At 45.3% G+C, this 57671-nt stretch carries 56 protein-coding genes and 2 pseudogenes (2 of these 58 cut by a window edge); 42 read left to right on the top strand and 16 right to left on the bottom strand.

The features are described from left to right. The 9 genes from ACOCLE_RS07515 to ACOCLE_RS07475 all read left to right on the top strand — a co-directional run. Positions 1–138 carry the final stretch of a hypothetical protein gene (locus ACOCLE_RS07515; protein ID WP_419536182.1) on the top strand. Its footprint begins 219 nt before the window's first position, so 138 of the gene's 357 nt are visible here — the last part of the coding sequence; its start codon lies beyond the left edge, outside the window; its stop codon occupies positions 136–138. 4 nt (positions 139–142) lie between these two features. Further along, the gene (locus ACOCLE_RS07510) at positions 143–706 is read left to right on the top strand and encodes a hypothetical protein (RefSeq protein ID WP_419536181.1); all 564 of its coding nucleotides are present in this window, start codon (positions 143–145) and stop codon (positions 704–706) included. A gap of 5 nt (positions 707–711) precedes the next feature. Continuing rightward, a complete protein-coding gene (locus tag ACOCLE_RS07505; protein ID WP_419536180.1) occupies positions 712–1077 on the top strand; it encodes a hypothetical protein in 366 nt (121 codons plus the stop codon). After that, positions 1074–1469, top strand: a complete 396-nt coding sequence (locus tag ACOCLE_RS07500) for a DUF4376 domain-containing protein (protein ID WP_419536179.1) — start codon at positions 1074–1076, stop codon at positions 1467–1469. The genes ACOCLE_RS07505 and ACOCLE_RS07500 overlap by 4 nt, the downstream gene beginning before the upstream one ends. Continuing rightward, complete coding sequence (locus ACOCLE_RS07495; protein ID WP_419536178.1) at positions 1448–1918, top strand: structural protein; 471 nt, start codon at positions 1448–1450, stop codon at positions 1916–1918. Before ACOCLE_RS07500 ends, ACOCLE_RS07495 begins: the two co-directional genes overlap by 22 nt. Next, a complete protein-coding gene (locus ACOCLE_RS07490; protein WP_419536177.1) occupies positions 1915–2199 on the top strand; it encodes a hypothetical protein in 285 nt (94 codons plus the stop codon). Before ACOCLE_RS07495 ends, ACOCLE_RS07490 begins: the two co-directional genes overlap by 4 nt. Beyond that, entirely contained in the window at positions 2184–2612 is a 429-nt protein-coding gene (locus ACOCLE_RS07485; protein WP_419536176.1) for a hypothetical protein, read from the top strand. The genes ACOCLE_RS07490 and ACOCLE_RS07485 overlap by 16 nt, the downstream gene beginning before the upstream one ends. Position 2613: 1 nt before the next feature. Further along, the gene (locus ACOCLE_RS07480; RefSeq protein ID WP_419536175.1) at positions 2614–2799 is read left to right on the top strand and encodes a hypothetical protein; all 186 of its coding nucleotides are present in this window, start codon (positions 2614–2616) and stop codon (positions 2797–2799) included. Positions 2800–3058: 259 nt separating this feature from the next. Continuing rightward, positions 3059–3307 (top strand): hypothetical protein, encoded by a 249-nt coding sequence (locus ACOCLE_RS07475; protein WP_419536174.1) that lies wholly within the window; start codon positions 3059–3061, stop codon positions 3305–3307. 117 nt (positions 3308–3424) lie between these two features. Here the strand turns inward: ACOCLE_RS07475 and ACOCLE_RS07470 are convergent, their stop codons facing one another. Next, entirely contained in the window at positions 3425–3904 is a 480-nt protein-coding gene (locus ACOCLE_RS07470) for a hypothetical protein (RefSeq protein ID WP_419536173.1), read from the bottom strand. Between the two features lie 269 nt (positions 3905–4173). Between ACOCLE_RS07470 and xthA the strand changes: the two genes are divergently transcribed. The 5 genes from xthA to ACOCLE_RS07445 all read left to right on the top strand — a co-directional run bounded on the left by xthA (position 4174) and on the right by ACOCLE_RS07445 (position 10764). Further along, entirely contained in the window at positions 4174–4980 is an 807-nt protein-coding gene (gene xthA, locus ACOCLE_RS07465) for an exodeoxyribonuclease III (protein WP_419536172.1), read from the top strand. 106 nt (positions 4981–5086) lie between these two features. Beyond that, positions 5087–6268 carry a hypothetical protein gene (locus ACOCLE_RS07460; RefSeq protein WP_419536171.1) on the top strand — a complete coding sequence of 394 codons (1182 nt, stop codon included), beginning with the start codon at positions 5087–5089 and terminating at the stop codon, positions 6266–6268. A gap of 303 nt (positions 6269–6571) precedes the next feature. Then, positions 6572–7363, top strand: coding sequence for an efflux RND transporter periplasmic adaptor subunit (locus ACOCLE_RS07455; RefSeq protein WP_419536170.1), 792 nt, complete (start codon positions 6572–6574; stop codon positions 7361–7363). Further along, complete coding sequence (locus tag ACOCLE_RS07450; protein WP_419536169.1) at positions 7360–7662, top strand: hypothetical protein; 303 nt, start codon at positions 7360–7362, stop codon at positions 7660–7662. Before ACOCLE_RS07455 ends, ACOCLE_RS07450 begins: the two co-directional genes overlap by 4 nt. A 6-nt stretch (positions 7663–7668) precedes the next feature. Continuing rightward, the gene (locus tag ACOCLE_RS07445) at positions 7669–10764 is read left to right on the top strand and encodes an efflux RND transporter permease subunit (RefSeq protein WP_419536168.1); all 3096 of its coding nucleotides are present in this window, start codon (positions 7669–7671) and stop codon (positions 10762–10764) included. A 54-nt stretch (positions 10765–10818) separates the two neighbouring features. On the opposite strand, the gene ACOCLE_RS07440 is transcribed toward ACOCLE_RS07445, so the two are convergent. Then, positions 10819–11616 (bottom strand): MOSC domain-containing protein, encoded by a 798-nt coding sequence (locus ACOCLE_RS07440; RefSeq protein WP_419536167.1) that lies wholly within the window; start codon positions 11614–11616, stop codon positions 10819–10821. Between the two features lie 125 nt (positions 11617–11741). Here ACOCLE_RS07440 and ACOCLE_RS07435 point away from each other — a divergent pair, with 125 nt between their 5' ends. Further along, the gene (locus ACOCLE_RS07435) at positions 11742–12572 is read left to right on the top strand and encodes a TatD family hydrolase (RefSeq protein ID WP_419536166.1); all 831 of its coding nucleotides are present in this window, start codon (positions 11742–11744) and stop codon (positions 12570–12572) included. On the opposite strand, the gene ACOCLE_RS07430 is transcribed toward ACOCLE_RS07435, so the two are convergent. Together ACOCLE_RS07430 and ACOCLE_RS07425 are read right to left on the bottom strand one after the other, a co-directional pair. Then, the gene (locus ACOCLE_RS07430; protein WP_419536165.1) at positions 12529–13413 is read right to left on the bottom strand and encodes a cation diffusion facilitator family transporter; all 885 of its coding nucleotides are present in this window, start codon (positions 13411–13413) and stop codon (positions 12529–12531) included. The two genes, ACOCLE_RS07435 and ACOCLE_RS07430, sit on opposite strands and share 44 nt — an antisense overlap. Positions 13414–13550: 137 nt before the next feature. Further along, positions 13551–13799 (bottom strand): glutaredoxin family protein, encoded by a 249-nt coding sequence (locus tag ACOCLE_RS07425; protein WP_419536164.1) that lies wholly within the window; start codon positions 13797–13799, stop codon positions 13551–13553. A 137-nt stretch (positions 13800–13936) separates the two neighbouring features. Here ACOCLE_RS07425 and ACOCLE_RS07420 point away from each other — a divergent pair, with 137 nt between their 5' ends. From ACOCLE_RS07420 to ACOCLE_RS07400, 5 genes and pseudogenes are all read left to right on the top strand, one after another. Beyond that, positions 13937–15904, top strand: a complete 1968-nt coding sequence (locus ACOCLE_RS07420; protein ID WP_419536163.1) for a cation:proton antiporter — start codon at positions 13937–13939, stop codon at positions 15902–15904. 117 nt (positions 15905–16021) lie between these two features. After that, positions 16022–17620: a hypothetical protein gene (locus tag ACOCLE_RS07415; RefSeq protein WP_419536162.1), complete on the top strand. Its 1599-nt coding sequence runs from the start codon at positions 16022–16024 to the stop codon at positions 17618–17620. 262 nt (positions 17621–17882) lie between these two features. Beyond that, positions 17883–19670 carry a hypothetical protein gene (locus tag ACOCLE_RS07410; RefSeq protein ID WP_419536161.1) on the top strand — a complete coding sequence of 596 codons (1788 nt, stop codon included), beginning with the start codon at positions 17883–17885 and terminating at the stop codon, positions 19668–19670. A 71-nt stretch (positions 19671–19741) separates the two neighbouring features. Then, the gene (locus tag ACOCLE_RS07405) at positions 19742–19945 is read left to right on the top strand and encodes a DUF2970 domain-containing protein (protein WP_419536160.1); all 204 of its coding nucleotides are present in this window, start codon (positions 19742–19744) and stop codon (positions 19943–19945) included. Between the two features lie 320 nt (positions 19946–20265). Then, positions 20266–21174 (top strand): annotated as a pseudogene (locus ACOCLE_RS07400) (nitrite/sulfite reductase); the annotation flags it as partial. A 12-nt stretch (positions 21175–21186) separates the two neighbouring features. On the opposite strand, the gene tnpC (ACOCLE_RS07395) reads toward ACOCLE_RS07400, so the two are convergent. After that, positions 21187–22692: an IS66 family transposase gene (tnpC, locus tag ACOCLE_RS07395; protein ID WP_419532963.1), complete on the bottom strand. Its 1506-nt coding sequence runs from the start codon at positions 22690–22692 to the stop codon at positions 21187–21189. 110 nt (positions 22693–22802) lie between these two features. Between tnpC (ACOCLE_RS07395) and ACOCLE_RS07390 the strand changes: the two are divergent. The 3 genes and pseudogenes from ACOCLE_RS07390 to ACOCLE_RS07380 form a co-directional block, all read left to right on the top strand. Next, positions 22803–23528 (top strand): annotated as a pseudogene (locus tag ACOCLE_RS07390) (nitrite/sulfite reductase); the annotation flags it as partial. Further along, positions 23512–24012: a DUF934 domain-containing protein gene (locus tag ACOCLE_RS07385; RefSeq protein ID WP_419536159.1), complete on the top strand. Its 501-nt coding sequence runs from the start codon at positions 23512–23514 to the stop codon at positions 24010–24012. The pseudogene ACOCLE_RS07390 and the gene ACOCLE_RS07385, both read left to right, overlap by 17 nt. A gap of 318 nt (positions 24013–24330) precedes the next feature. Continuing rightward, a complete protein-coding gene (locus ACOCLE_RS07380) occupies positions 24331–25503 on the top strand; it encodes a cation:proton antiporter (protein WP_419537173.1) in 1173 nt (390 codons plus the stop codon). Positions 25504–25541: 38 nt separating this feature from the next. Here ACOCLE_RS07380 and sohB read toward each other — a convergent pair whose 3' ends face one another. Further along, positions 25542–26591, bottom strand: coding sequence for a protease SohB (gene sohB / locus ACOCLE_RS07375; protein ID WP_419536158.1), 1050 nt, complete (start codon positions 26589–26591; stop codon positions 25542–25544). A gap of 222 nt (positions 26592–26813) precedes the next feature. On the opposite strand from sohB, the gene ACOCLE_RS07370 reads away from it, so the two are divergent. The 9 genes from ACOCLE_RS07370 to ACOCLE_RS07330 all read left to right on the top strand — a co-directional run bounded on the left by ACOCLE_RS07370 (position 26814) and on the right by ACOCLE_RS07330 (position 33758). Beyond that, positions 26814–27128: an SCP2 sterol-binding domain-containing protein gene (locus ACOCLE_RS07370; protein WP_020583502.1), complete on the top strand. Its 315-nt coding sequence runs from the start codon at positions 26814–26816 to the stop codon at positions 27126–27128. Positions 27129–27366: 238 nt separating this feature from the next. Continuing rightward, entirely contained in the window at positions 27367–27825 is a 459-nt protein-coding gene (locus tag ACOCLE_RS07365) for a GspH/FimT family pseudopilin (protein ID WP_419536157.1), read from the top strand. Positions 27826–27873: 48 nt separating this feature from the next. Continuing rightward, the gene (locus ACOCLE_RS07360; RefSeq protein ID WP_419536156.1) at positions 27874–28023 is read left to right on the top strand and encodes a type IV pilus modification PilV family protein; all 150 of its coding nucleotides are present in this window, start codon (positions 27874–27876) and stop codon (positions 28021–28023) included. Next, positions 27956–28417 carry a type IV pilus modification PilV family protein gene (locus ACOCLE_RS07355; RefSeq protein ID WP_419537172.1) on the top strand — a complete coding sequence of 154 codons (462 nt, stop codon included), beginning with the start codon at positions 27956–27958 and terminating at the stop codon, positions 28415–28417. Before ACOCLE_RS07360 ends, ACOCLE_RS07355 begins: the two co-directional genes overlap by 68 nt. Positions 28418–28444: 27 nt before the next feature. Beyond that, positions 28445–29377, top strand: coding sequence for a PilW family protein (locus tag ACOCLE_RS07350; protein ID WP_419536155.1), 933 nt, complete (start codon positions 28445–28447; stop codon positions 29375–29377). A gap of 6 nt (positions 29378–29383) precedes the next feature. Next, the gene (locus ACOCLE_RS07345; RefSeq protein WP_419536154.1) at positions 29384–29941 is read left to right on the top strand and encodes a pilus assembly PilX family protein; all 558 of its coding nucleotides are present in this window, start codon (positions 29384–29386) and stop codon (positions 29939–29941) included. A 209-nt stretch (positions 29942–30150) separates the two neighbouring features. After that, a complete protein-coding gene (locus tag ACOCLE_RS07340; protein ID WP_419536153.1) occupies positions 30151–31509 on the top strand; it encodes a hypothetical protein in 1359 nt (452 codons plus the stop codon). A 42-nt stretch (positions 31510–31551) separates the two neighbouring features. Beyond that, complete coding sequence (locus ACOCLE_RS07335) at positions 31552–33339, top strand: pilus assembly protein (protein ID WP_419536152.1); 1788 nt, start codon at positions 31552–31554, stop codon at positions 33337–33339. A 23-nt stretch (positions 33340–33362) separates the two neighbouring features. After that, positions 33363–33758 carry a type IV pilin protein gene (locus tag ACOCLE_RS07330; RefSeq protein ID WP_419536151.1) on the top strand — a complete coding sequence of 132 codons (396 nt, stop codon included), beginning with the start codon at positions 33363–33365 and terminating at the stop codon, positions 33756–33758. Between the two features lie 23 nt (positions 33759–33781). Here the strand turns inward: ACOCLE_RS07330 and ACOCLE_RS07325 are convergent, their stop codons facing one another. From ACOCLE_RS07325 to ACOCLE_RS07305, 5 genes are all read right to left on the bottom strand, one after another. Beyond that, entirely contained in the window at positions 33782–34132 is a 351-nt protein-coding gene (locus tag ACOCLE_RS07325) for a GFA family protein (protein WP_419536150.1), read from the bottom strand. Between the two features lie 119 nt (positions 34133–34251). Continuing rightward, the gene (gene nudC / locus ACOCLE_RS07320) at positions 34252–35085 is read right to left on the bottom strand and encodes an NAD(+) diphosphatase (protein WP_419536149.1); all 834 of its coding nucleotides are present in this window, start codon (positions 35083–35085) and stop codon (positions 34252–34254) included. A 56-nt stretch (positions 35086–35141) separates the two neighbouring features. Further along, positions 35142–35858, bottom strand: coding sequence for a DNA polymerase III subunit epsilon (gene dnaQ / locus ACOCLE_RS07315; protein WP_419536148.1), 717 nt, complete (start codon positions 35856–35858; stop codon positions 35142–35144). A 37-nt stretch (positions 35859–35895) separates the two neighbouring features. After that, a complete protein-coding gene (gene rnhA, locus ACOCLE_RS07310) occupies positions 35896–36336 on the bottom strand; it encodes a ribonuclease HI (protein WP_419536147.1) in 441 nt (146 codons plus the stop codon). Continuing rightward, on the bottom strand, positions 36320–37087 hold the full coding sequence (locus ACOCLE_RS07305; RefSeq protein WP_419536146.1) for a methyltransferase domain-containing protein: 768 nt from the start codon (positions 37085–37087) through the stop codon (positions 36320–36322). Before ACOCLE_RS07305 ends, rnhA begins: the two co-directional genes overlap by 17 nt. A gap of 311 nt (positions 37088–37398) precedes the next feature. Between ACOCLE_RS07305 and gloB the strand changes: the two genes are divergently transcribed. From gloB to ACOCLE_RS07285, 4 genes are all read left to right on the top strand, one after another. Beyond that, positions 37399–38181 carry a hydroxyacylglutathione hydrolase gene (gene gloB / locus ACOCLE_RS07300; RefSeq protein ID WP_419536145.1) on the top strand — a complete coding sequence of 261 codons (783 nt, stop codon included), beginning with the start codon at positions 37399–37401 and terminating at the stop codon, positions 38179–38181. Positions 38182–38223: 42 nt separating this feature from the next. Beyond that, a complete protein-coding gene (locus ACOCLE_RS07295; RefSeq protein WP_419536144.1) occupies positions 38224–39843 on the top strand; it encodes a LysM peptidoglycan-binding domain-containing protein in 1620 nt (539 codons plus the stop codon). Between the two features lie 72 nt (positions 39844–39915). Then, entirely contained in the window at positions 39916–41757 is a 1842-nt protein-coding gene (locus tag ACOCLE_RS07290) for an extracellular solute-binding protein (protein WP_419536143.1), read from the top strand. A gap of 50 nt (positions 41758–41807) precedes the next feature. Then, complete coding sequence (locus ACOCLE_RS07285) at positions 41808–43622, top strand: extracellular solute-binding protein (protein ID WP_419536142.1); 1815 nt, start codon at positions 41808–41810, stop codon at positions 43620–43622. Positions 43623–43684: 62 nt separating this feature from the next. On the opposite strand, the gene ACOCLE_RS07280 is transcribed toward ACOCLE_RS07285, so the two are convergent. Next, the gene (locus ACOCLE_RS07280) at positions 43685–46195 is read right to left on the bottom strand and encodes a hypothetical protein (RefSeq protein WP_419536141.1); all 2511 of its coding nucleotides are present in this window, start codon (positions 46193–46195) and stop codon (positions 43685–43687) included. A gap of 71 nt (positions 46196–46266) precedes the next feature. Beyond that, complete coding sequence (locus ACOCLE_RS07275; protein WP_419536140.1) at positions 46267–47046, bottom strand: hypothetical protein; 780 nt, start codon at positions 47044–47046, stop codon at positions 46267–46269. 14 nt (positions 47047–47060) lie between these two features. Here ACOCLE_RS07275 and ACOCLE_RS07270 point away from each other — a divergent pair, with 14 nt between their 5' ends. Next, complete coding sequence (locus ACOCLE_RS07270; protein WP_419532972.1) at positions 47061–48341, top strand: ISKra4 family transposase; 1281 nt, start codon at positions 47061–47063, stop codon at positions 48339–48341. 8 nt (positions 48342–48349) lie between these two features. Here the strand turns inward: ACOCLE_RS07270 and ACOCLE_RS07265 are convergent, their stop codons facing one another. Continuing rightward, positions 48350–49306, bottom strand: coding sequence for a helix-turn-helix domain-containing protein (locus ACOCLE_RS07265; protein ID WP_419536139.1), 957 nt, complete (start codon positions 49304–49306; stop codon positions 48350–48352). Between the two features lie 87 nt (positions 49307–49393). Here ACOCLE_RS07265 and ACOCLE_RS07260 point away from each other — a divergent pair, with 87 nt between their 5' ends. From ACOCLE_RS07260 to ACOCLE_RS07250, 3 genes are all read left to right on the top strand, one after another. Continuing rightward, positions 49394–49702 carry a transposase gene (locus ACOCLE_RS07260; RefSeq protein WP_419533454.1) on the top strand — a complete coding sequence of 103 codons (309 nt, stop codon included), beginning with the start codon at positions 49394–49396 and terminating at the stop codon, positions 49700–49702. A 225-nt stretch (positions 49703–49927) separates the two neighbouring features. Next, positions 49928–51208: an ISKra4 family transposase gene (locus tag ACOCLE_RS07255; RefSeq protein ID WP_419532972.1), complete on the top strand. Its 1281-nt coding sequence runs from the start codon at positions 49928–49930 to the stop codon at positions 51206–51208. Positions 51209–51220: 12 nt separating this feature from the next. Continuing rightward, entirely contained in the window at positions 51221–51958 is a 738-nt protein-coding gene (locus ACOCLE_RS07250) for an IS3 family transposase (RefSeq protein WP_419537171.1), read from the top strand. Here the strand turns inward: ACOCLE_RS07250 and ACOCLE_RS07245 are convergent. Continuing rightward, positions 51883–54492: a hypothetical protein gene (locus ACOCLE_RS07245; protein WP_419536138.1), complete on the bottom strand. Its 2610-nt coding sequence runs from the start codon at positions 54490–54492 to the stop codon at positions 51883–51885. The genes ACOCLE_RS07250 and ACOCLE_RS07245 overlap by 76 nt on opposite strands. 14 nt (positions 54493–54506) lie before the next feature. Between ACOCLE_RS07245 and ACOCLE_RS07240 the strand changes: the two genes are divergently transcribed. Then, on the top strand, positions 54507–55787 hold the full coding sequence (locus tag ACOCLE_RS07240) for an ISKra4 family transposase (RefSeq protein WP_419532972.1): 1281 nt from the start codon (positions 54507–54509) through the stop codon (positions 55785–55787). Between the two features lie 8 nt (positions 55788–55795). Here the strand turns inward: ACOCLE_RS07240 and ACOCLE_RS07235 are convergent, their stop codons facing one another. Beyond that, positions 55796–56122 (bottom strand): hypothetical protein, encoded by a 327-nt coding sequence (locus ACOCLE_RS07235; RefSeq protein ID WP_419536137.1) that lies wholly within the window; start codon positions 56120–56122, stop codon positions 55796–55798. Positions 56123–56301: 179 nt separating this feature from the next. Here ACOCLE_RS07235 and tnpC (ACOCLE_RS07230) point away from each other — a divergent pair, with 179 nt between their 5' ends. Further along, positions 56302–57671 carry the 5' portion of an IS66 family transposase gene (gene tnpC / locus ACOCLE_RS07230; RefSeq protein WP_419532963.1) on the top strand. The gene runs 136 nt beyond the window's last position, so only the first 1370 of its 1506 coding nucleotides appear in the window; its start codon is at positions 56302–56304; its stop codon lies off the right edge, out of view.

The raw sequence follows: 57671 nt of genomic DNA, 5'->3' as shown, positions 1-57671 counted from the left end.
GAGGACAATCTGGCGCAGTCGCTGGCCTTTGTGGAAACCCAGAACCTGCCGGACAACGGCCAGAGTGAGCGGCTGATTAAACCCATTGTTTACGGCTCGGCATTGGTCACGCTGGCTTATTTAGCACTGAGGAGATAAAGGAATGATCCAGCAGGGCTTTAACATTTCATCGCTCAACGTCCGGGTTAAGCAGGGCGAAGAGGAAAACCTGAAAATCTCGGCGCGGCTGGTCTACGTCCAGTCCGCCAACATGGGCTTTCGCATTGCCACCGATGCCGGTTCACGCTCGGACATGATTGCCGGGCGCAAGCTTCAACTGGGTGATTCCACAGCAAACCTTAGGGTGATCAATACCGGTACGGGTGATCTGGTAGCAACACTGGTCTACGGTTGGGGCGATATTGAAGATTCGGCGGTGACGGGTGAGATTGCCATTAAAAACGCCAGTTCATTAAATCCCATCGCACCGGTGGTACTGACGGACGCTCAGGTGCACACCATCGCCGCCAACAATGCCCGCCAGAAACTCACCTTATACGCCGATGCCGCCAATACCGGCAAAGTCTGGTTAGCCGGTGCCAAAAATCTCGGCTTACCACTGCTCGCGGGGCATGCACACGACTTTTGTGAATTCTCCGGGGCGGTGCAGCTGTGTGGCGACGGGGCAGGGACGCAGACCGTGTATCTGATGGAGGTCAACGAATGAGACTGATGGACATTCAGTGGCCGTTGATTAACGGCAAGCCCGATCTGGATTACGCCCTGCTGGATTTTGGCACAGTTTATAGCAATAGCCGCTACGTTCAGGCCAGTCCGTTTGGTAATAACACGCCAGTCATCTGTTGGGTTGAGATTCTGGTCAATGGCCGCTGGTTTGCGACGGGCAATTTATCGGATATGACTAGCAATTCCATTACAAGGTTTGTGGTATCGGGTTATGTCGAGTCTGAAGGCGTTGTGGTGCAGACGGGTAAAACCTCACTGCATGGTGGAACTAACGTGGGCGACTTGTACAATCCGGGAACTTTAGTGACTTCTGCCCCCTGTCGTGTCCACGTCTGGAGGTTGGTCGCATGAAGATTTATGCCAAGGTGGGCGAGTCCTTCCAACAGATCGGCGGCGAGTGCCCCAAAAACCACATTGAAATGAACACCCCAAGGCCGGGTGAGTTCTATAAAGCAACCCCTACCGGCGACTGGGAAAAGGACATCATCGCCGAGTTCAAGGCCAGCCGTCCCGGGGCGGTCAACAACATCAAAGTCACCATTGATGGCATGACCTTCGACGGTGACGAAACCAGTCAAACCCGCATGGCCAGAGCCATTACCGCCAGCAGTAGCGACACGGAAACCACGCTCTGGGTACTGGCGGACGACAGCAAGGCCACCGTCACCATTGAGCAACTGAAGCGGGCACTGAGGGCGGCGGGTGAGGAACAGACACGGCTATGGATACCGGCGCAAAACTAACGCTACTGGCACTGGTGGCAGGAGGCTTCCTGATGTTCAGCAACAAAACCGCACGATTAGCGGATCAGCCAAGAGGCATCCGCAACCACAATCCCGGCAACATAAGGCACGGGGACAACTGGCAGGGCATGGCGGACAACCAGCGTGACCCGTCGTTCATCACCTTTATCCAGCCAGAATACGGCATCCGGGCGATGGCCAGAATCCTGAAAAGCTACAAAAGACGGGGCGTGGATACCGTAGCGGAAATCATCGCTACGTGGGCGCCACCGATTGAAAACGATACCCACGCCTACATCAATCATGTGGCGCATAAGCTCAACGTCCATCCGGATACACCGATTGAACAGGGGCGTTATCCTGAACTCATCGCCGCCATTATTCACCATGAGAACGGGGTACAACCCTACAGTTATTCCGTGATCAGTGCCGGGGTAGCGATGGCATGAGTGTACTGAATGACAAACAGTTTTTTATCGTCTTGGGCATTGGTGCGCTCGGTGCCTATGTCCTGTACAAAGGCGCCGAGAAAACCGCCGCCGCCATTAACCCCGTGGATGAGAACAACATCTTCAATCAAGGTGCCATTGGTCTGGGGGAAGCCATTACCGGCAACCCCAAGGCAACCCAGAATCTGTTTAACCACATCTACGGCGGGTTAGACCTGATCAACCCATGGGCGCCCGAGTATCGAAAACAGTACGCGAGGCAGGTATGGGGGCTACAGTGATTGCCAGTTTGCTGGGCGGTGCCCTGTCGTGGTGGCGGGAGCGCTCTCAGCATAAAGCGAAGCTCAAAGAGATCGACCAGCAGGCACAGATCAATCAGCGACAGGCAAGGGCGGAAGCGGCGGGCAAGCTGGATCACCAGAGCCGGGACAACATTACGTGGGAAGATGGTTATTTGATCCTGCTGTTTACCCTGCCCCTGCTCTTACTGTTCTTTGCTCCGCTACTGACTCTGATCTGGCCAGAAGCAGGGCAGATCACTCAGGCGGTCATGTCAGGCTTTGAAGCCTTGAAAGCAACGCCCGTTGCTTATCAGGGGGCGATCGGTCTGATCTTTGTCTACGTGTTCGGCTTCCGTCGTCTGCTGCATCGGGTATTGGATAACTGGGCAGGCTGGAAAAAACGGGGAGGATAACATGGGGTGGCTTATGGAGCAGGGGAAAAACCAAGGCCCGATGTACGTACTGATGATTCTGTTACTGGGGGGTAGCGGGCTGAACCTGAACAAGAGTGACGCCATTAACCAGAAACTCAGTGACCTGAATGCATGGCGGGGAATAACGGAATACCGCATTAACCAACTGGAGCAACGGGAGGACTGACCATGGCTCGCAAAAGCGTCTCGAAAAAGACCGGCACTAAGGGTAAGGGAAAACTGAAAAAAGGCTTTAAATACATCAAGGGAGGGCGGATAGTTAAAGCCAAAAACAAAAAATAATCCCTAAGCCTGTGTTCGCGCAGGCTTTTTTATTACTTCTGTTTCTTTTAGTGACATCTGCAAGTAACCATTACTCATATATAAAGTGTTTGTAAATCACCCAGTTAGGCGCAATCCCTTGGTACGACTGAAAATGACCAAAGTTGGCACGTAAAGTGGTTATGTACAGGTGCAAGGATGCAAAAGGATACACCGGCCAAGGATGGCCACCCAAGGAAGGGATAATAACAACAGGGACACCGGCTACGGACAGCCTCAGGGAACTAATAATAACAACAGGGGCAAAGGCTAAGGATAGCCTGAAGGAAATAACAATAATAAGAAACGCAGCAGGCCAAGGATCGGCCTACCACGGAAGAAAAATAATAATAAGGAAAGGAGCTGCTGGCTAAGGATAGCCTTTCCAGATAATAACAACAATAAGGATTCAGGGTCCCGCTAGTCGGGGCTTTTTTTATGATTGATTTTTTATATAGAAGCCCGTATTCAACAAGAACACGGGCTTTGGTTTATTTCACCAGTCTTAAGGTTGGTTTAATGCGAACTGGCCTTTCCTTGGATTCCTGATTCCTTTGTGCAATTTGTACCTTTAAGTTGTCGATAATTGCTCTAAGACGTTTGTTTTCGCTCCAATAATGCCCGCGTTCTTGTATTTCTGAAGCGGTATGGCTGCGGCCTATGGTGTCGATAAGCTTGCCTTCATCATTAATGCTGAATCCTTCAAAGGCATGCCAAGGCATAACGCCAGCAACGTAAATGGCTAGTAGTTGAGCTGATGCTTGATCGGAAATGGTTTGGTTTCGTAGCCAGCGGCGGATAGTGGCCTCAGAGCGCAAGCAGAGTCTGGCGGCTTCCTTGATGGTGCAACATCCAGAGCGTGTCCCGTAGCGGGTAGTGACGCTGATACAGACGCTATTACGTTTGCAGGCAGTTTTATAAATGGAAGTGTTTGTGGCGTGGTTGGCAGGTTTTTTAGACTTTTTAGGCATTACAAATAACTCCATTGCCTTATTTATAGTTATAAAAACCGCATTCCTGATAAATAAACTCAGGTTCCCGGCAACGGGGATTATTTGACAAAATGGAATTGATATGTATTTGGAGGGTCATAGATGAATCCTATCAATTACATCTTTATGATTAGGATTCCTGCCTATTTCGCATAATATATATTATGTTAAATAATATGTGCCACTGTTCTTCCCAAGGAGGAATAAATACAATGGCAGAATCAGAGTTTGGTTAGAGTGATGAATACATGAAAATAGTAAGTTTTAATGTTAATGGTCTGAGATCCAGACTTCATCAGCTTGCCCAAGTCATTGATAACCATAGCCCAGATATTATCGGACTACAGGAAACGAAGGTTTCTGATGAAGACTTCCCGGTTGGTTCATTAAATGAAATGGGTTACCAAGTATGCTTTCACGGCCAGAAAACCCATTATGGTGTTGCCCTACTCAGCAAAACGCCACCATTAAGTATCCAGAGAGGATTCCCGACAGATCATCCTGATTCTCAGAGACGAATGATTATCGGTGATTATGATATTAATGGACAATCTTTGAGAGTGGTAAATGGCTATTTTCCTCAGGGAGAAAACCGAAGTCATGAAATCAAGTTTTCTGGCAAAGAAAAATTTTACAATGATTTACAAGACTACCTGCGGGCCAAATGCCAGCCGTCTTCCAATGTTTTGGTAATTGGAGATTTCAATATCTCTCATACAGACAAGGATATTGGCATTGGGCCTGACAATGCCAAGCGTTGGCTGAGAACAGGAAAATGCAGCTTTCTACCTGAGGAGCGGGAATGGTTTGACCGACTTCTTGGCTGGGGACTAACCGATTGTTTTAGAAAACTATATCCTGATGAGAGCCAACGCTTCAGCTGGTTTGACTATCGCAGCCGTGGATTTGAGAGTGAACCAAAAAGGGGGTTGAGGATAGATGGTTTTTTAGCAACGGCTTCATTAATGAAAGAATGCCAATCTGTCATTATTGATTATGATATCAGAGCAATGGAGAAACCCTCTGATCATGCTCCGGTTATTGCCGAGTTTTAATGGACATATAAATTATAATTTATTATTTGATAATCATTCGCATTTGTAACATTTGAAAGGCGGTCTATTCTAAGGCCAATCAATAACAAATGATTGGGAAATAAGTATGACCGCTTTTCAAAAAAGCAAATGCTTTGCTTTAGCCTTTTCAATCTTTTTTCCAGGGGTTGTGTTAGCTGCACCGGATAGTTTAGTAAAATCTACAGATATTTCATTAAGTTATCTTGAAAAAGAGTTATTTAAAGGTTCAATATCAGCAGAGTGCTCAGACGTTGATAGTGTATGTCATTATAGGTTTGAACCACTGCAGAATGCTGATGATCAAAATAAGGGGGCAATACTCCCAATTAACGTTTTGAAATTTCAAGGAGATTTCCATCATACTTCAGAAAGCAGTACTGATTTAGGCTTCATAACCGTTCATAAAGATGATCAAAAAACGAAAATTCCGCTCAGTATTGATTTTGAAGAGCTTCAGCTTGGGAATAAAGATAACCCCCTAACCAGAGCAATCATCACCCAGCTACACCCCTCGCTGGTTGTTGCAGCTTATAAAGAGCTGAATGACAGGGCTGAAGTTTCTGACTATCTAATAGGAAAAACAAAGAATTCAGAAGTGCTGCATTTATTTCAACCGGAGAAACATGATATTCAATCAGCAGAAACAAATTATTTACGTGCGGCACTTTCCGCGCTTCATGAAGAGTTCCTGATTCTCGATATAGGTGATAGCTACTCTATGGTGATTGTATTTGACAGTGAGAATGTCCCGACCTCTGTTCATGTACTTGACCGTTGGAAGCTTTACAGAGGATCAGCGTTTAAATCAGCTATCGGTTATGGTGATCTTTTCGGTCTTGTCTTGCACGTACTAGGCGCTGCGCATCACATAGGTATACCTATAGATGGTCATCATCATACGCCTCCAGCCGGACCTTCTAATTTTAAGAGTCAACTGAAGAGTACTGTCAGCTTCTTATTCCACTCTGCCGAGGTTATTGACCATGCACATGGCGTTGGTGAATTTATCAGTGGTACACAGAAACACTACCATGATCACAACCATGGTTTAGCGGGTGATGTCTTTGGCATTATGCATTTAGGTCATACTTTTTATGAATGGGCAACTGAACGTGAAAGATGGGTTCTAAATAGCGTACAGGCATTTTTAACGGTAGCCAGTTTTGGTTACCACCATGTGCCTACTTCAGTTTATGAGTATTCAATTGCAGAAATTCTTCCACCGGTTATTGTCAGGGAAAATAAGCGAGCACATGCTGTGAGATAAAAAAATCGCAATATTTTCTCAAATCATCAGCCAGGAGTTCTTATAACTGGACTCCTGGTATTCTCTCGCCCTCCCCCATCGTCTTATTGAACTATAAGAAACTGGTCGCATTTCTAATGAGATATTGCGAGAATTGCAGACCTTAAGGACATAAGTACGCGTCCGGCGTTGTATTTTTTCTATAAATGCTTCAGTAACTCGCCGGGTAGACGCTAAAAAACGAACACACGTCAGGGCAATGACTGCCAACTCAGAATAAGAATGTGATACTGGGGTAATACAAGAGTGCAAAAGTTAGTCAATGTGAACGGCTCATGGTTAGCCGCCGGTGTTATTGCGGCTGGCATTGGTATCTACCTGTTGACCGCTGATGTCGTTAATATCAACGATACTGAAAAAGTTACCCCTCCTGCCCAGGATAGCCATGAGAATACGGTGATTCCCGTCGTTCAGGCTTCTCACTTTGAGCAAGTACCGGTAAAACGTACACTGACACTCTATGGTACAACGGAAACTGATCGAACCGTCACGGTCAGTGCTGAACTGGCAGCCCGAGTTATTACTATCAGTGCTGAACGCGGGCAGCTGATGGCTGCTGGAGATGAAATGATCCGCCTGCGTGAAGGCAGCCTGAAAGCTCAATTGAAATCGGCTGAAGCTCGCGTAAGACAGGCTGAGCAGGATTACCAGTCAGCCCTTTCTCTACAAAAGAAAAAACACATTGCCGATAATCAGATCACTCAACTTGAAGCCTCCCTGGCTGAGGCGCTGTCGCAAAAAGAACAGCTCCAGACTCAATGGGAAAATACGCTGATTAAGGCGCCCGTTTCCGGCATTCTGAATAAGCGCCACGTGGAAGTCGGTGACTTTATTGATAAAGGCAAGCCGGTCGCTGAAATTCTCGACCTTGACCCTCTGGTGGTCCATGTCGATGTTCCCCAGAATCACATTAATTACTTTAAGTCTGGCCAGAAAGCGGTTGTCCGATTTCTTGGTGGAGCAACCAGCGAAGCGACTATTCGTTTTATTGATCGACAGGCGAATGCATCGACCCGGACATTTTCTGTCGAGTTAACAATCCAAATCCCGATATGAAAATTCCCGCAGGCCTCAGCGTTGAAGCCGACCTGCTGATGGAAGAAGTACTGGCGCTTGAAATCAGCCCAGCATGGCTCGCGTTGAGTGAAGATGGAGAACCCGGTATCAAATGGGTAACTACCGGCAATCGGGTCCAATTCACCCCTGTGGACGTGGTCAAGTCTGAAAGCAATCGTCTCTGGGTCACTGGAATTCCCGAACAGGCCAGAGTCATCACCCGGGGTCAGGGCTTTGTTCGATCCGGTGATCAGGTTGATGTTATCAACCCTGATGTGTCTCTGGTTGCCGGGGAGTAATGACCAATGCGAAGTCTGATTGCTGCATCACTGATGCGAACCCGTACTGTTATGATGCTGCTGGCGTTAATCCTGGTTACCGGCCTTGCCAGCTATCTTACTATTCCCAAAGAATCGAGCCCCGATATTACGATTCCGGTCATTTATATTTCCGTATCACACGAAGGTATTTCACCGGAAGATGCCGAACGGTTGCTGGTACTCCCCCTGGAGAATGAACTCAGGGCTATTGAAGGTGTTAAGGAACTTAAGGCAACCGCATCCCAGTCTCATGCTTCCATTACCCTGGAGTTTATTGCTGGTCTGGATACGGATGAGGTTCTCGCAGACGTCAGGGACAAGGTGAATCTGGCCAAGAGCAAACTGCCTCAGGATACGGATGAGCCTATTATCAACCAGATCTCCTTTGCCAGTATGGAACCGGTGATTACGGCCGTACTTTCCGGCAACTTACCCGAACGTGCGCTGGTCAAAATAGCCCGTGAGCTCAGAGATGAGCTGGAATCCAGAAAGCAGATTCTGGAGGTGGATATCGCAGGAGACCGGGAAGAAGTTGTTGACGTTATCATCGATCCACTCAAGCTGGAAAGTTATGGGCTGGTTCCTGCTGATGTTATTAACCTGGTCTCCCAGAACAACCAGCTGGTTGCGGCCGGCAACCTGGACAACGGTAAGGGGCGATTTTCAGTCAAAGTCCCCGCTGTCTATAAAACAGCGGCAGATATTCTCTCTCAGCCCGTCAAAGCCGACGGTGACCGGGTCATTACCTTCGGTGATATTGCCAGCGTTCTCAGTACGTTTAAGGATGGTGGCGGTTACGCCAGAATGAACGGAAAGAACAGTATCGCCCTGGAAATCAAAAAGCGCCCCGGTGAAAACATCATTGAAACGGTGGGACTGGCCAAAGCCATTATTGCTGAAGGCCAGAAGCTTTCACCTAAAACCCTGAATGTTGACTACGTAGGTGATCAGTCGGTTGATGTGGTGGATATGGTCAACGACCTGCAGAACAGTGTTCTGGCGGCCATTATTCTGGTGGTTACGGTTATTGTCGGGGCATTGGGCTTTCGCAGCGCCGTATTGGCAGCCATTGCCATTCCAGGCTCTTTTCTTACCGGTATTCTGATCATTGCCATGATGGGTTTAACCATCAATATGGTGGTTCTTATCTCACTGATGATGGCTGTGGGCATGCTGGTTGATGGCGCTATTGTGGTTACCGAATATGCCGACCGGAAAATGAGTGAAGGCGTTGCCCGCAAACAGGCGTATCAGGAAGCCTCATTACGAATGGCGTGGCCAATCATTGCATCGACAGCAACGACTCTAGCCGCCTTTTTCCCGCTGATGTTCTGGCCTGGCATTATGGGTGAGATGATGACCTACCTGCCATTAACCCTGATTGCGACCCTCTCCGCATCTCTGGTGATGGCACTGATTTTTATACCGACCATCGGCTCTCTTATTGGCAAGCCCAGAAAGCTCAGCGAGCTTGAAAAGCGATCGATCACCGAAGCGGAAACAGGAGATTTGCAGAATGTTCCCGGTTGGGCGGGTGTATATATCCGCACACTGTCCAAGGCGATTCAGCACCCTTTAAAAATTCTGTTCTCGGGTATGGCTATGGTGGCAGTCATTTATTTTGCCTTCATTAGCTTTGGTAAAGGCTTTGAGTTCTTCCCAGATGTCGATACCAATAACATCATGGTTAAGGTACGGGTAAATTCCAGCAACCTGTCCATTGATGAAAAAGATGAAATCCTTAGAAAGGTAGAAACAATTCTGCTCCGGCAACCAGAATTAAAAACGCTGTATGCCCGCACCGGTGACAACCAGGAAGTGGGTACCATTCGTCTGAATATGGTGGACTGGAAATATCGCCGAAAAGCAGCCCTTGTCGCAGAAGAGATTAATCAGAAGCTTTCACACTTTGCCGGACTGGACATCACTGTTGAGCGAAGAAAAGATGGCCCTCCCCAGGGGAAACCCCTGGAACTCGTGATCAGTGCCAATGACCTTGATGTGCTGCACGAAACGGTTGGCAAAGTCAGAACCGTTCTGGCGGGCATTGATGGCTTTACCAATTTAGAAGACGACGGCCCTACTCCCGGCTATGAATGGCGCATTGATGTAGACCGTGCCGGAGCTGCCCGTTATGGTGCGGATGTCAGCAGTGCCGGCGGCCTTGTCCGTCTGGTTACTTCTGGTTTAACGGTGGGCAGTTATCGTCCGGATGACAGCAGTGATGAAGTGGATATTCGTATTCGTTTTCCTGAGTCAGACCGTCACCTTGAGAGTATCGATCAACTTCGATTGATGACCCAGTCGGGCCTGGTACCTATCAACAACTTCACAACACGTGAGATTGCCCCCAAGGTTGACAGCATCAAGCACCTCGACGGTAAACGAACAGTCAGCGTCGGTGCCAATCTGGCCGAAGGGGCCCTATTGAATGACCTCCTGCCTGAGTTAAAAGCAAAGCTTGATACATTGGATGTACCTCAGGAAGTCAGTTTCACCATCAAAGGTCAGAATGAAGACCAGCAGGAAAGCAGTCAGTTCCTGATTAAGGCATTCGCAATCGCCCTGTTCGTGATGGCCATGATCCTGGTGACTCAGTTCAACAGTTTCTACCAGGCGTTCCTGATTATGTCAGCTGTTGTCCTTTCTACCGGTGGTGTGTTGCTTGGACTACTCGTGGCCGGCAAACCCTTTGGCATTGTGATGTGTGGTATCGGGGTCATTTCTCTGGCAGGCATCGTCGTGAACAACAATATCGTGTTGATTGATACCTACAATCTGTTGCGCAAACAGGGAATGAAAGCCGAAGAAGCCATTCTTCGAACCGGTGCCCAGCGTCTGCGACCGGTAATGTTGACGACGATTACCACCATTCTGGGCCTGATGCCAATGGTGCTCTCCACCAATATTGATCTGTTCAACCACCGGCTTGAGATTGGTGGTCCCACCGCTCAGTGGTGGAATCAGTTATCGACCTCCATTGCCGGAGGTCTGGCATTTGCCACCCTGCTGACCCTGGTTCTGACACCGTGCCTGCTGGTCATTGCAGGTCGCAGGCAGGACCGAAAGATGGCTGAGTAAACCATCAAACACAGGCAATAGTCTCTGCTATTGCCTGCATCATTGAAAAATCATTTATTCCAAAATTGTCACCTTATCTCCGACTCGAATCATGCCTTCCTGATCCGGGATAAGATTCTGACCAAAGATAACGCCCATCTCTGTTCGACGATATTGAGCCAGTGTGAACAGTGGCTCCCTCCCCTCTTTCTCTCCGGTTTCAGGGTTGACGGTGGTCATTACACACCGGGAACAGGGTTTGGCTACCCGAAAGGTGATATCTCCGACCTTGATCACTGACCAGGTGTCTTCTTCATAGGGTTGTTGACCACTGACAACGATATTGGGTCGGAAGCGTGACATGGACACGGTTTCGGTCAGGCGTTGATTCAAATCGGCTAAAGACGCTTCATTCGTCAGAAGAAATGGGAAACCGTCGGCAAAACTGGTGTGATCTTCTGGTTTTGAATACCGGGCATCGGTGGATCGTATTGACTGTTCTGGCTGATAAAACAGTCTGCATTTCATATTCAGAAAATCACTGAACCACTGAGCAGCATCATCCCCGGCATCAAGGGCATGACAATCATCTTTCCAGACGGTGACTGTTGAAGAATAAGCTCCCGCTGACGGTGTTGATACACGGAGACTCTCAGCCTCTGGTCGTGTGATCTGCAACCCTCCATCAACGATAGAGGTGACCACAGTGGCCAGGACTGGATATTGCCGCTGAGTAATGAACTTTCCATTTTCATCTGTCAGCAACCAGCGACGATCATGCTCAAAACCTCTCAGGGTTACATGGGCACGCTCAAGGGGGATTGCTCTGGTTGATTTGATCGGATAGACCGTCAGCCCGGTTACTTCCATCATCGCCAGCTCCTGTACTTTATATGACCAGAATATTATTACCACCAAGGATACGGCTATCCCTTGTTTATGAGAACAATGGGAATCAAAATATCCTGCAAATTATTTTGGTGATAACAGGATTCTCAATGACACTGCAGCTGGTTGATATAGGCGTTAACCTCAGTGATAAGGCTTTTGACAAGGATCGCGATGAGGTGGTCCGTCGCGCGGTTGAGCACGGTGTTACCACCATGATCCTCACTGGCACTTCTCTGCCAGAGTCTCAGGAGGTGTTGGGTCTGGCAAGAACCCACGCTGGCCACTGCTTTTGTACCGCGGGTATCCACCCTCACGGGGCTAAAGATGCAAATGCCCAGGCCTTTAATGAGCTGAAGACCTTGTTCAATGAACCAGAGGTGGTTGCTGTTGGAGAGGCAGGTCTGGATTTTAACCGTGACTTTTCTCCCCGGCCGGTTCAGGAGAAAGTGTTTGAGCGTCAGTTGGAGCTGGCTATTGAGAGTGGATTACCCCTGTTCTGCCATGAAAGGGATGCGTCAGAGCGTTTTGCCGAAATCATCAGAAGCTATCGGGATCAGATCAACAAACTGGTCGTACACTGCTTCACCGCGGATAAGAAAGCCCTGTATCGATACCTGGATCTGGACTGCCATATTGGCATTACCGGATGGATCTGTGATGAACGACGGGGAACCCACCTCCATCCGCTGATGAAGGATATTCCTGCAAATCGATTGATGGTGGAAACTGATTCACCATGGCTGCTGCCAAGATCGTTGGTGGAAAAGCCGAAAAACCGGAGAAATGAACCGGCCTTTCTGCATGAGGTTGTTCAGATGATTGCTACTCACACCGGGCAATCCCTGGAACAGGTTGCCCGGCAAACCAGGGAAACATCACTGGAATTCTTTAATCTCACGGCTCGTCATCATGACCTTCAGGGTCAAGATGGACAATAACGTCCGCTTCGGGCAGGTATTCAAGCACTGCCCGCTTTGCCAGAACCCCCAGCTCGTGGGCATGGATCAGCGGCGTATTGGGTTCAAGGTCCAGGTGCATCTGAATAAACGGAATTGAGCCTGACACCCGGGTTTTTACGTCATGAATACCCAGAACACCGTCTACGGAGAGGGCCCGTCGCTCAATTTCCTGAAGATCTTCCTTGGGCAGAGCCTGATCCATCAGTTGCTGAATCGCCTCCCAGGCAAGACTCCTGACACTGAACAACATATAACCGCCAATCAGCAGGGCAAGAATATTATCCACCTGCTGATAGCCATAGCTGGCGCCAATCAATGCGGCCAGCACCGCAATATTGGTCAGAAGGTCTACCTGATAATGAAGTGAGTCTGATTTAATGGCTGCTGAGTTGGTTTTTCGAATGACATAGCGCTGAATGGATAGCAGGATCAGTGTGGTAATGATCGAAAAGATCATCACCATGATACCGGCGCTTTCATTACCCAGCACAACATCTTCACCCGTTATCCGGTCAAGCGTGTTCAGCACCAGAACAATGGCCGAACCGCCAATAAAGGCAGACTGAGCCAATACGGCAAGCTGCTCAGCCTTCCCGTGGCCAAAATGATGGTCCTCATCCGCTGGCGCAATGGCAATCCTGACGGCAAATAATGTGATCAGGGAAGCCAGAATATCCATTGTGGAATCCAGCAAAGTAGCTAGCAGGCTCATGGAGCCGGTCATGAACCAAGCGATAAGCTTAGCGATAATCAGGATGCTTGCAGTAGCAACCGAAGCGTAGGTTGCCAGTTTGAGGAGGCGGTTTTTGTCTTCAGACACGTGCTTTCCAGAGTTGCTGTCATTAAGCTCAGACGATGTCATCCTATCACGAGACTCTTGTCTTTGAGCTCGTCTTTGAGCCAGAGCGTAGTTAATCATGCGATCCCTGCCAATTAACAACCGTCGATCTTTCTATCCTATCCTGAAACGGGTTGGATCAGCCAGTCATTCAAGGCCTCGAGCGTAAATGGCCACCCAAGCTCCCTGCCCTCTTCCGTCGCTATGACAGGAATCCGTACCCCATAAAGCTCAACCAGACGATCATCTTCACTGATCTCTATAGCCACCCAGCGACAGACCTGCTGATTTTGCAGAAAATTGAGCATTTCTTCAGCTTCTTCACACAGGTGACATCCGGAAGTGGTATATAAAGTCAGTTGAATCATAAACTATCCCCTAAAAAGGGGGTCTATGATAGCGATAATATAACCATAGAGTTAGTAAAGATTATGTAGATATAACTACAGCATAGTGTTTTTGCTTATACTCTCACTGGGCACTAATAAATTCAGCTGGCGATCCCATGGACTTTACATTTTTCAATCAACTCATGCTTATTCTGGCTCTGTCAGCCGTGACTATTGCCTTTTTCAAGCGATTTCAACTGCCTGAAAGTCTTGGTTATTTATTTGTCGGCATCATTCTCGGGCCTACAACCTCAGGGCTGATACAGCAGGACTTTGATATTGCCCTGCTGGCTGAAATTGGTGTGGTCTTCCTACTCTTTACACTCGGCCTCGAGTTCTCCATGAAAACCATTATGGCCATGAAAAAAGAGGTATTTGGCCTGGGGGGGCTACAGGTACTCCTGACAGGAGTTGGTATTTTTGGCGTTCTGATCGCCTTTGATTTTGCAGTACTTACATCCTTTGTCTGTGCGTCAGCACTTGCCCTCTCCTCCACTGCGATTGTGTCCAAGGAACTCACCCAGAGTAATGAAATACGCTCCCGCCAGGGGCAGCTGGCAATTGGTGTCCTTCTTTTTCAGGATATTGCCGCCGTTATCTTTCTGATTATGATTCCAGCCCTGATTGGGGGAGGCAGTGACTCAATTGCCTCTTCTCTTGGTTTTGCTTTTGCCGAAGGTGTGGTGTTCGTTGTGATCATGCTGGCTATTGGCAAATGGGTTTTACCTCTTATTTTTCACGAGGTTGCCAAGGCCAGGTCAGAAGAACTGTTCGTTCTTATGGCGCTGGTGATTGCCCTGATGGCTGCCTGGCTCTCTCATGCAATGGACTTATCCATGGCACTGGGCGGCTTTGTTGCAGGTATGATGATGGGTGAAAGCCACTACAAGCATCAGGTTGAAGCCGACATCAAACCTTTCCGGGATGTGCTCCTTGGACTGTTTTTCGTATCCGTGGGCTTAATGCTGGATATGGATGTTCTCGTCGCTTTCTGGAAAGAAATTCTATTGGGCACAGTGGCATTAATTGTCTTTAAGTTCCTGGTGATTTACACACTGGCCAGAACGTTTGCGGAGTCGAAAAATATCTCTCTGAGAACCAGTCTTTCACTGGCACAGGGCGGGGAGTTTTGCTTTGCACTGGTTGCCCTGGCATCACAATACGGAGAAAGTGGTGGAAACCTCACCTCAGTCGTTCTTGCGGTCACTATTTTATCGATGATTATTGCTCCGCTTCTGATCAGAAACAGCAATGCCATCGTAAAACTGGTCAAGTTTGATAAATCCGAACAGAGCATTCATCGTGTTAAAGAAGAGGAAGTCCGTAAGCAAACAGCCCATATACATCACCACACCCTGATCTGTGGCTACGGTCGTGTGGGCCAGACCATTGCCCGCTTCTTAACTCAGGAAAACAAGGCTTTTGTAGCCATTGATGATGACCCTTTGCACGTCCACGAAGCGGGACTTGCAGGTGACCCGGTCTTCTTCGGTGACTGCAGGAAGTTAGAACTGTTAATGGCGGTCGGATTAGAGCGCGCAAGTCAGGTGGTTATCTGTATCGATCGCCCTGAAAATGCCCTGAAAATTTTGCAAGCCATTCGGCAGCAGTCACCTCAGGTGCCTGTGCTGGTTCGTACCAGGGATGACAGTCAATCTGAAGATTTGAAAAAGGCAGGTGCAACCGTTGTTATTCCTGAAGTACTGGAGTCAAGCCTGGTTATTGTTAAGCACGCCCTTTTGATGTTAGGCATGAACCCTGCCCACGTCAGACAGCGGGTTCATGAAGCAAGAACCCGTGGTTATGAAATTTTAAACGGGTTCTATCCCGGCATTAACGACTTTTTGCTGGAAAATGAACAAAAAACTTACAGGCATGCAGTAACCATCAGTAAAAACAGTCAGGCAAATCAGCAACCCATTGAATCTATTGATTTTAAAGGTGCAGATGTGTCGATTGTTGAAGTAAGACGAGACAACATGGTTTTACAGCCTCAGCCTGGGATGATCCTAAAAACAGGTGATATCGTGGTGCTTACCGGCAGCAATAGTGACATTTCTCACATAGAGAAACTTTTTGGCTGATTCAACGCTCTAATAGTACGGAATTACAAATTAATTTAATGGTTCCTGGTTTCTCATTCAATCAGGAACCTCCTCCATGGAAATAGCAGGGAATGCCCTCAAAGCAGGATATTCGATATGCCTGATGTATTCTACAAAGGTGCTTTAATTGACGTTAAAAAAAAATATCTGCTACTCATTTATCTCTTTTTCTCTTTGCATTCAACCCTGCTCTTTGCTCTGAATAATCAAACAACGTATTCATTATCAGCAACCAGTGAAACGGAGTTGGAGCTTGATACATCGGGTCAGGCAAATATCACTGTTGGCATTGATACTGAAGGGCTTGATCATGAACTTCAGGGTGATATACCGATAACCTTTATTCTTGAACCTGAACAGGCAACGTTTGAAGGTGGAAAAAAAACACTGCAGTGGCATAGAAAGCAGCTCTATGACGGTGGTGAGCCTTTATTAGATGTCCATAATGACTCAATCATTCTCATTGATTTTGAAGTCACTGAAGATATTTCAAACAAACAATTAAAAATACGGGTTCAGAGAGAGCGTGACATTTCAAAATTAGGATCAATAGCGGCTTTCATTCCTCAAATGTTACCCTTTTTGATTCCTGGCGGTGTTGATTGGAGCAGGACAAACAGCACCTACTACTACTTCATTTATGCTTTAAATAAGTGGAATTATAAAGTCTTTGAGGGTGACATCATTAAGCTAGTAAGAGATATGTTATCCATTCAGTCCTTTAGTCAAAAGAAGCCATTTCTTTCTCAATGTACTGCTGATGCGATAGAAGGGTTACTGTTATTTAAAATGGCCAACTATGGAGAAAAAAGCGTATTAGATCAGAGTCAAGGAATTGTTAAAACCAAAACAGAGACATTTCGTCACTTTATGATGACAAGGGCAATTAAGAAATTTCTTGATTGTACCTCAAGTACTGTTGCAGAGATTCTTTTTGAGCTTCAGACCGATCCAGATACAGGCTGGAAGCAATTCAGGGAAATGAACCCCGACTCTATTCGTGGCATGTCAAAAGTAATGGTCGGACTTACTTTTAATACAATTGCCTTTGAGGCTAGTGACTTTCTTAAGCAAATAAGAGAGGCATTACAAAATCACCCAGAACAACAACGTGCTGATTTACAAAAGGACCTCGACCGCTCTTTGGTCAAAGCGGTTCAATATACGCTTCAGTCAGGCTATGAAGATTTTTTCAAAGGGCAATTGAAGGGATATGGTTATGATGAATTTTATGCAGTGCCAATGGCCACAGGTGTCGGCGTACTTGAAATATTCTGGAGACTTTACACATTATCTCATCAGCAGTACTCACCAGAAGATAGACAACATAAACATCAGATGAACTCTTTAATGAAGCGTGCTGAAGCCATGACGCTCTCGCTGACAAAGATGTCTCGGCTACCATCCCTCTCTGGTGAACAGTTGCTTGCTATTGGCATTGCTGCACCTGCACTGTTTAATGCGGCAATTTTAGTCATATCCAAAGCATCACCGCTCTTGAATGGTGCTTATGATGGTTTGATGATAGGCATGCTGACTTACTTTATTACACCCACACTTCAGGATTACGGTGCCTGGGCATTTAGCAAAATTCAAAAACCCATTCTTGATTATTTGAACTCTGGTGCAAATAGCTGGTCAAAATATTGGTTAGCAGATGATATACGATATCGTGTATCGATAGTTATTGATTAAAAAACAAGATAATGACTTGGTTTATATAACCTGAATTTTGCCTGAGCAGCAATAAATATAAATAAATATTTATATTTATATTTATAATAGGAATTAAAAAGAAATAAGAAACATTGATTTGCTTCAATTAATTATAATAACTTTTTTTTTAAATGTGTTTAGAATATATAAGTGTTTTGAAAAAAAACAGGAAAATTAACTGGTTATATGCCAGTTCACATGTAATGGCGATGGACTGCCAAGCTTATGAGGAGCTCACGTAATGGCTTTCCATTCTACCTATATAAAAAACAAAAGATCAGATTGCTTAATTGAAACAGCGAACTCACTTATTAATCATAAGTTTCCAAAATCAAAAAAAGGAAACAATTTTCCTAATTTGATTGCTGCTCTTTTATTGGTAGCTTCAACTATTTCTGGCTTTGCTTTTTCAGAAGAATATTCACCGCTGACTGTGTCTCCAACTGGAAGTTACAGCATCGAGCTTTTAATCGAGAAAAATGAGCCAGTCAATATCGAAATCGACACCAAGAATCTTGGTCAGTATGTTCACGGACAAGTCCCTGTAAAATTCTATTCCAAAGACGGTGTATCCCTCCATGATGATGGTGAAGTGAGTGATGAAATTCTCTGGCACAATAAAAATCGTCATGTAATGGAAGGAAAAAAACGAAGGAAGCTAAATAATAATGAAACGATTGCTTTAACACTTAATACTACGGAAGAAATGGTTGGAAAAAAGGTAAGGGTTATTCTGGAAAAAGAAGAAAATTTCTCAAAGGTTGCCGCCATTGGTGCATTTCTTCCACAGTTGGTACCGATGCTTGCCACAAACGATGTACTCTGGTTTCCACACGCTTTTTGGACAAGTTTTTTCAGATGGAACTATCTGCTGCTGGAGCTGGATGTTATTCATTCTTTCAAAGAGCTCATTAAAAACGAGGTATTTGCTGAAAGCTCTGCCCTCTTGACACAATGCACAGCGGATTTTGTTGAAGGGTTTACGGTTTACCAGCTAACAAATTACGGTTCAAATCCTGAGCAAGTATTCAAAAAACATGAAATACAGACTGTCATGGGATCTGACTCTTCTCCATCATTCCAAGCTCACGAAGCGCCTGAAATTAGAAAATTCGAAACCGCTTCTCATGCAGATGTATTTCGTACCTATTTAGCGACAACGCCGCCCAATCGCTTTATGGACTGTCTTTCCAGTGTTGTGGCTGATTCGCTTAAATCACTGCAGCATCAGGGGAGACTACAGGAGATTTTTGGTAACTGGTCAGTGATTGCCACTCTAAATGACGAGGCTCTCGAAGGAATCTCAAAATTGATGTTAGGGTATGGTTTTAACTTCCTAGCAGCTGACATGCCAGGTGTCGGGATTAACGCAATAAAGAAGCATTTAGGCATCGGCGACAGGAATGAACAAATTGGTTTCGACTTTAATATAGGATTGAAAACCAGCATTCAGTATACCATTCACAATGGTTATTTATTGTTCTTCAAAGGACGAGGCTGGGATGCTACTTCAGCTTATGGTCTGTCGACAGGTGTCGGTCTTCTGGAAATAGCCTATAGGGCATACCAAGCTAAAGGGCTTTATGGCAAAGCTGATCCACTTGCTCAGGATGAAATGAAGCATCAGATAACCTCCATTGGGGAGCGGGCTGAAGCCATAGCGTCTTCTGGGTACCAGCTCATTCCTTTGCCAGATGATATTAAGCAGTATGCTGTTCCTGCTGTCGCCGCGTCAGTTTTGACAGGGCTGGCTTATTATGCGATCAACAGCACTGGCTACTTGAACAGTAATGTTACTAATGGTCTCAGTGAAGCTTTGCAAAAAGCAGCTAAGTCTAGCACCAATGGCCTGGTACTCGGTTTGATGGCCTACATAGTACTTCCATACGTGAAGGATCTTGGCATGAGAGGCACTCAAATGCTTGCCGATCGGTTAGTATCCTGGGCAGATGCAGGGAAAAACGACTGGGTTGGCTATTTTCTGGCTGGAGAGACCCAATATCAGGTCAGAGTTGAGTTTGTGCATTAGCGGTAAGATTTGCTATTACAAATTGCCAGATCTTAAAATAGGGCTTATTTGCAAATTATGAGATCTGGTCAATGCCTGAGAGAAAGGGAACTGGTTTAAAGTCTGTGTTCTTGAGCGCCCTTTCTGCGGCGTTCGGAGTACAGAAAAAATCCAACCAGGAAAGGGATTTTCAGCAGGGAAAACCAGCGCACTTCATTATCGCTGGAATTATTGGGACTTTTTTGTTCGTTACCTTTCTTATATTGATTGTTAACCTGGTACTTAAAACGTCATAAGGTGCTATTGAGTACTGACCCAATAGACAGCCGTTACAACCACCAGAGTAATCAACGCTATTGCCGCTATCGCATCAACCGTGTTGTCTTTCATCTCTTCACTTCTCCTGATCGCTTTAATACAACAATTTCTTATTAACCACCATCAAATTAGCGAAATATTGAGCAACCATCAACGTATGATCCCTCTTATATATATTACTTTTTCATCTACTTTTATTAATAAACAGTAGTTTTATGCATAAGTAAAAACCAGTATGCTCTAGCCTCACAGGCTTTAGACCTGTTCCCTAGGATGTGGCTAACCAGACGAATAATTCATGTACAAATACGATGACTACGACCAGCGTATAGTCGATGAGAGAGTGAAGCAGTTTCGGGATCAAACCCATCGTTACCTGGCAGGAGAGCTGCCAGAGGATGAGTTCCTGCCTCTTCGTCTTCAAAACGGACTTTATGTTCAGCGCTTTGCTCCGATGCTGAGAATTGCGATTCCCTACGGCATGGTCAGCGCTGTCCAAATGCGCAAGCTCGCTCAGATTGCTCGAGATTATGACAAAGGCTATGTCCATTTTACCACACGACAAAACCTCCAATTAAACTGGCCACGCCTTGAAGATGTCCCCGCTATTCTGGAAGAGCTGGCTTCTGTCCAGATGCATGCCATACAAACCAGTGGTAACTGCATTCGGAATACCACCACTGATCAGTTTGCTGGTGTCGCCCATGATGAAATTGTCGACCCACGTCCCTGGTGTGAGATTATTCGTCAATGGTCAACCTTTCACCCGGAATTTGCTTACCTCCCCCGCAAATTTAAAATTGCGGTTTGCGGTAGTGAGGAAGACCGGGCGGCCACAAAGGTCCACGATATCGGCATTCATGCTTTCCTTAATGAGCAAAATGAGGTCAGGTTTAAGGTGCTTGCTGGTGGAGGTCTGGGAAGGACCCCGATGGTTGGCTCTGTCATCAAGCCTTCGCTTGAGCCTGAAAATCTGTTGAGTTATCTCGATGCCGTCTTGAGAGTGTATAACCGCTATGGCCGTCGGGATAACAAATATAAAGCGAGAATCAAAATTCTGCTAAAAGCGCTGACGGCGGATGTGTTTGCAGAGAAAGTTGAGCAGGAATGGAATCATCTTAAGGAAGGAAAGGCGAAACTTCCACTGCAGGAAATCAATCGGGTTCAAGCATTCTTTACTGAACCTGATTATCAACATCTGACTGATCTTGATTTGTAACTATTCAGCACCCAGCAAAGGCGTATTGTTGTAATTTCGAACCGCTTTAAGAAGCGCCTGAAATATGTTCAACCCCTGCTTTTTAGCAGATGATAAATAGCTTCGGATTCGGGTAAACATGGTACCTCCGTCTTCGCTTCTGAAGCAGCCTGAGATCTTCTGCTTAAGTTTGGCCATCCTGGCATCACGTTCACTGCCATTGTTATCGAAGGGAATTGAAAAGTCCGACATGAAGCGCAACGTTTCAACCTTAAACTCAATAAGCCTTTTGAACAGGTTGTAGGCCTTGGTATTCCTGACCTTCTTACGTCCAAGCACCTGTCGTTGTTTTTCCATATAAGCGGTTTCCTTCGTGAGAGCCCTTTGAAGGATTTGGTCGTATATCGTCTCAATGCGAAGCTGTATTGCACCAGGCATTTGAGTCAGACCGGCTGCTTTGTATTTCTTGCAGAAGTGCCAGGAGAGCGTAAGCAATTTCATCAGCCGCAGAGCCAGCTTATTCGCATCCCTATCGACAACTCCCTGAAGCTCTCTCAGATGATGGGCATTACAAAGCACATGCACTGCCGCATAGGCAAAGTAGGACTTCCAATGATCGTGAACCAGAATGCCTGCAAAAGTCAGCAGGATGCCCATTGCATCCATTGCTTCACAACCTCGCCTTTCTGAGAGGTAGTAAAGCGTCCATTGGTCATCTCGCATAATGTGTAACCACCACAGTGAACCGTCAACCCGCATGCCAGTTTCATCCGCTCCTGCAACCGGACTTTCTTGTAAAGCATCGCGGATACTCTGCTCAGTAGAGGCCAGGTTCTCATGGGTATAGGCAACAAAATTGGCAACAGAGCCTGCGCTGACACTCATGCAATAAATAGTATTGAAATACTCAGACACCCGGTGATATGGGATGAAGTGATACTGGTTTAAATGAACAGCCATTGCCTGAGTCACTTCTCCGTATTGAGCAGCGGCTTTCACTCCTTGGGGAAACTCAGCGGTGTTCCGTTTACCACAAGGACATACTTTAACGTCTGCCCAGTACGCGGTAACTTCAAATTCTCCGGGTCTACCTGGATCAAAAACCTGTCGCTCAATGTATTTGGTGGGTTTAATATCGATAAGCGAAGACTGGCAACAGCAACATTTTTCAACCTTCAGATGCCTGACATAATCGGGTAAGGCGACACGTCTCAAACAAGAGCCTTGATGACCTTTCTGGCCACCTGGTTTATTGCCTGAAGATGGTCTAAGGCTTTTGGGGTTCGGTGTTTCCTGTGAGGAGCAGGGGGCTTCTTTGGAAGATGTATCACCTTTATCACTCCCTTTTTTACTGGGCTTTTGATAACCATCTGACGATGGTGGCTTACTACTGTTTTGACTGTTTTTATTAACCCTTTCTTCCAGTTCGCTGCAACGTTCCCGTAAAAGCGCATTCTCGGTCCGAAGCTCTTCATTCTCTTTAAGGAGAGCTTCGGTAAACGGAGTAGCTGGGAAGTCTGGTTCCATACTGGAGATTTGTTAGAAAAATTGAGTATAAGATGATGGTCGAAAAATCAGAAAATTCCAGATTTATATGAAGGGTGCTGAATAGTTACCTTGATTTTAATGATCTGGCCATGTCAGGAAACGTTAGCTTTCAGCTCTGGTTGAAACGTAACGTACATCAACACAAAAAGCCGGGTTACAGCGCCGTAACTCTGACCTTGAAGGCAACCGCTGACGCGCCTGGCGATGCCAGTTCAGAACAGTTGGAAGCAATTGCAGATCTGGCAGATGAGTTCAGTTTTGGTGAACTCAGAGTCAGTCATGAGCAGAATCTTATTCTTGCTGATGTCCCACAACAGCGTCTTAAACTTTTGTGGGAGAAGCTGGAAGTGCTTCACCTTGCAACACCCAATCAGGGTCTGTTGACCGATATGATCTGCTGCCCGGGAGGAGACTTCTGTGCTCTGGCAAATGCCCGTTCAATTCCCCTGGCAGAAGATATACAGCGCAAATTTGATGATATTGACTTTCTGCACGATGTGGGTGAATTGGACCTGAATATTTCCGGATGTATGAATGCTTGTGGTCACCACCATGTTGGTCATATTGGAATTCTTGGTGTTGACCGTAAGGGAGAGGAATATTATCAAGTTCAGGTTGGTGGATCCTCAGGTCATGATGCCTCCCTGGGTAAGATTCTTGGGCCTTCTTTCAAAATGGATGAGGTTCCGTCAGTCATTGAGAAGATTTTGAAGACGTACATTGAGCAGCGGACTCCTGAAGAACGCTTTATTGATACCTGCCATCGCATAGGTATTCAGCCATTCAAGGAGAAGGTTTATGCCAAAGCTGCTTAAAGATCAATGCATTACCGAAGATAACTTTCTGATCCTCAATCAAGATCAGGTGGATGCGGGCTTGCCGGCGGGCGACCTTATGCTGCCTATAACCGCTATAGACACTGCAATCAAAGCCAATAGTGAACATAACGGGCAGATTGGTATCTGGTTTGACAGTGATGAAGAGCCTGAGCATCTGGTTGATAAAATTAGCCAGTTTGAAGTTATTGGAGTCAATTTTCCGAAATTCATGGATGGCAGAGGCTATTCAATAGCACGATTGCTTCGTGAACGTTTTGATTACCGGGGTGATGTCAGGGCTGTTGGCGATATATTAGTGGATCAGATCTATTACCTGAAACGTTGTGGCTTTAATAGCTTCAGGCTGAGAGAAGATCAGAATCCGGACTATGCGCTGAATGCTCTATCCACCTTCAGCCATGACTATCAGACTGCAGCGAATGCATCAGAACCTGTCTACAGGCTCAGGCACCAACGCTGACATCTCTCAATCTCTTCCAAACGGAAGAGATTGACACTTCGCCATCAATAAGGCCACACAACGGCTTAGACTGCTCAATGGGTTTCATGGAACCTGTTTCTGTCCATACTTAATACTTCCTCCAGTTTAATCAAAGCGCCGTCACAAGTGCATCCGTCGAAAATTCGTGATCGAAGTATATTTTATGGTCTTTAGCATATCGCCGATTGAAATAGAAGTGGTTATTGTTGTGTCGAAATAAGTGTGCCATGTACCGAAGGTATTGATACTATTGATCTCAACATACTTTCATAAATAATCCAAGAATGAGCCTGAATGATGGAAAGCGGTTCCCTGCTCTTCTCTTTTTTTCTGATTTTCACAGGGGCAGCGGTACTTGCCACTGGTGCTTTATTCACTCGCCAGCCATTATTGGTTGCCTATATTGCGCTTGGCGCAATATTGGGACCATTTGGCTTAGAAGTCGTCAATGATACCAACCTGCTCAATGATATTGCCCATGTTGGGATTATCTTTCTACTGTTTCTTCTCGGGCTGGATATGCAACCCAGCCACCTTGCCCATCTTCTCAGAAAAACAGCAACGGTTGGTCTACTAAGCTCATTTCTCTTTGCAATAACGGGCTATGGACTTGGGCTCACATTTGGCCTGCCGCAGAATGAGTCCATTATTATTGGTACCACCATGATGTTTTCAAGTACCATCATTGGTATCAAGTTATTACCAACCACAGTGCTTCATCACAAACATACGGGAGAAATTATGGTCAGCCTGCTGTTACTGCAGGACTTGATGGCTATTATTGCTCTTTTGCTGCTTTATAATCTTGATCCATCTCACAGTGCCAACTACAGCGAATTCATCATGGCTCTGATCGCATTGCCAGCCCTGATTGTGACGGCTATTGTGATGGTCAAATACCTTCTTTTACCCTTAATGGCCCGTTTTGACCGTTTCCATGAATACCTTTTCCTGCTTGCATTGGGGTGGTGCCTTGGGTTTGCCGAGCTTGCTCACAGTCTTAACCTGTCTTTTGAGATAGGTGCTTTCATTGCGGGAATCAGTATTGCAACCAGCCCAATCGCTCAATACATTGCCATCAACTTGAAGCCGTTGAGAGATTTTTTCCTGGTTCTGTTTTTCTTCTCTATCGGAGCCAGTTTCAATCTGGATCTGCTGAGTCTGGTTGTGATTCCAGCATTGGTCATGACTGTTGTCGTAATTATTATCAAACCAGTCATCTTTGGCTTCTTACTACGGAAAGTGAGTGAGAAACGCTCTACGGCCTGGGAGGTAGGTTTCCGATTAGGTCAGACCAGCGAGTTCTCTATTCTTATTGCCGCTTTTGCCAGCAGTCAGAATCTCATCGGTGAGATATCAGCTCATATAATTCAGGCAACCGCGATACTTTCTTTGATTGTTTCCTCGTATATTGTGGTATTTCGATTTGAATCCCCGATCGCATTATCAGAGCGTTTGAGAAGGGATTAGTGGAAATGCCCACCGTCTATGGGTGGGCTTTCTGTTCATCAGGAAAAGAAACGACTGGTGTTAAATCTCCCCCACCACTTCATCAGGGTGTTATCCAGTGCTGACTCAGCAGCCAGGCCCAGTTTATCGGCAACCCCTTTTTTCATCACATACTCAATCTGAACCAGGTCAGCCTCATCGACCTTTCGGTAGATGTACTCATCACTGGTGCTGATTTCATCAATCAGGTTCAAGGTCATAGCCTTCTGGCCATACCAGATTTCACCCGTTGAAACCTGATCAATATCAACCACTTCTCGCTCCGCCTTCACAAAGTCTTTAAACAGCAGGTGAGTATCTTCCATATCCTGGATAAATTTCTGGCGTCCTTTTTCTGTATTTTCACCGAGAACCGTGAGAGTCCGTTTGAATTCACCTGCCGTGTGTAACTCAATGTCAACATCATGTTTTTTCAAAAGACGGTGTACATTGGGCAACTGCGCCATGACACCAATAGAGCCCAGTACCGCAAAAGGAGCTGCAACGATATGATTGGCAACACAGGCCATCATATAGCCACCACTGGCAGCAACTTTATCAACGGTGACCGTCAACTTAATCCCCTTATCACGGATTCGCTTAAGCTGGGATGCAGCCAAGCCATAGGAATGCACCAGCCCGCCACCACTTTCCAGCCGGATAACCACTTCATCCCGCTCTTTATCCGCAAGAGAAAGAACCGCCGTGATCTCTTCACGCAGTGACTTAACGGCTGATGCTTTAATATCGCCATTAAAGTCAAGTACGAAAACCCTGGCTTTGATTACTTCCTCAACCTCTTTGTGCTTTTTAGCCTTTTTCTCACGTTTTGCCTTTTCTTTTTCTTCCTTGGCTTCTTTTTTTAATTGGTCTTTATCTAATAACGCATGCTTCAAGTCATTCTGAAGATGCTCGTAGTGTTCGTTAAGTCGGGTAATCTCAAGATGCCCCTTGTGCATTTTCTTGGCTTTCTGGCCAATTGCTGTCACCAGAGCCACTAAAATTGCCACACCACCAATCAGGGTGACAGTTTTGGCCAGAAACAAAATAAAGTCTGCCAGATACTCCAAAGGGACCTCCTCAGAAAGGCTTGTAGGGTCAATATCAAAATTGTCTATAGCATAACTGATTTATCATTGCCGGGGACTATAAAAAATGATTGAACAGCCAATAGTTTTGATGCGAGATTCATACAAGCGTTTGAATTTCATTGACACATTCGGCCAATACCCATAACCTTCTTTTTGTAGAAGCCAGAAATGCTTAACGCTAAGAAAAAGGATAAAGAAACTATGAGCACTGTTGCCGAAATCATTGAGTCCATGAAAACCCGCTTTAATGCAGATGCAGCTGCTGGCCTTGATGAAGTTTTCCAATTTGATATTGAAGATGCTGATACCTACCACCTGGTTATTAAAGATGGCAACTTCGATATCGTTGCTGGCGTCCATGACGACCCAAGCGTAACACTGATCATGGACAGTGAAACCATGGTCGGCGTGATGTCTGGCGAAATGGATGGCATGCAGGCATTTATGATGGGTAAACTGCGCGCTGAAGGCAACATGATGTTAGCGACCAAGCTTAATGCCCTTTTCCCGAACTGATAGACGACTATTTACTGAAATATCGTCTTAAGAAAAACTCATCCCATAAAGGCCAGCCCTAACACTCCTCAGGCTGGTTTTTTACCATCTAGCACTCCGCATAAGTGTGATACCTATCTCACATCCAGATACTACATTGCCACTTATCCGTAAATAGCGACCGTTTATCTCGAATGAAGTGAGAACTCAAACGGGAAAAGATATACAATCCCTGACTTTTAATAACAATAAAAACACCATGGATGAAAAGATAAGAGAACGCGCACTTGAAAAATCGGGTGGCTTTACTCTGGTTGAATTGATCATTACCCTCGCAGTGCTGGGTATACTGTCGGCTATTGCTTACCCTTCTCTTACCCAGAGTATTGCCAACAACCAGGTTCGCAGTCAGGCCGAAGAAATTCAGAGCATTCTGGCATTTGCCCGCTCAGAAGCAATCACTCGTGGTACGGATGTCGTAATTTCACCCGATAATGGCTGGGCGGGAAGTAATGGTACGGTAACCGCAAATGGTACCATCATCCTTCAACTCCCCCCCCTTTCCGGTAGCGCCATCACGTCAACGGCAACCCAGTTCAGCTTTGATGCACGGGGGCTTTTCACCGGTGCCAATGTTTCTGTCAGTAATACGGATGCGTCTCATACCGCAACAGTAAATATTGATAGCGGTGGTGCTACATCACTGTTCATCCAGTAAGTTCAGGGCCAGGTATGGCGGATACCAACAATATGCAGGGAATGAATCATGAGTAGAAATAACGGCTTTACCATGATTGAAGTGCTGGTGGCCATGATCATCATATCAGTGGGACTTAGGGATAGCTGGCCTGGTCGTCGAATCCAGAAAGAATATTGTCGAAGTACAACAGCGGTCCATTGCCTTACAACTGGCTGAGGATCTCTTAGCCCGGATTCATGCCAATAATTCAGGACTGGCCAGCTACAATGGCACTATTTCTGCCGCCCCAGCTCAACCGGGAACACTGTGTAACGCTGCAAACGCTAACTGCACACCAGCGCAAACAGCCGCCTTTGACCTCTGGCAATGGGGCTCTGCCCTCTACGGTAATGAGGTACAGACTGCTGCAAATACCAATGCAGGCGGCCTCATTTCACCACTGGCATGCATCAACATCAATAATACCGACGTAACCCTGACCATCGTGTGGCGGGGAAAATTTACCCGCCCCGATACGCGGGCAGCGGTTACCTGCGGAGACGCTGACTATCGATCAACAGTGGATAATGATCTTCGCCGGGTCATGGTGATAGAAACCACCATCAGCTAAGTGCAGTACATGGATGTGAGGAAAGTCATGATAAAAATCTCATGGGTTATCACCAGTCATAATAGACAACAGGGGTTTACCCTGGTTGAACTGATGGTCGCTGTCACCCTGTCGTTATTTCTGCTTGCGGGTGTGGCCGTTCTCTATCTGAACACATTGACTACTCAGCGTGACAGCAGCGCAATGATTACTCTGAATGATAATGCCCGCACTGCATTGACGATCATTTCACGTGATCTCCGGTCTGCCGGGTATAACAATGGCTTACCTCCAGGAAGCATCAGCCAAAATGGTCTGACGGTTACTGATGATTGCAGCGGAATTGCTGCTGCACTAACCCCTTCCCCCGCATTTATGGCTGGCCGAGCCAGTAACGATATTTTCGGATGTGCTGCAGGTCAGACCGGTAACTATACGGCTGCAGATGGCTTGCCTTCTGACTGGCTACTTTTCAGGGGAGCCGTCGGCGAAGTGGTGAACACTCCTCTGACAAACACTAACTATCTAGTCGCCAATACCCAGGAAGGCCGTCTTTTTCGTTCAGCCACAGCCCCATTGATTTCTGACGATCAGGAGGTCCGTGAATACCAGTTCAGCCTGTTTTATCTTCGGGATAATCAGTTAAAACTGACCCGTCTGGCCAATGACGCACTGGTCGAAACCACACTCGCCAACAACATTGAAGCCATGCGGGTATTTTTGGGCATTGATGATGACGGCGATGGCCAGATTAATCGTTATCAGGGAACACCAGCTAACACAAACACCTGGACTGAACAGCAATGGAATGAAGTACAGAGCATTAAGCTCTACCTGCTGACCACAACGGATCAGGTCAATAATTATGAGGACCATCGCACCTACCAGATGGGTGATATTACCGTTCAGCCCGATGGTGATAATCGTCATCGTCGTTTAGCCAGTACCACCATCTATCTATACAACCATGCCTATCGGTGACCAGAGATGAAACAGTTCAAATCACAACAGAGCGGCATGATTCTGATGGTATCACTGTTGTTTCTCATGATGCTGACCACGATTGCTGTCACACTGGTGAACCAATCCAGTAGATCACCACGCATGATAGCCAATGCGGAAATAAAACTGATCACGTTTAATCAGGCGCAGGCAACGCTCAACCAGATTGCTGTTATGGATATGTCCGAATTTGACCGGGGAGTCTGTGGCGCAGAACACGCTCCCTATAACCCAATCGATCCAGACAGTTCACTGACACAGGCTCAGCAGACGGCCCATACCTGTGGTGCTAATAATGCAGCACCCAGTCCAAGTATCCATTATCAGGCATCCAGTCAGACGGTACCCCGCAGTGAAAATGCCAGTGGAGTTGGTAAATACAGTGTTGAGTTTTATCAGATTCAAACGGACAGTGCGCAGTCAGGCATAACAACCTCGCTGGCCATGAACACCTATAAAGTGATGTTAGGTGAGCAGGGAGGTTCAGCTCACGGCGACCAGAATGTGGTCATAGGCAGTACACCGTTATCTGCCAGCCCCTAGACTGCATGGCAGCTAGGAATTGGTCTTATGCCACCATATTGGGCATAAAAAGAATAAAATTTAGTCGTAAGGTATGAGCTAAAGTGACTTTCAAAAGTTTAAAAAGAATAGCAGTGCTTTCTGCTCTTTTTCTATTCTCACTGACTGGTCTGTCTGATGATACCGAGCTGTTTACCGGTGCAAATATCAATAATAACGCCCGACCTCAGGTGATGATCATCCTGGACACTTCTGGAAGTATGGGTTGGGATGCCCCAAAAGCAGACTACGATGCAAATACCATTTATAGCGGCGATTACACCAGCAATGGTATTCATATTGTCAAGTTTGACAGTGACCTTGTTACAGAAGGAAGCCCCTGTAATACCATATGGGTAGAGATTAATGGTAAAAATAGAAAACGAGTCGAATGTATCGGCAACTATTTAAACTGGTTTGAAGAGGATGCACCCAGGCGAATTACTCTTGCGAGAGAGTCCATCACACAGCTGATCAATGACAATCAGAATGTGGACTTTGGATTAGCAGCTTTTATTGATGGTGACTATAGCGGCTATGGCGGATATATACGTCATAGTATCTCAGAAAATGGCAGTACAATTGTTAATGATTTAAGCAATCTGACCCCTGATGGTGGCACACCCTTATGTGGTGCCTACTATGAAGTTCTCAATTTCTTTACTGGGAGAAATTTATACAGAGCACAATACACCAGTAGTCGTGACACAAGTGTTGAAAGTCAGATTGGGAGTCAATACAAAACTACGGATGAGTATGGCGATGTTCCTTTAGTAAAGCCATGTCAAAACCTTTATATCATCTATGTCACAGATGGTGAGCCTAGCTCAGAATCCAGTGTCAACAGCACAATAAAATCTGACACGAATTTAAAAGTTGGCGGCACTACACGAATTACTGCATGCGATGATTACGAAGATAATAGCGGTGAAATGAGTGAGAACTGCCTACCAAAGCTGGCTGAATATTTAGCCAACCCGGGAAGCGGCGGGCTTGATAATGATTCATCCACTGGAAACCAGAAGGCGTTCACTTACACCATTGGCTTTGCGACAGACCAGCAATTATTGAGAGATACCGCAGATAAGGGAAATGGTGTCTGTTATACAACTGTTGGAACCAATACAGACTCAACAACCGGCTGTGTTGTCGTTAATGATATTGCGGCAGCATTCCAGGGAGCACTTGGAGAAATTCTGCAACAAACCAGTACTTTTGTATCTCCTGCCGTTGCCGTAAACAGTTTCAAAAGAACGGAATCACTGGATAACGCTTACTACGCAATGTTCCTCCCCTCTGAGTCATCCCGCTGGACGGGTAACCTCAAGAAGCTGAAGATATATAAAGGAGACTCAACACCTGGCTGTACTGCCCTTGATATTCATACACCGGGTATAGTGGTTGATCGTGGATGTGACCCAGCATTAGACGATGGCAGCAATCGTATTGCCGATGGCCGCAGCACCTACTGGAATACCATAAATGATGGCAGTGAAGTCGGCAGCGGTGGACTGGGTGCGGCACTGTTAAATGCCCGTGGGACTTTCTAAACAAACCTTGTTAACAACTCAGGCATTGAATATCTGGGTTCGGTGGACAATATTGATGTTTCAAGATTTGGTATTAATGATACCGCAAACTATACCACTGCAAACCTGATTAACTGGGTCAAGGGGCTCGATAATGATGGTAATACACTCAGCTGGGTGCTGGGGGATATTCTTCATTCCAGACCCGTTACTTTGAATTATGGAGATACTGACGGAACCGGTACTGAATACAATGACACCAACCCAAATTTACGTCTGGTTTTTGGCACAAACTACGGAATGCTTCATTTTATAGAAGACCAGGGTAATTCTGTTATTGAAAACTGGTCCTTCTTTGCGGGTGAAACAGCAAGCAACATTCCAAAGCTCTATGAGAACCGTGATGACGTTGGCCACCCCTATGGACTTGACGGCCAGGTCAGTGTGATACGACTTGATTACAATAATGATGGCAATATCAAGCATGCCGATGGGGACCGGATGATTCTCTATTTTGGTATGCGTAGGGGAGGCAGCAGTTATTACGCCATTGATGTATCCAATCCGGACGGTGCCCCCACCCTGCTCTGGCGTATTGATAATCAAACTGCTGGATATTCAGAACTGGGGCAAAGCTGGTCCACTCCAGTACCTATGATTATTCCGGGTCATCGTGAAGTTATTTCAACAACAGAGTCAGGCATTACAACAAACACCATTAATTACAAGTATGTGTTGGCATTTGGTGCAGGCTATGACAGTACAAATGATGATGATCGCAATGGTGAAGCTTTCACCGATGCCAATGGTGATACGCATACCGTCAGAAAGTATTCTCAAAAAGGACGAGGGTTATTTTTTGTCGATGCGGCAACAGGAGCACTCGTTAAATCATTTACTGCACCGGATGATATCTCAACGGCAAATCCAGTGCAGTTCGAAAGCAGCCTTCTCAAATGGAGCGTTGTCTCATCACCTGCCCCCATGGACAGTAATGGGGATGGCTTGACTGATCGGGTTTATTTTTCCGATACCGGCGGCAATGTTTTCAGGATTGACATTGGCAAGGGTTATCTGGATGCGAATGCACCCAATGCAGAAAGCCCAATATGGTCGATGATAAAATTGGCGGAACTGGGGGCAGATGAAACCGATGTTCGGCCTTCACCTGATGTGAGCAGTGATCGGCGCTTTATGTACCAACCGGAACTGGTCAGAACCACGCACAGAGGAACTTCATATGATGCAGTGGTACTGGGTAGTGGTAACAGAGCCAACCCAATGGCAACAACAAATACTGACCGTTACTACGTAATCAGGGATACCAATATTTTCTATACCCGCTTTGGAACTTGTAATGACTGCACAACATCACCCAATGTGATTTCTCATAACAGCCTATACAATGCCAGTAGCAACTTGATTCAACAGGGTACTGATCAGGAAAAAGCTACGGGTATGTCATTGCTGGACACGAAAAGTGGCTGGTATATAAACCTTTCTGCTTCAGGCGAAAAAACCACAACAACGGGTGATGTATACAGCGGCCAGCTGCTCTATAGCACCTATTCCCCATCATCCGCACCTGGCGCGAATATATGTACTCCCAGTGTTGGATCCAGTCGTTTCTATGTTTTAGATTTGCATACTGCATCAGCCATACGTGACGTTGATGGCGATAGTGACAAACAGGCTGATGACCGCTTTTCACTGCTTTCTGTCGTTGGTACACCGGGTGATGCCACCATCGTCTCTCTTGGTGAAGGCAGTAACCTGATCGATTTGAATACCGGATATAGCGGTGCTACTAACGAAGTCGGTATTCATCGCAGTGGCTGGATCGAACAATAACAAGACAACAGGAGTACAATATCATGGGAAACGCTTCAGGTTTTACGCTTATCGAACTGATGATTGCGGTGGTTATTGTCGGTATTCTGGCCTCGATTGCACTACCAAGCTACCAGAGTTATATGCAGAATGGTCGACGGGCCGAAGGTCAGTCGGCACTACTGGACATTGCTGGAAGACAGGAGCAGTTTTTCCTGGATAACCATCAATACACTTCTGATTTAACCAACCTAGGCCTGAATGCGAACCCCTATATTTCTGAGGATGGCTGGTATTCCATCAGCGCTGCCTGTGGCAATGCTGGTGATGCATTCGCCTGTACTGATGGGTTTGTCTTGATTGCCACGCCCCAGGGGGGCCAGGTATCCGATGGCAACCTGAGCCTGAACTCATTAGGCAGCAAATCGGGGAAGTGGTAAGTTTCAATATTGATCAGCTGATTTTATAGCGAAGCACCATCAAAAACTTCATACGGTATTGATAACGAATCGATGTTTTCCAGGCAGCCAATATTGATTCGGTAGTGATCTTTCTTACGCAGTGTCTGGTGAAAAGGATAGATTCCACAGGCACGGCAAAAGTAATGTCTGGCAACTCCACTGCCAAATTCATAGTGTCCAAGTAAGCCCTGTTTATCGTCAATGTACATCTCGTCTGGATCTACTATAAATGCCGTCATGACGGCACCTTTGCGAACACAGATCGAGCAGTTGCACCTGAGCCCTGAGTCAATTTCCGGCCCCTCAAACTCAAAGCTGATCGCTTTACAATGACAACTTCCTGTGTGCTTCATTTAATCTCCTCCTTTTTGTTTTATTTATCCGCCAGAAGTCAGGTTAATCCTTCATGAACAACCTGTTTGCAGGATTTTGAGATAATGTATTATTGATTAATAAATATGATTGGATAATATCACATAAAAACATCCACCAGCTTGCTGGCGATGGTAAATTCCGGTGGCAGGTCTGGCGGGTTATCTCGATGGAACCAGCCACCAAAACAGAGCTCTTCCTCTTCAAGGATAAGCTCACCACTTTTATATTCCGCATGAAATCCCATCATCAATGAGTGAGGAAATGGCCAGCTCTGACTGAAACAGTAATGGAGTTTTCCCAACCTAAGACCCGTTTCTTCAAATACCTCTCGATGAACGGCATCTTCAGCACTCTCACCAGGCTCAATAAAACCCGCCACCAGCGTATGCATGGTTGATTCTTTACCATGGCGATGATGTCGAACCAGAAGCATTTTATCTCCCCGCGTCACCAGGACAATGACACAGGGAGAGATTCTGGGGTAAGCATGGTGTCCGCATTCAGGGCAAACCATCGCCCACTCCCCCTCCTTTTCCCGCGTCTGATGGCCACAACAGCCACAAAAGGCATGCTCACTGCGTGATGTCAGGATCTGCAGGCCATGACTAATAAAGCTATACGTTGTTGAGTCTGACACGGACAGTAATGACCTGAAACTGACAGTATCAGCTTCCAGCGGCAGAGTTGTGAGTTCAACCACTCCAACTGCCTTTCCATGAAAATAACCCGTGACTATCTCATCTTGTTTTATCACCGACTGAAACTTTTCAAGACGGTACCAGAGGAAATTTTCTCCAGAGCCTTCGTCATTAAGAACAACCTGCCCTTCAAACAGCACCAGCCAGCACTCAGCACTCAGTTCCGTTTTCAGGCCTTGCAATGGCAAATAGTTCACGTTGAATACACCAGTATGATCATGATCCAGCTGCAAAGCTGACTCCTTGATTCCGTTCCATATATTGCAGGGTAGAATTATCTGAAGTGGGACTAGTCGTTAGAAAGCCACAGACAATTGCCAGACTGCTTTTGAATCTGTTCCAGCTTGTTTTGATGATTCTGCAACTCACTATCACTGGCAGAGATGACCCGAAGTGCCGGCCGGCCAGCAGCCAGTCGCCGGATAGTGCTACCGCCCTCTTCCGAATCGCCGGCACCATCATCACTGCTTCCCAGCGAAAGTGCAGTCTGCCCACCGGTCATGGCAAGGTAGACTTCAGCCAGAATCTCTGAGTCTAACAGCGCGCCATGCAGGGTTCGGGAGGAATTATCAATAAAGTACCGCTTACATAAAGCGTCCAGATTGTTCTTCTGCCCAGGGTGCTTTTTCCTGGCAAGCGCCAGAGTATCAAGCACACCGCAACAGTCATCTACGTTAGGGAAACCACGGCGTAACAACGAAAACTCATGATTGATAAAGCCCACATCGAACGCCGCATTGTGAATCACCAGTTCAGCTCCGCGGATATACTCGAGAAACTCATCGGCAATGGCACTGAACACCGGTTTATCTACCAGAAACTCATTGGTAATACCATGTACCTCAATGGCTTCCTGCTCTACGACTCGCTGTGGATTGATATACACATGGTAGTGATTACCGGTCAACTTCCGGTCAATCATCTCCACACAGCCGATTTCAATGACTCGGTGCCCCTGCTTAGGGTCAATACCGGTGGTTTCTGTATCAAGAATTATCTGTCGCATGGGTTAGCTGTTCTCAAATCTTTACCAGAGAGGAAGTCTATTTTTTGAATGCTTCCGCTCCCTTACAGGCCAGCTGGTCAGCAATTTCATTTTCACGATGGCCAGCATGACCTTTAATCCAACGCCAATCGATATCATGACGCTGACTCTGTTCGTCCAGCAGTTGCCAGAGATCCTGATTCTTGACCGGCTTACCAGCAGCGGTTTTCCAGTTTTTCCGTTTCCAGCCTGTCATCCATTCCGTGATACCCTTTCGGACATACTGGGAATCGGTGGTAAGAATAATGGAGCAGGACCGCTTCAAAGCCTTGAGCCCTTCAATCGCAGCCATCAGTTCCATCCGGTTATTCGTGGTTTCAGGTTCACCGCCAAAAAGCTCTTTCTCTACGTTACCGTAACGGAGTAAAACCCCCCAGCCACCAGGCCCGGGGTTACCTTTACAGGCCCCATCGGTAAAAATTTCAACTGTCTGACTCAAAAGAACTCCAGTCTCTGTTTACTTTCACGGTGCTGGTTCTACCAGCACTGGGGCGGGTCAATGGTTGACCGACAAAACGCCTGCGCACATCAGACCACACCTTTCTTACCGGTGTCAGCCCTGGGGTTTCACGGGTAGCAATCATCATGTAAAAACCACCAACCGGTATCTGAAGCTGCCCAAGCCGCTCTTCAATAAGGTCGCCCCTCAACCCGGTAAAAAATCGCTTCAGTGGGTGAACATAACCACCATATACCACTCTTTCAACATTGAAGTTCAACAAAGCAAGCCAGTCTTTCAACCTGGAAGGCGATATAAAATGGGCATCACTTAGCAAACGGCGCTGACTGGGCACACAGAACCGTACGATATTAGTTAGACTAAAGGGGTTGAAGCCTATAATCACCAGTTTACCATCCGGAATAATGGTATTCGCCGCTTCACTCAGTAAACGGTGTGGGCTGTCCGCAATCTCCAGAGTATGCTGCAGCAAAACCAGGTCCAGACTGCCCGGAGAAATTGGCCAGTAATGAGGATCAGCCGTGACCTGAGGTCTCGGGCAGTCAGAAAGATAGCTGCAACCCAGGATAAACTGCCTTCTCACCGGACTGCTGAACATAAGGTCTTTATGCCAGGACGCCGAGTATTGTCCAGCATGGAAACCAAATATTGTACTAAGCTCCCGTTCCAGAAGGCTCTTTTCATACTCGACCAGTAATTTTCCTGAGTCGGTCTCCAACCACTGACGCAAGTCCCCAATCCGGTCAGAGAGACTGCTTTTGGTCCTTTTCCTGAATCGTCGATGCATGCAAATTATCGTACCAATAAACAGTCAATGCGTGTTACATACCTGATCTACATACCCTCAGGCACTTTTCATAATCGGGCATGTTCATGTTAACCTCCTTATCGTCGAGTTCATACAGAAAAAATTATTCTATGACATCAGCGGGTGTCGGCTATAACATCTTCATTTAGCCTATGCTGGCTCATAACTGACCTTCCCTGTGCCGACTGAGTCAATGATGATCACAGGGATGATAGAAAGGACATTGTAAGGCAATGCTGACGATATCTCCCATATCCGCATTTGATGACAACTATATCTGGATGTTTCATGCACCAGACAGTCGGGATGTTTTCGTGGTTGATCCGGGTGATCCAACCCCCGTTGAAGAGGCTTTAAAGCATTATAAACTCAGCCTGGCCGGTATTCTCATCACTCACCACCACGTTGACCATACCGGTGGGATCAACGTATTAACAAAAGGCAGAAACATTCCTGTATATGGCCCTGACAACGAAAACATTGCAGGTATAACGCACACCGTGAGAGATAATGATACAATTGAGCTCAGCGGTTGTCAGTTTCGCATAATGACAACCCCTGGCCATACACTGGATCATATAGCTTACTTTACTGAGTCAGGTGAAAGTGGAAACCCAGCTCTCTTTTGCGGTGATACCCTTTTTGTGGGTGGCTGTGGGCGTCTCTTTGAAGGAACTGCAGAGCAAATGTTTCAAAGCCTGTCCCGCCTGGCTGAACTCCCTGGTAACACCGCTATTTACTGTGCTCATGAGTACACGCAAGCCAATCTGCAATTTGCACAGGCAGTAGAACCTCATAACCAGATGCTACAGAAACAAATTCAACAGGTAAGAGCATTTCGTGCTGAAAACCTTCCTACGGTACCATCAACCATAGAACAGGAACTGGCTACTAACCCGTTCTTAAGGTCAAATCAACCAGAAGTCATTCAAGCGGCCTCTAACAGGGACTCTTCCTCAAATGCCAGCCCCGTTGATGTTCTAAGGGTAATCCGAGCATGGAAGGATAATTTTTGATAGTGGTAAAATAATGAGCTGATAACACTCAGAACCAGATATATGACCAAAGCCCCCTACTTTAAAGGCCAGAGTTTTACTTTCTTTGGCCCCATTATGCCCAGAAAAACCTTCCCTACTCTGGCATTTTCCCTGCTTCTGACTGGTTGTCAGCTGGTGAGCTCACCGTCTTCACCTTCGACATCAGCAACAGAAAAAAAAGTCACAAAACCTTCTGTCGAAACCATTCACGAAGATACGTCGAAGCAGACTCCAGTAAAAAAAGCCCCAGTTGTCGTCGATAATCTCTGGATTCGGATCCAATCCGGTCTTGCAATGGATCTTGATCAGAACAACCCTCGCATTCAGGCGGAACTGGACTGGTATAAACGCCATAAGTCTTACTTCAGTCAGATTTCCAAACGTTCAGAGCCTTATCTGTATTTTATCGTCAAAGAAGCCGAGGCCAGAAATGTTCCCCTGGAACTGGCTCTGATGCCAATAGTCGAAAGTAGCTTTGACCCTTTTGCCTACTCTCATGCGGGTGCTTCAGGGCTCTGGCAGTTTATGCCTGAAACCGGCGAACATTACGGTCTTGACCAGAACTGGTGGTATGACGGTCGCCGGGATGTGGTTCACTCGACCCGTGCAGCTCTGGACTATATGCAAAGCCTGCACAATATGTTTGGTGACTGGGAGCTTGCATTAGCCGCTTTCAACTCCGGACCGGGCCGAGTTCAGCGGGCGGTTCGAAAAAACAGAAAGCTGGGTAAATCGACACGCTTCTGGGCACTGGACCTTCCCAGCGAAACCACCGCCTATGTTCCAAAGCTGATCGCTCTTGGGAAAGTTGTTCGAAACCCTGCCAAGCACGGGGTCAAATTGGACCATATCCCAAATAAACCTTATTTCGCCAAGGTCCATACCAGCGGTCAGCTGGATATGGCCAAGGCTTCGAAACTCTCAGGTGTTGAGCTTGAAGAACTGTATCGACTCAACCCAGGTCTGAACCGATGGTCTACGCCACCGGAAGGTCCTCATCACCTGGTTGTACCCGTGACTCATGCTGAACATTTTCGTACTCAATTATCGACATTACCTCCTGAAGAGCGTTTAACCTGGCACCGTTATACAGTGGAAGCCGGTGATAGCCTGAGTACGATCGCAAAAGAGTACCGAACCAGCGTTAATGTTCTGAGTGATGTCAACAAACTAAGCAGCTCCATTATTCGCGTTGGACAGGGCCTGATGATTCCCGTCGCTGGAAAAACGTCCGAAGAGTACACTCTCAGTGCAAGCCAACGTCTGGCTGCGAGACAAAATCGCTCTGTAAGTGGCCGATATAAAGTGGAGTATCGTGTAAAGTCTGGTGATAGTTTCTGGACAATTGCACAGAAGTATAACGTTGGCGTTAATGAGCTGGCACGCTGGAATAATATGTCACCCAGGGATACTCTCCGCATCAATCAGAAACTGGCTGTCTGGAAAAAGCAAAGTTCACAAAATGCGATTGTGCGTAAGGTGAATTACAAAGTACGATCCGGTGACTCTCTGGCCAAAATTGCCTCTAAGTTCAATGTCAATGTTGATCAGATCCGTGACTGGAATACCGACATGAATGGGAAATACATCCATCCTGGCCAGCAGGTGACCCTGTTTGTCAATGTAACCCGCAATTTCTAAAGCTCTAGGCGCCTGTTCGACTCTTCCAGCAGCTGCTATTCTGACAGATTAGCTGCTGGAAAGTTTCGATCGTTGATCACCTCTTTACAACAAAAAAACATCGTCATTTTCTTTCTTGTTATGTGCGGTAGCTTGTTTGCACGATCTGAAGACAGCTCCTGGCAGCACGCCCTCACTCTTTTCGATAACCCAAAATATCCACCAGACTTTTATGCCTTTGACTATGTAAACTTGAATGCACCAAAAAACGGCCACTTAAACCTGGCGGTTCATGGAACCTTTGATACTTTAAATGCTTACAACGGAAAAGGGGTTGCACCCTCGAGAGTATCTTCTGTTCCAAAATATGGTTTCAGCGAATTGAATGAAACCCTGATGGCGGGTTCAACCGGCTTCAATGGGCCCTTAGATGAACAGGATGCAGTCTATGGGCTTATTGCTGAATCGGTACGTTATACAAAAGAAAAGAACCGTTTAGAATTCAAACTTAATCAAAATGCTAAATTTCATGATGGTCACCCCATTACCAGCACTGATGTGATTTTTTCATTCAATTTACTATCATCACTGCCTTATGGACGGTTCGCTGGACTCGATCATCAAATAGACAGCCTGACCGCTCCCACCACACACCATCTTATTTTCCAACTGAAAAAGTCACATCCAATCACGCTACCACTGCATCTTGCAGAACTGCCGGTGTTACCAGAGCACTATTGGAAGGAGAATAACTTTCACAAAACAAGCCTGAAAGCCCCCCTATCCAGTGGCCCTTATAAAGTGTCCAGAGTTATTCCTGGTAAAAAAATAGAGCTGGAAAGAGTAAAAGATTACTGGGGCAAGGATCTTCCAGTGAATCGGGGAAAACATAATTTTGACAGAGTTACACTCCAGTTTTATCGGGATCTGAACATGGCATTTGAAGCCTTCAAAGGTGGGAATGTAGATGCCTATTTCGAAGTTCAATCTAAGAACTGGGCTACCGGGTACAACTTTGATGCTATAAAAAAGGGAATGGTTATCCGGAAAGACATCCCTAATGAAATGTCAAATGGCACCAGAGCTTATGTTTTCAATATCAGGAGGCCGTACCTGAAAGATCGAAGAGTCAGAGAGGCGATCAGTTTAATGCTTGATTGGGACTGGCTTTCAAAAGGTATTTTTCATAACGCCTATATCAGAACAGAAAGCTATTTCCCTTTTGTGACTAACGTCACACAGACTGTGCCATCGGAAGGTGAGCACCAATTACTGGTCCCTTTTTCGGAGTTACTGCCAGAACAACTTTTTGAAGTCCCATTCGCTTTTCCAAAAACGAAAGGCAATGGCGACATCAACCATTTAAAAAAACGGGCATTAAAGCTACTCAACCAGGCTGGCTGGGAGCTGCAGCAAAATAAATTGATGAATAAAACAACTCTGGAGTCCATGAAGCTGGTTTTTATTCATTACGGAGACTCTCAGTTTGAACGTATCGTTCATCCTTTTATACAAAACCTGAAAACCATTGGTGTTGAAGTGGTCCTCAGCCAAATGGATCTCACTCAGTACTATCGACGACTGAAACATCATGATTTTGATATGACCCAGTATATTTTTCCCTTACGGTATCACCCAGGGGAGGAACTGATGGACTTTTTTCACTCCAGCAGTGTCAATAATCGTGATGGCAGAAGTTTGATGGGTCTTGAGGACCCTGCAGTTGATGCCATTATTGAGCATATTATTAACGCGTCTGATAAGGATGACATGGAAACCGCCACGTCGGCACTTAACCGGATTCTACTATGGCAACATTACGGAATACTGAACTGGCATGGAAACACTCACCGCATAGCCTGGTGGGAGCACTTGAAACATCCAGACCACTTTCCTCCTTATGGCTTCAGCCTGAATACATGGTGGACTGAATAAAACAATACAGTGAGTCGATAACGCTAATAGACAGAACTTGAGGTCTTAGAATGCGGTCTACATTATTTACTTTAACACCGCTGTTAATGTGTGCCTTACTCAATGGCATTAGCTGTAAGGTGGCAGCCTCTCCTGACAATGGTGGAGCAAACCAATCTCACCATGCCATCAGTCTCTATGGTGAACCTAAATACTCTGAGACCTTTCGATACCTTGATTATGTAAACCCCGATGCACCTAAGGGTGGGGAGCTAAAGCAAGGCGTCATAGGTCATTTTGACAGTCTCACCCCTTATATTGACCGGGGGACGGCAGCCGCTGGTAGTCATATGATGTATGACACGCTGTTGGCCAGGTCCTGGGACGAACCGCTGACCAAATATGGTCTGATTGCTGAACGAATTGAACTTGCCCCTGATAACACCTGGGCAGCCTTTTATATAAATCCGTTGGCTCGATTCCATGATGGTAAACCAGTAACCGCCCATGATGTTAAATTCAGTTTTGACCTGCTCAGGGAAAAGGGGTCAACGTTTTATAAGCATTTCTATCAGGATGTCGAGAGAGTAGAAGCCACGAGCAATGACAGGGCTCTTTTTGTATTCAAACATAGCAATAACCGAGAGCTGGCATTGATTCTGGGACAAATGCCAATTCTTCCCAAACACTATTGGGCAACACGCGATTTCTCTTCTCCCGGTATGGAGATTCCCGTCAGCAGTGGTCCTTATAAACCGGTCAGGATAGAACCCGGGCGCTCAATAACGTTTGCCAGGGTAGAAAACTACTGGGGGAAAGATCTGCCAGTTAACCGGGGAAGGCACAATTTTGACCGTATTCAGTATGAATATTATCGAAACAGCAACGTGCTTTTAGAAGCCCTGCAGAAAGGGGAATACGATCTCAAGACCGTCAGTGACCCTCGTGTCTGGCATGACCAGCTCCGTGATGAATCGCTGAAAAAAAATCAATTGGTTCGATCTTCTTTAAGTAATCATAACCCCCAGACCTTAACCATTACCTATAACTCCAGAAGAGAATTGCTCTCAGACCCCCGTGTGAGAAAAGCACTGGGCTATGCCATCGAGTTCGACTGGATCAATCGACACTTATTCCACGGTATGTACCAAAGGGCGGACAGCGTTTTTGCCGGGACAGAACTGGGGGCTTCTGGAAAACCCTCAGAACAGGAAACAGAACTGCTCTCTGCATGGAAAACCGAAATCCCAGAGGAAGCATTGGATCAGGCATGGCTTCCTCCTGGCGATGAACAGGGTATTACCCGTCGAGATCGCAAAAGAAAAGCGCTGTCACTGTTAAAGCAGAGTGGCTGGACCATCAAAAAAAACCAACTGGCAAACCGCAACGGTAAACCACTCATACTTGAAATCCTGTTGTCCTCTTCTGAGGATGAACGGATCTTTATTCCAGTACAAAAGACACTGGAAAGCATGGGAATCAGACTCAACATAAGAACCGTAGACGTTGCCCAATATGTGGAAAGAGTCAGAAACCAGGACTTTGATATGGTAATGTACACCTTTCCTCATACGCCCTCTCCTGGTACAGAACAAGCCAGTCTATGGGGATCTAGTACCGTTGATCAGCATGGTTCCAGGAATATTGCCGGGATAAAGCTGAAATCCATCGATAGCCTGACTGCGAAAATACCTCAGGCAAACTCTCGCGAAGAACTGCTGACGCTTATCAGAGCCATGGATCGAATCATTCTCTGGAATCACTATGTGCTGCCCCTCTGGTACCAACCCGACTGGCTGGTAGTGCATAAAAAGCAGCTGAAGTACCCAAAAAACCCAGCTCCCTATGCACTGGATTTAAGCACCTGGTGGTATGAAAACAGGTAGATATCATAGGCAACTAATGACAAGCCTTACGATTATCTTTACTGTCACTTACCGGCCATAGCCTATAGGCCTAAAGGCAGAAGCCCCAAAGGAGATAACTCACCGTCATCAAACGGTCCGAGTCCTTCTGTTGGTAGAGCTCCAGAAGAAAACAATGGGTCTTTACCAACATCTACACGTTCGGAATTTCCAACGGCAGGAGTCAAAGGTTGAGTAGCGGCCTGTGCTCTATTTTCAGGAATGTCTGTATCTTGAGTAACAGTACAACTGGCATTCATTGATACAGAGTACGAATAACTAAGATTGCGATGGTATTGAATTGAAGGTCGCCGGCTTCTTTCTCCTGAAGACGATAGTAAAGGGTCTAAATCAAACATCTCAGCAAGTCCTGGCATAGGAACAGCCCTTTGTGTTCCAATTATATTGGATCCGGTTGCACAAGAAGACAAACTTTGCTCTGCTGACTGGAATAGAATATTGGAGTCTAAAGGTCTTTCTACTGGCGTACACTGACCGGTTTCATTACTCAATTCAATGCCAGTGCCTCGTACTCCACCATTCGATGAAAGCCTTGAGTACAAGTCTGGTTCAACTACCTGCGATGAAAGGTCAGAGTCTGATCCTTTCTCAACTGACGCTAACTGACCGCTTTCATCTCTCAATTCAAGGCCAGTCTCTGGCGCTACACCATTCAATGAAAGCCTACTGCAGAGATCAACTAACTGAGGATTAACTCTGATAAAAGGTGGAAAACCATTGCCTTCTAAAATTTTGGCAATGGAATAAAACTGATCAGCGGTTACTAGTACATCATCAGAAGAACTCCCTTTTTTCCCCCCTGAAAGGTCACTGGAGTTTGCCAGAACCAAAGCAGCATCAAGTGATAATCCAGGTTTGCTTTCTTCTTGAGAAATTGCAGAAACAGAGTTTTCCTGTAGCAGGTGATGGTCTACCGGATGAGCCGTTTTATCTGCAAACGAAGCCGCAACTTCATCACTACTCTCCTGGGACTCAAATCCTTTTCCAACATTATTATCTGATAAAGGAGCCATTTCATCTGCATTCGAAATTACAGCTTCACCACTATACACTTCAGGCTCTGAATCTTTACTAACATCATCATCTGATAACATGTCTTGTGTACTATCGGCCGCAGCCACAACAGAAGCTGACCGGTAAACCACTTTTTTACCACAAGTACTAGTATTAACTTGAGCTGTTTCTTCCGGGTTTTGTGTATCAATCAAATGAACCGTATTCAAGCCAACCCTATTGTTTGAAGACCTTTCAATGGATGAAGAATCAGATAAAGAGATACCAGAGTCGGACTGCTCACCACCGTCGATGCAAAAATTATCAGCGGGTGAAGGAGCATGGGCCGTATGAGGCATCATCAGGTGCCCTCTTGGAATTGGATCTTGCACATCTGCAGGATAAGATGAATTGGCGTTTGCATCGCAGCGAGATAATAACACTGACTCTTTACCAATCTTAGACAGATCCGCCTCTACCGGGTAAGAAAGACGAGAAATCACCACTTTTAAGCCATCAGGCATTGGTTTACAAACAAAATCATAACTATCACGTAGGCGTTTCGAATCATCTCTAACCATAAAATCATTAGCTATTTTTCTTTTTATAGGATAACCCGAATTATTCTTGCCGGGTTCATGTCTAATAAAATCAGCCGAAACTGGAGCAGCACAAAACCTATTGGACCTCAAACTTCTAGAACATTTGTTATTTACAAATGAATTAACAACCATCCTCACTGGTAGGAAATTACGTAAATCATCCCAGTTAAAATCATATGTATATTTATCACTGTTGACAGAAGATACAGTAACCTGGCAGACATTGTCATTAACGGCTGTCAGATGGGAGCACTCAGTCCATAATCGACAAAGGTGTGCAAACCGATCTCCTGGCTCGAGGCTTGCTATATAAAGGGAGGTCAACCACTTTTTAGGACTGAGCTCATTGGGCTTCAGCTCCAACTCATATTTATCAAGGTACTCGAAAAATTTGGCTGTCCCATGCATAAGCTGAAAAGTATTTTTTCGATCATGAATGAATTCATCATAGAGTGAAACCTGTTTCCAAACAGTCATAAATCCTTTTCTTTGAAATTCTGTTTGCAAAGCATAATCGTCTGGAATTAATTTATATTTTCTGGCTATTTCTTTAAGCTGTTTTATACGCAGTGACTCCTCGATCTCTTCAAACCCATGACAGTCTATTTCATTTTTATTTCCTCCCTTAACCAATATATGGGTTAAACCAGCATGAACATGAATTTGACTAAACCCTCCGTCGCGCGCTTTCTTAAAAAGATCTTCAAAAGTACGAGCAGCAGATCCTGGGATTGAAACAACACGTTCTGGAAGAGAGGTGGCTGCGATTTTTTGCTGATGCTCGTGTGGAGAATCCTTCTTCATATACAGTTTCTCACAGCGATCAGATACTCGCGTACAGCTTAATTCGGCATGAGCAGTGGAGGATTTAGACTGAAAAGAATAAGACGATAAATTACTGACAACACTACCCAAAGAATCCATCTCTAAATCCATCATGAAGCAAACAATAGTAATATAGACAAATAATAAAAAATCCCGAACAGAATGATACGAATCCTCTCAGTAAATCATAATAATTCCGGATAATACGTAACCTTCTCAGAGCCTCTCTTTCTTTTTGGTCGCTGTAAGGGCATTTCATAATCCAAAATGCTTGTAAAACCAGAGGGACCAAACTCAGATATATCCTGAGTAGAAAGCGTACGTGAGAGTATCTCCCAGTCAAATACTGATGGCTGAATTTTCAAATTCTGAAAAGCCATAAGATGAGTGCACTCAACCCACAAAATCATCAACCTTGCAAGGTTGTCTGCTTCATGTTCATGCAGATGGGAGTTGATTAATAGCACTTCTTTTAGCCATCTTAATGGGGAAAAACCATCATCCTGTTCATTGCGAAACTCGTTTAGTAAAAAACAAAGGTATGCTTCAGAACCATTCTGCATATGGCGCATACCGGTATTTTTAAAAAATTCATCATAAGCCGTCACATTATTCCATATTTTACTATATCCCTGTGCCTGAAATTTACTTTTCCCATGCACAGAGTTTGTTACAAAACATGCAATGATATCTCTCTGCTGCTGTTCTCTCTCCGACTGACTCAATTCATGAAAACCATTCGCATCTAATTTGAAACCAGCAAATATAAACTCTTTATGAATATGAAAATCATTGCCTTTTTTAAATAGTTCTTGAAAGCTACAAACCGGTTCAAAAAGCTGCTTATCGAGCAATCCAGAAAAATTGATTCCCACATCCGTTTCCGGTAATGGCTTGGGTGCTCTCTCTGAATGATTGAAACAATAGTGCTCTATTTTCACAGCTACTATGGGAACACCACTCATAATAGTTAACTGTCATGCCCGCTTCTGTTATTTCCAGCTCTACCAAAAGCATCGTTTTGCAAATTGAAGTTTCTATAGATTCAGGCAACATGCTGAATCTTGAAGATAGTTTACAGCGTGCACTCAATGAAGCCGGGCAGCTTGGAACAAAAGAGTTATTGGGGCTATTTGAATCACCCAATAAAGAACCTATCGTCGTTAATCAGCAGAAGTGGAACTACAAAGGAAAGGTTCTTAAGCACTATGAAACCTTATACGGTCGTATACCTTTGGAGCGCTCCGTATATCAGGGTGTCAGAGGTGGCAGTACTCTGGCAGCACTTGATCTTCGTGCCGGTATTATTGGTTCAGCTACCCCCAAATTTGCCAAGTCTATCGCCTGGAAATACAGCCAGATGCCAGCGCCTGCGGTAAAAGAAGATTTTGAGACCAACCATCAAAGGACGCTTTCAAATTCTTATATCAAGCATTTATCGGACAGAGTAGGTGCATTAATTGAAGACCAGCAAGACACTCACTACCACCTTCCTCCACTAAAAGAGCCTGTTGAAACAATAGCCATTGGTCTGGATGGAACCTGCATGCTGCTTTGTGAAGAAGGCTGGAGGGAAGCCATGTGTGGGACATTGAGCCTATATTCTGCAGATGGAGACAGGCTCCACACGATATATACAGCCAGTTCGCCAGAGTATGGTAAACAAAGCTTTATGAGCAAGCTCGACGAGGAGATTGCAGATCTAAAACGACTCTACCCAAATGCCACATACATCGGGGTAGCTGACGGGGCTAGAGAAAACTGGAGTTATTTGAAACAACATACCTCTGGGCAGATACTCGATTTTTATCATGCATCTGAATATTTAGCTGGAGCAGCGGAAGCACTGTTTCCAACCAGTAAGGCGAAGCGACACCAGTGGCTTGAAGACAGGCTACATAGTTTGAAAAACAAGCGTGGAGCAGCCAAAAAAATCCTTCAGGAAATTGAATCAGCCGAGCTCCCGAAAAAGACAATCGCACTGACAGAGAAGCGCTACAAAGCTGTGAGCTATTTTACAAACAATCACCAGTTAATGAATTATCATCAGGCGCTTAAACGCCATTGGCCAATAGGTTCAGGAGTTACTGAAGCGGCTTGTAAGACTCTGGTAAAGCAACGATTATGTGGTTCTGGAATGAGGTGGAAAGCAACAGGAGCGGAAGTGCTTTTGACAACAAGAGCACTGATCCAGAGTAAGGGGCGCTGGGAACAACTTTGGTCTGAGTTCATGACTGGAAAGGTTGAAGCTAACCTATGAGTCAGTTATCAAATTGAGAGAGCACCCAATGGCTTTATCAGCTCAGAGCTGACTCCGGCAGTCATTATTACGGGGAAAGGTGATACTAATCGGAAACCTTGATTGACGGTTCGAGAGGATAGAGATTCAGCGTCAGATCCAGTCTCGCACCCATCAGCAGGTTCAATTTTATTAACAGAAAGGGGCTCCTCAGCTGCACTGACCACATCAGGAAAAGAGAAATCTCCAAACAACTCAAAAACAGGAACTCTCTCTTTTTTAACCGGTTGAACTGCAGTTTGAGTCTTCTCTTCAATAGCCGTCGGCTCTATTTTTATATGAGTATGACGATGCGTGTCTGAGCCTGATGCAGGTTCAGTGTGAGCTATTGTCGAGGGCAATTTTTTCTTTTTTCTTACTGGATGCTCGACAGAATAACAATCTTTTCTTTTAACTGTTTTTCTTTTAGGAACAGATTCACCTGATTTAATTTTTGATTGTTGTTTCTTAACATTTTTCCGAAAAATATCAATTTGATCCTGATTCAAACCGTATTTTCGTTGAATGTCTTTATCGTGCTTTTCAGTTAACAGCATTTTGGTAAAGGCATTACACCACTTATGTGCTTTTCCTAAACGAAATTCTGAATCAAAAATCTCTGCAACGATCTCTGATCTGTTCTTAACAAGTGCATCAGACCAAAGCGCTGTAAATAGTTTTCGTTGAAGATAGCCGGTTTCTAAATCAGCGACCTTGTAATCAGCATTGATTACCTTAACCCATTTTGCAATAGCTTGTTTATCTAATCCGAATTGATTAGAAAGCTCATCACAACTTACTCCCTCTTTGACTCTCTTTATTAAATCAAGCCTTTTCTGCTGAAGCGTGCCAGCGCAAACGTTATGCTTAACCGCAAACTCCTTGTCAAATTCAGACACCTTTAATTCTCTCGGCGCAAAAGAAAAAACAACATCTAAATACTCCATTAATAAGTCTGGCGTTAACTGTTCGAGTTACCCACGAATACTGGACACTTCATTAAGTTAGATTATCTTCTAACGATGAGGTGAGTCATGAGTAAACACAGACATCCTGCTTATACTGAAGAATTCCGCAAAGAAGCCGTTCGCATGGCGGGATTACCTGATAGAAAAGCTTCAGAGGTTGCTGAACAGCTTGGGATCAGTGTTCAGCAGATCTATAACTGGAAACGACAGTTTTCCCGTCTTTCAGAAAAACAGTTCAATTCACTTGAAGGTGTCGACTATTCTCGCAAAGAATCCGATGAGGTAAAAAACCTCAAACGTGAGAACCACCGCCTCAAGCAGGAGAATGAGTTTCTAAAAAAGGTGTCTGCGTACTTCGCGAAACACCAAGAGTGAAGTACGCCCTGATTGCCAGATATCGCGGTTGCTACTCTCTGGTGTTGATGTGTCGCGTTCTGAGCGTCTCTCGTTCTGGGTTCTATTATTGGCAGATGTCCGGTGAAAGCGTACGAAAGCAGCGCTCGGATAAGATCAAAACGGGTGCTCTCTCTGAATGATTGAAACAATAGTGCTCTATTTTCACAGCTACTATGGGAACACCACTCATAATAGTTAACTGTCATGCCCGCTTCTGTTATTTCCAGCTCTACCAAAAGCATCGTTTTGCAAATTGAAGTTTCTATAGATTCAGGCAACATGCTGAATCTTGAAGATAGTTTACAGCGTGCACTCAATGAAGCCGGGCAGCTTGGAACAAAAGAGTTATTGGGGCTATTTGAATCACCCAATAAAGAACCTATCGTCGTTAATCAGCAGAAGTGGAACTACAAAGGAAAGGTTCTTAAGCACTATGAAACCTTATACGGTCGTATACCTTTGGAGCGCTCCGTATATCAGGGTGTCAGAGGTGGCAGTACTCTGGCAGCACTTGATCTTCGTGCCGGTATTATTGGTTCAGCTACCCCCAAATTTGCCAAGTCTATCGCCTGGAAATACAGCCAGATGCCAGCGCCTGCGGTAAAAGAAGATTTTGAGACCAACCATCAAAGGACGCTTTCAAATTCTTATATCAAGCATTTATCGGACAGAGTAGGTGCATTAATTGAAGACCAGCAAGACACTCACTACCACCTTCCTCCACTAAAAGAGCCTGTTGAAACAATAGCCATTGGTCTGGATGGAACCTGCATGCTGCTTTGTGAAGAAGGCTGGAGGGAAGCCATGTGTGGGACATTGAGCCTATATTCTGCAGATGGAGACAGGCTCCACACGATATATACAGCCAGTTCGCCAGAGTATGGTAAACAAAGCTTTATGAGCAAGCTCGACGAGGAGATTGCAGATCTAAAACGACTCTACCCAAATGCCACATACATCGGGGTAGCTGACGGGGCTAGAGAAAACTGGAGTTATTTGAAACAACATACCTCTGGGCAGATACTCGATTTTTATCATGCATCTGAATATTTAGCTGGAGCAGCGGAAGCACTGTTTCCAACCAGTAAGGCGAAGCGACACCAGTGGCTTGAAGACAGGCTACATAGTTTGAAAAACAAGCGTGGAGCAGCCAAAAAAATCCTTCAGGAAATTGAATCAGCCGAGCTCCCGAAAAAGACAATCGCACTGACAGAGAAGCGCTACAAAGCTGTGAGCTATTTTACAAACAATCACCAGTTAATGAATTATCATCAGGCGCTTAAACGCCATTGGCCAATAGGTTCAGGAGTTACTGAAGCGGCTTGTAAGACTCTGGTAAAGCAACGATTATGTGGTTCTGGAATGAGGTGGAAAGCAACAGGAGCGGAAGTGCTTTTGACAACAAGAGCACTGATCCAGAGTAAGGGGCGCTGGGAACAACTTTGGTCTGAGTTCATGACTGGAAAGGTTGAAGCTAACCTATGAGTCAGTTATCAAATTGAGAGAGCACCCATCAAAACAGCCATTGTTAATACGTTTAAGGTTTTCAAAGCTCGCTACGGTGCACCCAGGATCACACAGGAGCTGAAAGCCTCAGGAACACAATGTTGCTTGAATATGGTTGCCCGGCTGATGAAACAGGTTGGGCTCAAGGCGCGTAATGGACGCGCATTTAAATATTCGCCCAGTGCTGAAGCGCTGTACGGTGTTGCTGAAAATCGCTTGCGCCGCTGCTTTCAGGCCGATAAGCCAAACCAGAAGTGGACAACTGATATCACCTATATCCGGGTAAAAAGCCGATGGTTGTATCTCGCAACTGTGATGGATCTTTATTCTCGCCGGATCATCGGCTGGGCTTTAGATACCACCATGGTTGAGTCGTTGGTCACCCGGGCACTTGAGATGGCTTTTGCCCAGCGATCAACAGAGCCTGGGCTGCTTATCCATTCAGATCGTGGTGTTCAATATCGGGCTACTCGTTACCAGAGTTTGATTCGGCGATATGGTGGAGAGCCCAGTATGAGCAGACCTGGTAACTGCTGGGATAATGCAGCTATGGAGTCATTCTTTAGCCGGTTAAAAGTTGAATTAGTTTATGCCGAACGATTTCAGAGTATTGAAGAAGCCAGATCTGGAATCTTTGAATACATCGAAATATTTTATAACCGAATCAGACGGCATTCATCACTGGGATATTTAAGTCCTGTTGAGTTTGAGCGTAGAAACCAACAATAGGTGTCCACTTTTCGTGGGTAACACCACTGTGAATACTGACTTCTATTAGATTGTTCCCATACTGATTTCCATCTTTTAATATCATTACCATCTGCACAGTATCGCCTTTGGAGGTCACTCACACTATCAGAACAATGTTGTTTCCATTCATTCTGCCAGCGCAGCAACACCCTGTAAGTATAGCCATGATAACTTTCATTGAATTTTTCCCTTGCGTTTGCAAAGCTGCGTCTACCTCCAGAGTCAAGGTAGACATCGATAAATGCTTTTTTTGCCTCAATTTTACTAACTGTAGAAACACCCGACTGTGGTCTCTGCCTGAATATTTCTAATAACTGAACTGCTTCTTTTTTGGTGAACTGATAATGCTGTACAATACGATTTGCATTATTACTACTGGCAACTCGATACCACTCCTTCATCCATTCTCTTTTAATCGTTCTGTAGGTGACACCCTGATATTCAGAGTTATACCTGAGCCTGATTATTTCGTTAACCCCTTCTTTTGAAGGATGATCCTGACCTTCTTTACAAAGCTCACGAATCATATCTCTTTTTATTTTAAGCTCAGTGGATTTATCCAACTTTTTCTGCCCTGATGGAAAACGCCGGTTATTGCCGGTTAACGCTCCACCGCCACCGCTACATGATGGCTTCTCTGAAGCACATGAACTTTTGACGGTTTTATCAAACCCTTCGACAACAGACACCCATTCAGAAATAACGTCTTGTTTGACATGAAAATATCTGGCATTAGACAACCCCATAGCATCATTACGTTGTCGCTGTTTAAACTCACGCAATACTCTATGATAAAACTCAGTTTCCTTACCATCAGGAACTTGCTTCTTGAATCGACAAATTGCTGTTGCTTTATTTTTAAATGATTTCCCAGAAATATAATTCATGAATTTTCTAGCATCTACATAACATTTCTGCTGATCTCCCTCCTGGAGCCATTTCTGGCATTGGAATAGCTGTTCACTGTCAAAACCAATTGTTAACAATGAATCATAAGATGCTTCACTGGTATCCTGATCGTATTCGGGAGAGTAATTGTGCCCAAGAGTACTCTTAATAAGAGACTCGATATTCCCTAAATAGTTATATACCGAATGCAGTTCAACAGGCCAGTTATACTGGTTTACCTTTTTCTCAACACTTGCATTTCTGATAGGTAGTTTATTTCTCAGTCTCCAATTAGTGATTCCAACCAGCTGTGATCTCACACTTTCTTCAAGTGATTCCATATAACTTTTGGGTTCAGTGGAAATGACTTGCTGAATCTCTGGAAATATTTGAACCAGTTCTTCAGCTTGATGCACGGGTAATTTACAATATCTTGCTAAACCGGTCACACCACCTTCATAATGAGCATTGAACATTTCAGACATTTTTTTTCGAATAACCAGCTTTCTGATTCCAGTCAGTCTTTTTAATTCACCAATGTCGTTCGCACGGCCACATTTTACCCAATCAATAATCAAGAATAGATTTCTACGCGAGGGCCCACCTTGATAAGCATTGACTAACTCCATCATTTTTTCTGGCTTAATTCCCAACAATTCAGCTACATCTTGAACTTCCGATGAATTAACTATCGATTCTTCGTCTGTACAATCTTCTCTCGCTTCATCAACGGCACTGATCATATAGGTCATTGCTTTATGAAAACGACAGGCTACGGTACCTTCTGTTACCGGAGGATTTAACGTAGCAGCAATATCCTTAAAAAGTAATAAACGATCAACTCTGGCTTCTAAAATCTTACCAATGTGTAAATGATCCATGGGAAACAAATGGTCAATTCGGGAAGACTGCTCCAGTGACTTCATCTGTTTTAATTTTTCAAATTTCTCTTTCTGCCTTTGACGTTTAAGTGCCCAAAAATCTTTTCCATAAGATACCCAAAATTCATCCCCCTCATTTATTTCTTTTTTTGTCACGACGACTAAAACCGGATAATGCATTTCTTCCTGATTATACTTAATGGGACAGTAATATATTACAAATTCAACATTTACTCTTTCCTTATCATATTTTCCACTGTCACTTCTTAGGGAGCCATCATTAATTAATGACATTTGACTGCTATCAAAGTAGGCATCCCAAACAAGACCTTTAGCTCCAGATACAGCAATCGCATAATCGTCACGTACTTCGTCCATTGTATTCAAGCCAGCGCATGAAACTTCATATTCCTGCTCAGTCATTAACCATCCCCCCATGACCCCAATTGGTACTCCTGCAGGAATAGAACAGTTTGATGAAAGGGCTCCTTCATCAGTCAATAACCTGTATATACTGCCATCATGAGTCGATTGAAGACTATAATTCTCAATATGTAATTTCCTATCAGCGCTTTTAGAAAAAATCAATTCATTCACTTGACGATGAAACTCTGACTCAGTATCCCGAATATGATCAGAAACTTTGAGCGTCGAAGTGTAATATGTTTTTTCTGGGGGTGCTCTCTCTGAATGATTGAAACAATAGTGCTCTATTTTCACAGCTACTATGGGAACACCACTCATAATAGTTAACTGTCATGCCCGCTTCTGTTATTTCCAGCTCTACCAAAAGCATCGTTTTGCAAATTGAAGTTTCTATAGATTCAGGCAACATGCTGAATCTTGAAGATAGTTTACAGCGTGCACTCAATGAAGCCGGGCAGCTTGGAACAAAAGAGTTATTGGGGCTATTTGAATCACCCAATAAAGAACCTATCGTCGTTAATCAGCAGAAGTGGAACTACAAAGGAAAGGTTCTTAAGCACTATGAAACCTTATACGGTCGTATACCTTTGGAGCGCTCCGTATATCAGGGTGTCAGAGGTGGCAGTACTCTGGCAGCACTTGATCTTCGTGCCGGTATTATTGGTTCAGCTACCCCCAAATTTGCCAAGTCTATCGCCTGGAAATACAGCCAGATGCCAGCGCCTGCGGTAAAAGAAGATTTTGAGACCAACCATCAAAGGACGCTTTCAAATTCTTATATCAAGCATTTATCGGACAGAGTAGGTGCATTAATTGAAGACCAGCAAGACACTCACTACCACCTTCCTCCACTAAAAGAGCCTGTTGAAACAATAGCCATTGGTCTGGATGGAACCTGCATGCTGCTTTGTGAAGAAGGCTGGAGGGAAGCCATGTGTGGGACATTGAGCCTATATTCTGCAGATGGAGACAGGCTCCACACGATATATACAGCCAGTTCGCCAGAGTATGGTAAACAAAGCTTTATGAGCAAGCTCGACGAGGAGATTGCAGATCTAAAACGACTCTACCCAAATGCCACATACATCGGGGTAGCTGACGGGGCTAGAGAAAACTGGAGTTATTTGAAACAACATACCTCTGGGCAGATACTCGATTTTTATCATGCATCTGAATATTTAGCTGGAGCAGCGGAAGCACTGTTTCCAACCAGTAAGGCGAAGCGACACCAGTGGCTTGAAGACAGGCTACATAGTTTGAAAAACAAGCGTGGAGCAGCCAAAAAAATCCTTCAGGAAATTGAATCAGCCGAGCTCCCGAAAAAGACAATCGCACTGACAGAGAAGCGCTACAAAGCTGTGAGCTATTTTACAAACAATCACCAGTTAATGAATTATCATCAGGCGCTTAAACGCCATTGGCCAATAGGTTCAGGAGTTACTGAAGCGGCTTGTAAGACTCTGGTAAAGCAACGATTATGTGGTTCTGGAATGAGGTGGAAAGCAACAGGAGCGGAAGTGCTTTTGACAACAAGAGCACTGATCCAGAGTAAGGGGCGCTGGGAACAACTTTGGTCTGAGTTCATGACTGGAAAGGTTGAAGCTAACCTATGAGTCAGTTATCAAATTGAGAGAGCACCCTTTTCTGGTCCCTTTTTTTTAACCAGTTTATCGAGTGCACCAACACTAACAACAAATGGATCTACGCCATTATTAATCTTTCGGGGAAAGCAATGCCCCTGAGTTTGGTCACTTCGATCAATACGTCGTTCTTGAAGTTTTGCATATGAATCTACCATGCTTACCGAATGACGATCCTGAACACTGTAAGTCATATCAGGATGAATACAAACCACTCTTGTAGAAGCACGATGTTGAAATCCCTTATTCCCATTTGATGAAAACTCTAAAACAGTCAACTGAGCTGTCGGAATTACCGTTAAGTCCATAATATGACCTTTATATAAGGGTTAAAAACAATGAATAGCTCCACAAATATAATTCGTGGCAATATCAAAACATTAAAAACCACGTAAACTGTAACTATTCAGCACCCTTCATATAAATCTGGAATTTTCTGATTTTTCGACCATCATCTTATACTCAATTTTTCTAACAAATCTCCAGTATGGAACCAGACTTCCCAGCTACTCCGTTTACCGAAGCTCTCCTTAAAGAGAATGAAGAGCTTCGGACCGAGAATGCGCTTTTACGGGAACGTTGCAGCGAACTGGAAGAAAGGGTTAATAAAAACAGTCAAAACAGTAGTAAGCCACCATCGTCAGATGGTTATCAAAAGCCCAGTAAAAAAGGGAGTGATAAAGGTGATACATCTTCCAAAGAAGCCCCCTGCTCCTCACAGGAAACACCGAACCCCAAAAGCCTTAGACCATCTTCAGGCAATAAACCAGGTGGCCAGAAAGGTCATCAAGGCTCTTGTTTGAGACGTGTCGCCTTACCCGATTATGTCAGGCATCTGAAGGTTGAAAAATGTTGCTGTTGCCAGTCTTCGCTTATCGATATTAAACCCACCAAATACATTGAGCGACAGGTTTTTGATCCAGGTAGACCCGGAGAATTTGAAGTTACCGCGTACTGGGCAGACGTTAAAGTATGTCCTTGTGGTAAACGGAACACCGCTGAGTTTCCCCAAGGAGTGAAAGCCGCTGCTCAATACGGAGAAGTGACTCAGGCAATGGCTGTTCATTTAAACCAGTATCACTTCATCCCATATCACCGGGTGTCTGAGTATTTCAATACTATTTATTGCATGAGTGTCAGCGCAGGCTCTGTTGCCAATTTTGTTGCCTATACCCATGAGAACCTGGCCTCTACTGAGCAGAGTATCCGCGATGCTTTACAAGAAAGTCCGGTTGCAGGAGCGGATGAAACTGGCATGCGGGTTGACGGTTCACTGTGGTGGTTACACATTATGCGAGATGACCAATGGACGCTTTACTACCTCTCAGAAAGGCGAGGTTGTGAAGCAATGGATGCAATGGGCATCCTGCTGACTTTTGCAGGCATTCTGGTTCACGATCATTGGAAGTCCTACTTTGCCTATGCGGCAGTGCATGTGCTTTGTAATGCCCATCATCTGAGAGAGCTTCAGGGAGTTGTCGATAGGGATGCGAATAAGCTGGCTCTGCGGCTGATGAAATTGCTTACGCTCTCCTGGCACTTCTGCAAGAAATACAAAGCAGCCGGTCTGACTCAAATGCCTGGTGCAATACAGCTTCGCATTGAGACGATATACGACCAAATCCTTCAAAGGGCTCTCACGAAGGAAACCGCTTATATGGAAAAACAACGACAGGTGCTTGGACGTAAGAAGGTCAGGAATACCAAGGCCTACAACCTGTTCAAAAGGCTTATTGAGTTTAAGGTTGAAACGTTGCGCTTCATGTCGGACTTTTCAATTCCCTTCGATAACAATGGCAGTGAACGTGATGCCAGGATGGCCAAACTTAAGCAGAAGATCTCAGGCTGCTTCAGAAG

The organism is Endozoicomonas sp. (assembly GCF_965196975.1).
Lineage (GTDB): Bacteria > Pseudomonadota > Gammaproteobacteria > Pseudomonadales > Endozoicomonadaceae > Endozoicomonas.
Note: the sequence above shows the minus strand (reverse complement) of the source record. Positions and strands in the feature narration are given on the sequence as shown.

What these genes read in the sequence shown, in the direction of transcription:
- ACOCLE_RS07510 (WP_419536181.1), top strand. Translation starts at nt 143, where the DNA reads ATGATCCAGCAGGGCTTTAACATTTCATCGCTCAACGTCCGGGTTAAG.
- ACOCLE_RS07505 (WP_419536180.1), top strand. Translation starts at nt 712, where the DNA reads ATGGACATTCAGTGGCCGTTGATTAACGGCAAGCCCGATCTGGATTAC.
- ACOCLE_RS07500 (WP_419536179.1), top strand. Translation starts at nt 1,074, where the DNA reads ATGAAGATTTATGCCAAGGTGGGCGAGTCCTTCCAACAGATCGGCGGC.
- ACOCLE_RS07495 (WP_419536178.1), top strand. Translation starts at nt 1,448, where the DNA reads ATGGATACCGGCGCAAAACTAACGCTACTGGCACTGGTGGCAGGAGGC.
- ACOCLE_RS07490 (WP_419536177.1), top strand. Translation starts at nt 1,915, where the DNA reads ATGAGTGTACTGAATGACAAACAGTTTTTTATCGTCTTGGGCATTGGT.
- ACOCLE_RS07485 (WP_419536176.1), top strand. Translation starts at nt 2,184, where the DNA reads ATGGGGGCTACAGTGATTGCCAGTTTGCTGGGCGGTGCCCTGTCGTGG.
- ACOCLE_RS07480 (WP_419536175.1), top strand. Translation starts at nt 2,614, where the DNA reads ATGGGGTGGCTTATGGAGCAGGGGAAAAACCAAGGCCCGATGTACGTA.
- ACOCLE_RS07470 (WP_419536173.1), bottom strand. Translation starts at nt 3,904, where the DNA reads ATGCCTAAAAAGTCTAAAAAACCTGCCAACCACGCCACAAACACTTCC.
- xthA (WP_419536172.1), top strand. Translation starts at nt 4,174, where the DNA reads ATGAAAATAGTAAGTTTTAATGTTAATGGTCTGAGATCCAGACTTCAT.
- ACOCLE_RS07460 (WP_419536171.1), top strand. Translation starts at nt 5,087, where the DNA reads ATGACCGCTTTTCAAAAAAGCAAATGCTTTGCTTTAGCCTTTTCAATC.
- ACOCLE_RS07450 (WP_419536169.1), top strand. Translation starts at nt 7,360, where the DNA reads ATGAAAATTCCCGCAGGCCTCAGCGTTGAAGCCGACCTGCTGATGGAA.
- ACOCLE_RS07445 (WP_419536168.1), top strand. Translation starts at nt 7,669, where the DNA reads ATGCGAAGTCTGATTGCTGCATCACTGATGCGAACCCGTACTGTTATG.
- ACOCLE_RS07440 (WP_419536167.1), bottom strand. Translation starts at nt 11,616, where the DNA reads ATGATGGAAGTAACCGGGCTGACGGTCTATCCGATCAAATCAACCAGA.
- ACOCLE_RS07435 (WP_419536166.1), top strand. Translation starts at nt 11,742, where the DNA reads ATGACACTGCAGCTGGTTGATATAGGCGTTAACCTCAGTGATAAGGCT.
- ACOCLE_RS07425 (WP_419536164.1), bottom strand. Translation starts at nt 13,799, where the DNA reads ATGATTCAACTGACTTTATATACCACTTCCGGATGTCACCTGTGTGAA.
- ACOCLE_RS07420 (WP_419536163.1), top strand. Translation starts at nt 13,937, where the DNA reads ATGGACTTTACATTTTTCAATCAACTCATGCTTATTCTGGCTCTGTCA.
- ACOCLE_RS07415 (WP_419536162.1), top strand. Translation starts at nt 16,022, where the DNA reads ATGCCTGATGTATTCTACAAAGGTGCTTTAATTGACGTTAAAAAAAAA.
- ACOCLE_RS07410 (WP_419536161.1), top strand. Translation starts at nt 17,883, where the DNA reads ATGGCTTTCCATTCTACCTATATAAAAAACAAAAGATCAGATTGCTTA.
- ACOCLE_RS07405 (WP_419536160.1), top strand. Translation starts at nt 19,742, where the DNA reads ATGCCTGAGAGAAAGGGAACTGGTTTAAAGTCTGTGTTCTTGAGCGCC.
- tnpC (WP_419532963.1), bottom strand. Translation starts at nt 22,692, where the DNA reads ATGGAACCAGACTTCCCAGCTACTCCGTTTACCGAAGCTCTCCTTAAA.
- ACOCLE_RS07385 (WP_419536159.1), top strand. Translation starts at nt 23,512, where the DNA reads ATGCCAAAGCTGCTTAAAGATCAATGCATTACCGAAGATAACTTTCTG.
- ACOCLE_RS07380 (WP_419537173.1), top strand. Translation starts at nt 24,331, where the DNA reads ATGGAAAGCGGTTCCCTGCTCTTCTCTTTTTTTCTGATTTTCACAGGG.
- ACOCLE_RS07370 (WP_020583502.1), top strand. Translation starts at nt 26,814, where the DNA reads ATGAGCACTGTTGCCGAAATCATTGAGTCCATGAAAACCCGCTTTAAT.
- ACOCLE_RS07365 (WP_419536157.1), top strand. Translation starts at nt 27,367, where the DNA reads ATGGATGAAAAGATAAGAGAACGCGCACTTGAAAAATCGGGTGGCTTT.
- ACOCLE_RS07360 (WP_419536156.1), top strand. Translation starts at nt 27,874, where the DNA reads ATGAGTAGAAATAACGGCTTTACCATGATTGAAGTGCTGGTGGCCATG.
- ACOCLE_RS07350 (WP_419536155.1), top strand. Translation starts at nt 28,445, where the DNA reads ATGATAAAAATCTCATGGGTTATCACCAGTCATAATAGACAACAGGGG.
- ACOCLE_RS07345 (WP_419536154.1), top strand. Translation starts at nt 29,384, where the DNA reads ATGAAACAGTTCAAATCACAACAGAGCGGCATGATTCTGATGGTATCA.
- ACOCLE_RS07330 (WP_419536151.1), top strand. Translation starts at nt 33,363, where the DNA reads ATGGGAAACGCTTCAGGTTTTACGCTTATCGAACTGATGATTGCGGTG.
- ACOCLE_RS07325 (WP_419536150.1), bottom strand. Translation starts at nt 34,132, where the DNA reads ATGAAGCACACAGGAAGTTGTCATTGTAAAGCGATCAGCTTTGAGTTT.
- dnaQ (WP_419536148.1), bottom strand. Translation starts at nt 35,858, where the DNA reads ATGCGACAGATAATTCTTGATACAGAAACCACCGGTATTGACCCTAAG.
- gloB (WP_419536145.1), top strand. Translation starts at nt 37,399, where the DNA reads ATGCTGACGATATCTCCCATATCCGCATTTGATGACAACTATATCTGG.
- ACOCLE_RS07295 (WP_419536144.1), top strand. Translation starts at nt 38,224, where the DNA reads ATGACCAAAGCCCCCTACTTTAAAGGCCAGAGTTTTACTTTCTTTGGC.
- ACOCLE_RS07285 (WP_419536142.1), top strand. Translation starts at nt 41,808, where the DNA reads ATGCGGTCTACATTATTTACTTTAACACCGCTGTTAATGTGTGCCTTA.
- ACOCLE_RS07280 (WP_419536141.1), bottom strand. Translation starts at nt 46,195, where the DNA reads ATGATGGATTTAGAGATGGATTCTTTGGGTAGTGTTGTCAGTAATTTA.
- ACOCLE_RS07275 (WP_419536140.1), bottom strand. Translation starts at nt 47,046, where the DNA reads ATGAGTGGTGTTCCCATAGTAGCTGTGAAAATAGAGCACTATTGTTTC.
- ACOCLE_RS07270 (WP_419532972.1), top strand. Translation starts at nt 47,061, where the DNA reads ATGCCCGCTTCTGTTATTTCCAGCTCTACCAAAAGCATCGTTTTGCAA.
- ACOCLE_RS07265 (WP_419536139.1), bottom strand. Translation starts at nt 49,306, where the DNA reads ATGGAGTATTTAGATGTTGTTTTTTCTTTTGCGCCGAGAGAATTAAAG.
- ACOCLE_RS07260 (WP_419533454.1), top strand. Translation starts at nt 49,394, where the DNA reads ATGAGTAAACACAGACATCCTGCTTATACTGAAGAATTCCGCAAAGAA.
- ACOCLE_RS07255 (WP_419532972.1), top strand. Translation starts at nt 49,928, where the DNA reads ATGCCCGCTTCTGTTATTTCCAGCTCTACCAAAAGCATCGTTTTGCAA.
- ACOCLE_RS07245 (WP_419536138.1), bottom strand. Translation starts at nt 54,492, where the DNA reads ATGAGTGGTGTTCCCATAGTAGCTGTGAAAATAGAGCACTATTGTTTC.
- ACOCLE_RS07240 (WP_419532972.1), top strand. Translation starts at nt 54,507, where the DNA reads ATGCCCGCTTCTGTTATTTCCAGCTCTACCAAAAGCATCGTTTTGCAA.
- ACOCLE_RS07235 (WP_419536137.1), bottom strand. Translation starts at nt 56,122, where the DNA reads ATGGACTTAACGGTAATTCCGACAGCTCAGTTGACTGTTTTAGAGTTT.